General features: G+C 55.8%; 50 protein-coding genes and 1 pseudogene (1 of these 51 only partly in view). 21 read left to right on the top strand and 30 right to left on the bottom strand.

Going from position 1 to position 40,685, the window contains the following annotated elements; translation table 11 throughout:
* The coding region (locus ACTF5F_RS11340; protein ID WP_438956978.1) for a VOC family protein at window positions 1-608 on the top strand (608 nt) is incomplete at its 5' end.
* 390 nt (window positions 609-998) lie between these two features.
* Here ACTF5F_RS11340 and ACTF5F_RS11335 read toward each other — a convergent pair.
* The gene (locus ACTF5F_RS11335) at window positions 999-3,341 is read right to left on the bottom strand and encodes a DNA topoisomerase IV subunit A (protein ID WP_438956977.1); all 2,343 of its coding nucleotides are present in this window, start codon (window positions 3,339-3,341) and stop codon (window positions 999-1,001) included.
* 135 nt (window positions 3,342-3,476) lie between these two features.
* On the opposite strand from ACTF5F_RS11335, the gene ACTF5F_RS11330 reads away from it, so the two are divergent.
* The 6 genes from ACTF5F_RS11330 (at window position 3,477) to ACTF5F_RS11305 (ending at window position 7,576) form a co-directional block, all read left to right on the top strand.
* A complete protein-coding gene (locus tag ACTF5F_RS11330; RefSeq protein WP_438956976.1) occupies window positions 3,477-4,028 on the top strand; it encodes an SH3 domain-containing protein in 552 nt (183 codons plus the stop codon).
* Window positions 4,029-4,067: 39 nt separating this feature from the next.
* Window positions 4,068-4,895, top strand: coding sequence for an SDR family NAD(P)-dependent oxidoreductase (locus ACTF5F_RS11325; protein ID WP_438956975.1), 828 nt, complete (start codon window positions 4,068-4,070; stop codon window positions 4,893-4,895).
* 60 nt (window positions 4,896-4,955) lie between these two features.
* Window positions 4,956-5,159 carry a twin transmembrane helix small protein gene (locus tag ACTF5F_RS11320; protein ID WP_438956974.1) on the top strand — a complete coding sequence of 68 codons (204 nt, stop codon included), beginning with the start codon at window positions 4,956-4,958 and terminating at the stop codon, window positions 5,157-5,159.
* 1 nt (window position 5,160) lies between these two features.
* Window positions 5,161-5,733: a cob(I)yrinic acid a,c-diamide adenosyltransferase gene (locus tag ACTF5F_RS11315; protein ID WP_438956973.1), complete on the top strand. Its 573-nt coding sequence runs from the start codon at window positions 5,161-5,163 to the stop codon at window positions 5,731-5,733.
* A 155-nt stretch (window positions 5,734-5,888) separates the two neighbouring features.
* Window positions 5,889-6,647 (top strand): electron transfer flavoprotein subunit beta/FixA family protein, encoded by a 759-nt coding sequence (locus tag ACTF5F_RS11310; RefSeq protein WP_438956972.1) that lies wholly within the window; start codon window positions 5,889-5,891, stop codon window positions 6,645-6,647.
* Window positions 6,647-7,576, top strand: a complete 930-nt coding sequence (locus ACTF5F_RS11305) for an electron transfer flavoprotein subunit alpha/FixB family protein (protein ID WP_438956971.1) — start codon at window positions 6,647-6,649, stop codon at window positions 7,574-7,576. Before ACTF5F_RS11310 ends, ACTF5F_RS11305 begins: the two co-directional genes overlap by 1 nt.
* A 137-nt stretch (window positions 7,577-7,713) precedes the next feature.
* Here the strand turns inward: ACTF5F_RS11305 and ACTF5F_RS11300 are convergent, their stop codons facing one another.
* The gene (locus ACTF5F_RS11300; protein WP_438956970.1) at window positions 7,714-8,478 is read right to left on the bottom strand and encodes a DUF6473 family protein; all 765 of its coding nucleotides are present in this window, start codon (window positions 8,476-8,478) and stop codon (window positions 7,714-7,716) included.
* Window positions 8,479-8,642: 164 nt separating this feature from the next.
* Here ACTF5F_RS11300 and ACTF5F_RS11295 point away from each other — a divergent pair, with 164 nt between their 5' ends.
* Window positions 8,643-9,518 carry a 3-hydroxybutyryl-CoA dehydrogenase gene (locus tag ACTF5F_RS11295; RefSeq protein WP_438956985.1) on the top strand — a complete coding sequence of 292 codons (876 nt, stop codon included), beginning with the start codon at window positions 8,643-8,645 and terminating at the stop codon, window positions 9,516-9,518.
* On the opposite strand, the gene ACTF5F_RS11290 is transcribed toward ACTF5F_RS11295, so the two are convergent.
* The 6 genes and pseudogenes from ACTF5F_RS11290 to ACTF5F_RS11265 all read right to left on the bottom strand — a co-directional run.
* Window positions 9,515-10,375 (bottom strand): lysophospholipid acyltransferase family protein, encoded by an 861-nt coding sequence (locus ACTF5F_RS11290; RefSeq protein ID WP_438956969.1) that lies wholly within the window; start codon window positions 10,373-10,375, stop codon window positions 9,515-9,517. The two genes, ACTF5F_RS11295 and ACTF5F_RS11290, sit on opposite strands and share 4 nt — an antisense overlap.
* A gap of 57 nt (window positions 10,376-10,432) precedes the next feature.
* Window positions 10,433-10,702 (bottom strand): HPr family phosphocarrier protein, encoded by a 270-nt coding sequence (locus ACTF5F_RS11285; protein ID WP_438956968.1) that lies wholly within the window; start codon window positions 10,700-10,702, stop codon window positions 10,433-10,435.
* A 6-nt stretch (window positions 10,703-10,708) separates the two neighbouring features.
* Entirely contained in the window at window positions 10,709-11,098 is a 390-nt protein-coding gene (locus ACTF5F_RS11280) for a PTS sugar transporter subunit IIA (protein ID WP_438956967.1), read from the bottom strand.
* Between the two features lie 22 nt (window positions 11,099-11,120).
* Complete coding sequence (gene rapZ / locus ACTF5F_RS11275; RefSeq protein WP_438956966.1) at window positions 11,121-12,002, bottom strand: RNase adapter RapZ; 882 nt, start codon at window positions 12,000-12,002, stop codon at window positions 11,121-11,123.
* The gene (locus ACTF5F_RS11270; protein ID WP_438956965.1) at window positions 11,999-12,421 is read right to left on the bottom strand and encodes an HPr kinase/phosphorylase; all 423 of its coding nucleotides are present in this window, start codon (window positions 12,419-12,421) and stop codon (window positions 11,999-12,001) included. Before ACTF5F_RS11270 ends, rapZ begins: the two co-directional genes overlap by 4 nt.
* A gap of 10 nt (window positions 12,422-12,431) precedes the next feature.
* A pseudogene (locus tag ACTF5F_RS11265) lies at window positions 12,432-13,223 on the bottom strand (sensor histidine kinase); the annotation flags it as partial.
* A gap of 295 nt (window positions 13,224-13,518) precedes the next feature.
* On the opposite strand from ACTF5F_RS11265, the gene ACTF5F_RS11260 reads away from it, so the two are divergent.
* Complete coding sequence (locus tag ACTF5F_RS11260; protein WP_438956964.1) at window positions 13,519-15,117, top strand: phosphoenolpyruvate carboxykinase; 1,599 nt, start codon at window positions 13,519-13,521, stop codon at window positions 15,115-15,117.
* 48 nt (window positions 15,118-15,165) lie between these two features.
* On the opposite strand, the gene ACTF5F_RS11255 is transcribed toward ACTF5F_RS11260, so the two are convergent.
* Complete coding sequence (locus ACTF5F_RS11255) at window positions 15,166-15,921, bottom strand: sulfite exporter TauE/SafE family protein (protein WP_438956963.1); 756 nt, start codon at window positions 15,919-15,921, stop codon at window positions 15,166-15,168.
* Window positions 15,922-16,065: 144 nt separating this feature from the next.
* On the opposite strand from ACTF5F_RS11255, the gene ACTF5F_RS11250 reads away from it, so the two are divergent.
* From ACTF5F_RS11250 to ACTF5F_RS11235, 4 genes are all read left to right on the top strand, one after another.
* Window positions 16,066-17,748 carry an acyl-CoA dehydrogenase family protein gene (locus ACTF5F_RS11250; RefSeq protein ID WP_438956962.1) on the top strand — a complete coding sequence of 561 codons (1,683 nt, stop codon included), beginning with the start codon at window positions 16,066-16,068 and terminating at the stop codon, window positions 17,746-17,748.
* A gap of 177 nt (window positions 17,749-17,925) precedes the next feature.
* Window positions 17,926-18,633 (top strand): NAD-dependent epimerase/dehydratase family protein, encoded by a 708-nt coding sequence (locus ACTF5F_RS11245; protein WP_438956961.1) that lies wholly within the window; start codon window positions 17,926-17,928, stop codon window positions 18,631-18,633.
* A 61-nt stretch (window positions 18,634-18,694) separates the two neighbouring features.
* Window positions 18,695-18,871: a hypothetical protein gene (locus ACTF5F_RS11240; protein WP_438956960.1), complete on the top strand. Its 177-nt coding sequence runs from the start codon at window positions 18,695-18,697 to the stop codon at window positions 18,869-18,871.
* A gap of 23 nt (window positions 18,872-18,894) precedes the next feature.
* Window positions 18,895-19,263 carry an META domain-containing protein gene (locus ACTF5F_RS11235; RefSeq protein ID WP_438956959.1) on the top strand — a complete coding sequence of 123 codons (369 nt, stop codon included), beginning with the start codon at window positions 18,895-18,897 and terminating at the stop codon, window positions 19,261-19,263.
* On the opposite strand, the gene recO is transcribed toward ACTF5F_RS11235, so the two are convergent.
* The 12 genes from recO to folK all read right to left on the bottom strand — a co-directional run bounded on the left by recO (window position 19,248) and on the right by folK (window position 28,434).
* Complete coding sequence (gene recO, locus ACTF5F_RS11230) at window positions 19,248-19,979, bottom strand: DNA repair protein RecO (protein ID WP_438956984.1); 732 nt, start codon at window positions 19,977-19,979, stop codon at window positions 19,248-19,250. The genes ACTF5F_RS11235 and recO overlap by 16 nt on opposite strands.
* 12 nt (window positions 19,980-19,991) lie before the next feature.
* A complete protein-coding gene (locus ACTF5F_RS11225) occupies window positions 19,992-20,318 on the bottom strand; it encodes a DUF1491 family protein (RefSeq protein ID WP_438956958.1) in 327 nt (108 codons plus the stop codon).
* Window positions 20,315-21,223, bottom strand: coding sequence for a GTPase Era (gene era, locus ACTF5F_RS11220; protein WP_438956957.1), 909 nt, complete (start codon window positions 21,221-21,223; stop codon window positions 20,315-20,317). The genes ACTF5F_RS11225 and era overlap by 4 nt, the downstream gene beginning before the upstream one ends.
* Window positions 21,220-21,900, bottom strand: coding sequence for a ribonuclease III (gene rnc / locus ACTF5F_RS11215; protein ID WP_438956956.1), 681 nt, complete (start codon window positions 21,898-21,900; stop codon window positions 21,220-21,222). The genes era and rnc overlap by 4 nt, the downstream gene beginning before the upstream one ends.
* Window positions 21,897-22,733: a signal peptidase I gene (gene lepB / locus ACTF5F_RS11210; protein ID WP_438956955.1), complete on the bottom strand. Its 837-nt coding sequence runs from the start codon at window positions 22,731-22,733 to the stop codon at window positions 21,897-21,899. The genes rnc and lepB overlap by 4 nt, the downstream gene beginning before the upstream one ends.
* Window positions 22,734-22,785: 52 nt before the next feature.
* On the bottom strand, window positions 22,786-23,202 hold the full coding sequence (gene acpS, locus ACTF5F_RS11205) for a holo-ACP synthase (protein ID WP_438956954.1): 417 nt from the start codon (window positions 23,200-23,202) through the stop codon (window positions 22,786-22,788).
* Window positions 23,199-23,822, bottom strand: a complete 624-nt coding sequence (locus ACTF5F_RS11200) for a LysE family translocator (RefSeq protein WP_438956953.1) — start codon at window positions 23,820-23,822, stop codon at window positions 23,199-23,201. The genes acpS and ACTF5F_RS11200 overlap by 4 nt, the downstream gene beginning before the upstream one ends.
* Window positions 23,819-24,559, bottom strand: a complete 741-nt coding sequence (locus ACTF5F_RS11195) for a pyridoxine 5'-phosphate synthase (RefSeq protein WP_438956952.1) — start codon at window positions 24,557-24,559, stop codon at window positions 23,819-23,821. The genes ACTF5F_RS11200 and ACTF5F_RS11195 overlap by 4 nt, the downstream gene beginning before the upstream one ends.
* Window positions 24,560-24,610: 51 nt before the next feature.
* Window positions 24,611-25,264 carry a DUF2062 domain-containing protein gene (locus tag ACTF5F_RS11190; protein WP_438956951.1) on the bottom strand — a complete coding sequence of 218 codons (654 nt, stop codon included), beginning with the start codon at window positions 25,262-25,264 and terminating at the stop codon, window positions 24,611-24,613.
* 12 nt (window positions 25,265-25,276) lie between these two features.
* A complete protein-coding gene (locus ACTF5F_RS11185; RefSeq protein ID WP_438956950.1) occupies window positions 25,277-27,409 on the bottom strand; it encodes a RelA/SpoT family protein in 2,133 nt (710 codons plus the stop codon).
* 34 nt (window positions 27,410-27,443) lie between these two features.
* Window positions 27,444-27,797, bottom strand: coding sequence for a DNA-directed RNA polymerase subunit omega (rpoZ, locus tag ACTF5F_RS11180; RefSeq protein ID WP_438956949.1), 354 nt, complete (start codon window positions 27,795-27,797; stop codon window positions 27,444-27,446).
* Between the two features lie 82 nt (window positions 27,798-27,879).
* Complete coding sequence (gene folK, locus ACTF5F_RS11175) at window positions 27,880-28,434, bottom strand: 2-amino-4-hydroxy-6-hydroxymethyldihydropteridine diphosphokinase (protein WP_438956983.1); 555 nt, start codon at window positions 28,432-28,434, stop codon at window positions 27,880-27,882.
* 129 nt (window positions 28,435-28,563) lie between these two features.
* On the opposite strand from folK, the gene ACTF5F_RS11170 reads away from it, so the two are divergent.
* Window positions 28,564-29,136 (top strand): LabA-like NYN domain-containing protein, encoded by a 573-nt coding sequence (locus tag ACTF5F_RS11170; protein ID WP_438956948.1) that lies wholly within the window; start codon window positions 28,564-28,566, stop codon window positions 29,134-29,136.
* Between the two features lie 110 nt (window positions 29,137-29,246).
* On the opposite strand, the gene rplT is transcribed toward ACTF5F_RS11170, so the two are convergent.
* The 3 genes from rplT to pyk form a co-directional block, all read right to left on the bottom strand.
* A complete protein-coding gene (gene rplT, locus ACTF5F_RS11165) occupies window positions 29,247-29,606 on the bottom strand; it encodes a 50S ribosomal protein L20 (protein ID WP_438956947.1) in 360 nt (119 codons plus the stop codon).
* Window positions 29,607-29,624: 18 nt separating this feature from the next.
* The gene (gene rpmI, locus ACTF5F_RS11160; protein WP_438956946.1) at window positions 29,625-29,825 is read right to left on the bottom strand and encodes a 50S ribosomal protein L35; all 201 of its coding nucleotides are present in this window, start codon (window positions 29,823-29,825) and stop codon (window positions 29,625-29,627) included.
* Between the two features lie 373 nt (window positions 29,826-30,198).
* Window positions 30,199-31,644 (bottom strand): pyruvate kinase, encoded by a 1,446-nt coding sequence (gene pyk, locus ACTF5F_RS11155; RefSeq protein ID WP_438956945.1) that lies wholly within the window; start codon window positions 31,642-31,644, stop codon window positions 30,199-30,201.
* Between the two features lie 87 nt (window positions 31,645-31,731).
* Between pyk and ACTF5F_RS11150 the strand changes: the two genes are divergently transcribed.
* On the top strand, window positions 31,732-32,499 hold the full coding sequence (locus ACTF5F_RS11150; protein WP_438956944.1) for an N-formylglutamate amidohydrolase: 768 nt from the start codon (window positions 31,732-31,734) through the stop codon (window positions 32,497-32,499).
* A gap of 11 nt (window positions 32,500-32,510) precedes the next feature.
* The gene (locus ACTF5F_RS11145; protein ID WP_438956982.1) at window positions 32,511-32,801 is read left to right on the top strand and encodes a DUF1244 domain-containing protein; all 291 of its coding nucleotides are present in this window, start codon (window positions 32,511-32,513) and stop codon (window positions 32,799-32,801) included.
* On the opposite strand, the gene ACTF5F_RS11140 is transcribed toward ACTF5F_RS11145, so the two are convergent.
* The 6 genes from ACTF5F_RS11140 to leuC form a co-directional block, all read right to left on the bottom strand.
* Entirely contained in the window at window positions 32,795-33,757 is a 963-nt protein-coding gene (locus tag ACTF5F_RS11140) for a DMT family transporter (RefSeq protein ID WP_438956943.1), read from the bottom strand. The two genes, ACTF5F_RS11145 and ACTF5F_RS11140, sit on opposite strands and share 7 nt — an antisense overlap.
* Window positions 33,758-33,822: 65 nt before the next feature.
* Window positions 33,823-34,929, bottom strand: a complete 1,107-nt coding sequence (leuB, locus tag ACTF5F_RS11135; RefSeq protein ID WP_438956942.1) for a 3-isopropylmalate dehydrogenase — start codon at window positions 34,927-34,929, stop codon at window positions 33,823-33,825.
* A 57-nt stretch (window positions 34,930-34,986) separates the two neighbouring features.
* Entirely contained in the window at window positions 34,987-35,115 is a 129-nt protein-coding gene (locus ACTF5F_RS11130; RefSeq protein WP_438956941.1) for a hypothetical protein, read from the bottom strand.
* A gap of 490 nt (window positions 35,116-35,605) precedes the next feature.
* Window positions 35,606-36,211, bottom strand: coding sequence for a 3-isopropylmalate dehydratase small subunit (gene leuD / locus ACTF5F_RS11125; RefSeq protein ID WP_438956940.1), 606 nt, complete (start codon window positions 36,209-36,211; stop codon window positions 35,606-35,608).
* A gap of 31 nt (window positions 36,212-36,242) precedes the next feature.
* Window positions 36,243-36,617, bottom strand: coding sequence for a hypothetical protein (locus tag ACTF5F_RS11120; RefSeq protein ID WP_438956939.1), 375 nt, complete (start codon window positions 36,615-36,617; stop codon window positions 36,243-36,245).
* Complete coding sequence (gene leuC, locus ACTF5F_RS11115) at window positions 36,617-38,020, bottom strand: 3-isopropylmalate dehydratase large subunit (protein ID WP_438956938.1); 1,404 nt, start codon at window positions 38,018-38,020, stop codon at window positions 36,617-36,619. Before leuC ends, ACTF5F_RS11120 begins: the two co-directional genes overlap by 1 nt.
* 240 nt (window positions 38,021-38,260) lie before the next feature.
* On the opposite strand from leuC, the gene ACTF5F_RS11110 reads away from it, so the two are divergent.
* From ACTF5F_RS11110 to gpmI, 5 genes are all read left to right on the top strand, one after another.
* A complete protein-coding gene (locus ACTF5F_RS11110; RefSeq protein WP_438956937.1) occupies window positions 38,261-38,458 on the top strand; it encodes a hypothetical protein in 198 nt (65 codons plus the stop codon).
* A gap of 145 nt (window positions 38,459-38,603) precedes the next feature.
* Window positions 38,604-38,810 (top strand): hypothetical protein, encoded by a 207-nt coding sequence (locus tag ACTF5F_RS11105; RefSeq protein WP_438956936.1) that lies wholly within the window; start codon window positions 38,604-38,606, stop codon window positions 38,808-38,810.
* Between the two features lie 173 nt (window positions 38,811-38,983).
* The gene (gene rsfS / locus ACTF5F_RS11100; protein WP_438956935.1) at window positions 38,984-39,403 is read left to right on the top strand and encodes a ribosome silencing factor; all 420 of its coding nucleotides are present in this window, start codon (window positions 38,984-38,986) and stop codon (window positions 39,401-39,403) included.
* Between the two features lie 8 nt (window positions 39,404-39,411).
* Window positions 39,412-39,882: a 23S rRNA (pseudouridine(1915)-N(3))-methyltransferase RlmH gene (rlmH, locus tag ACTF5F_RS11095; protein WP_438956934.1), complete on the top strand. Its 471-nt coding sequence runs from the start codon at window positions 39,412-39,414 to the stop codon at window positions 39,880-39,882.
* A gap of 70 nt (window positions 39,883-39,952) precedes the next feature.
* Window positions 39,953-40,685, top strand: the beginning of a protein-coding gene (gene gpmI, locus ACTF5F_RS11090) for a 2,3-bisphosphoglycerate-independent phosphoglycerate mutase (RefSeq protein WP_438956933.1). 872 nt of this gene lie beyond the right edge of the window; only the first 733 of its 1,605 coding nucleotides appear in the window; it begins with the start codon at window positions 39,953-39,955; its stop codon lies off the right edge, out of view.

Here is a 40,685-nt window from a genome sequence, read left to right as displayed (position 1 = left end):
CAATCGTGCCGATGTTCACGTGCGGCTTCGTGCGTTCAAACTTTTCCTTAGCCATTTCTGGGCCCTTTAATTGTGTAAGGGGGCCGAATGCCCCGGTTATTACCGCGCGCATTTATTGGTGTTTGGGCGATAAATCAAGCGTTGGGTTGTATCGGATTGGTAGGGCCTCCGGCGAAGGTATTTTTGAGCGAAACGGTTTTGGTTTTAGGATGGAGATATTTGATGGGAGAATTGAAATGAAACTGGGTGCATTTTCGACTAGCTTGAATTTCAAAGACGTGGAAAAGAGCCGCAATTTTTACAAGAAACTGGGATTTGATGATTTTGGTGGGTACGCCAGCCAAGGCTGGTTAATCCCGAAGAACGGCGAAACGGTTTGGGGGTTGTTCAAAGGGATGATCGAGCAGAACGCGCTCACCTTCAATCCCGGTTGGGGTCAGGACGCCCAGAGCGTCGATGATTTTTATGACGTGCGCGATATTCAAAAGCGCCTGAAAGCGGCGGGCGTGGAGTTGACGACCGAATGCGATGAAAGCAGCTCAGGTCCTGCATATATCGCAATGCTCGATCCCGACGGGAACCCGATTTTGATTGATCAACATCGGTAACTTTCATTTACCAAAAATTTGAGTTTCACCATTGTAATGGAACAGATTCGACTGGTAATTTCTTTGGAATTTCACACGGCATTCTTTTAGTTAAATCTCTGCTTTTCAATTAAAATATTAATCAGGAATTGAGCTGTGAAAACAGTGCAGATTTCAGTGCATTGCAATATCGGAAATGCATCGTTGAAAGTGTTCCCAACTCAACGAGAGGAACGCAAAATGAACAGAAAACAGCAATCAAAAGGTGAAAAATCACTCTCGGGCAATTTGAGAATTGAAATATCTCTCTCAAGATTCAAAGCGAGTACAGACAACAGGTTCGGAATCTTGGCAATAGGCATCCTTACTGGCCTACTAGTCATAGTTTTTTGGTCAGTGTTCGGAGGAAGTTTAGAACCGATTGTTCTTCGGGAATCCATAGGGCGGTCTCTTACCGACTCCTGCCCGTGCACCTTTCCAGTCGGTCATGTCAGGCTCTGTGCGGGTTTTGCCGCCGCCCATTTCCCAGCTGAGGCCATCGGCCCAATTGAACGTTGTGATGTCGGAGAGGCCGCCATCGAGTTCTAGGGTGCCCTGACGCCCTGACGCCTTCTTATACTTCTGAATGCGCACGCCCTTGCCACGGCCCATTTCCGGGAGGTCTTCAAGGGGGAAAACGAGCAGTTTAGCGTTTTCTGACACCACGGCGACTTGATCGCCCGCGACGCGCGTGCAGACCTTGGCGACAGTGTCTTTGACGTTCAGAACCTGTTTACCGGTGCGGGTTTGGGCGACGACGTCTTCTTCCGGCACAACAAAACCGTTTCCTTCTGCCGAGGCGACTAGCAGCTTTCCACCGGGTTTGTGGGCGAAAATGTTGATAATCTCTGCCTCGTGCGGCAAATCAACCATCAAGCGCAGCGGTTCACCCATGCCGCGCCCGCCGGGCAGATTGCTGCCGGAGACGGTGTAAAACCGACCGTTGGAGGCAAAGACCAGCAGACGATTCGTGGTTTCGGCGTGGAAGATAAAGCGCGGGCCGTCGCCGTCTTTGAACTTCAGCTCCCGCGACAGATCAATGTGACCGGTCATCGCGCGGATCCACCCCATCTGGCTAAGGACCACAGTAATCGGCTCCCGCTCAATCATTGCTTCCATTGGAATGTCGGCAATTTCTTCCGCTTCGGCGAATTGGGTGCGGCGTACGCCGCCGTCGCTGTCGCGGCCAAACTCCTTGCGGGTTTCGCGCAACTGCTCAGCGATCTTGCCCCATTGCAGGCTTTCGTCTTCGAGCAGGTCTTCAAGATCGGCGCGTTCCTTCATCAGGTCGTCACGCTCTTTGGAAAGCTCGATTTCCTCGAGGCGACGTAAGCTGCGCAGACGCATGTTGAGGATGGCTTCGGCCTGCGCTTCGGTCAGCGATACCTCTGGGTCAGCGTCCTCCATGATCGGGGAGACATAATCCGCCTCTGATGTGGCGCGTGGGTGGTCCAGCGCCCAGTCTTCGATCATCAATGCCTGCTTGGGGTCGTCATCATAGCGGATGATGTCAATCACGCGGTCGAGGTTGAGGAAGGCGACGATGAAGCCTTCGAGCACTTCCAACCGCACATCAATCTTTTCCATGCGGTGCTGGCTGCGGCGGATAAGGACATCGCGGCGGTGGTCGAGAAAGGCGCGCAGCACTTCTTTCAGCGAACACACCTTGGGCGTCAGCCCGTCGATGAGCACGTTCATGTTGAGGCTGAAGCGCGTCTCAAGCTCCGAATGCTTGAACAACATCCCCATCATCACTTCGGGGTCGACCGTTTTAGCACGGGGTTCGAGCACGATACGGATGTCGTCGGCGGATTCGTCACGGACGTCGGTGAGGAGCGGCACCTTCTTGTTCTGGATAACCTCTGCCAGCTTTTCGATGAGTTTCGACTTTTGCACCTGATACGGGATTTCAGTGACGACGACCTGCCATTGGCCGCGGCCCAGATCCTCAATCTCCCACTTGGCGCGCAGGCGGATGGAGCCGCGTCCGGTACAGTATGCGTCCGCGATGTTGTCGCGGGCTTCGACGATCACGCCGCCGGTTGGGAAATCCGGCCCCGGCACGTATTCCATCAACGTCTCATCCCGCGCGTTTGGTGCTTTGATGAGATGGAGACAGGCGTCAATCAGCTCATGCAGGTTATGGGGCGGGATGTTGGTCGCCATTCCCACGGCAATGCCCGCCGCGCCATTGGCGAGCAAGTTAGGGTAGGTCGCGGGTAGGACAGAGGGTTCTTCAAGCCGGCCATCGTAGTTTGGGCGAAAGTCGACGGCGTTTTCATTGAGGCCGACAAGAAGCGCCTCTGCCACAGCGGTCATGCGCGCTTCGGTGTAGCGGGCAGCAGCGGGGTTATCGCCGTCGATGTTGCCAAAGTTCCCTTGGCCATCGACGAGCGGGTAGCGCACGTTAAAATCCTGCGCGAGACGGGCCATCGCGTCATAGATCGCGGCGTCGCCATGTGGGTGGAAATCGCCCATCGTGTCGCCACTGATTTTGGCGGACTTCAAGAAGCCGCCGGTAGAGGACAGCTTCAGCCGTGACATGGCATAAAGGATGCGGCGGTGAACAGGCTTCAGCCCGTCGCGCGCATCCGGCAGCGCACGGTTCATAATGGTAGAGAGCGCATAGGTCAGATACCGCTCACCAATGGCGCGACAGAGAGGCTCTGTCACATCAGCGTTCTCTTCTTGGAACTCGTCACTGCTATCGCTCATGCGATTGGTGTAGCGGAGCGTCGAAATGGCGTAAAGGCAACAACGTGGAGCGCAGGCTCTTTTCCCCCTGACTCGCCTTACGGTGGTTCTGATACATACGATTCGTTGCCAAAAACTGCTGTCCGGGGAGACATCATGTCAAAATTCATTCTTGCGACCTTTTTGATCTTGGGCTGGTCTTTCTATGAGCTGTCCGGCGGCGTCGATTTTGTGCCGGAAGAGCGGGTGGCGGAGGTTGAGCCGGTCGTTGACGCTCCAGTTGAGTTGGCCGAGGTAGAGCCAATTGATTTGGTCGAAGATGCGCCTGTGGCAGAGGTTGTTGTGAGCCGCGCAGACCAAGCCAACATTTTGAACCTGTCAACAGGTGCCCTTTTGCAGCCTGCGGTCAGCATTGCAGAAGAGGTTGCGCCGCAGCCAGAGGCCGCCGTTGTGTTGGCAGCGGTGACAGATGAGATTGAGGGCGAAGTTGTGGTTGAAGAGGCGCAAGAGTTGGACATCCGCTATGTCTCAGGCGCCCGTGTGAACATGCGCACAGGTCCAGGCACGAATTTTGCCGTGCTCGATACGCTGGACGGTGGGACTGAGGCGGAAGTGCTTGAAGTGGATGACACCGGTTGGGCGCGTATCCACATTGCCGAGACCGGCGCAATCGGCTGGATGGCGGAGCGTTTGCTGTCCAAAAGCTAACTGCTTGCTCTTTCTCGCGCTGACATGCAGGGAAGGGTCATGACACAGAAATCAGTTCTTATCACAGGAAGTTCCAGCGGCATTGGCTATGATGCGGCGCATGGATTGCGCGACGCTGGATGGCGCGTTTTTGCAAGTTGTCGCAAGCAGGAAGACTGCGAGAGGCTGAAAGCCGAAGGGTTTGAAAGCCCGCTGCTGGACTATGCAGACTCCACCTCCCTCGCCAATGGGTTGGCTGAGGTTTTGGAGGCGACAGGCGGCACCTTGGATGCACTTTACAATAACGGCGCATACGCCTGCCCCGGTGCGGTCGAAGACCTGCCGCGTGGGGCGCTACGAGAGAATTTTGAGACAAATTTCTTCGGTGTACATGAGCTGACCACGATGGTGATCCCCGTGATGCGCAAGCAAGGGCACGGTCGGATCGTCAATTGTTCGTCTGTTCTGGGCCTTGTTGGGATGAAGTGGCGGGGTTCCTACGTTTCAACGAAGTTCGCGATGGAAGGGCTCACTGACGTCTTGCGGATCGAGATGCAAGGCACGCCCATTCAGATCATTCTAATTGAGCCAGGCCCCATCACGTCGAAAATCCGCGAAAATTCCATCCAGCATTTCGAACGCTGGATTGATTGGGAAAACTCGGCGCGTGCACGTCTCTATAAGAAGCTGCGCGATCGTCTTTATACCGACACGGGGCCTGACCCGTTTGAACTCCCCGCCTCTGCTGTCACAAAGAAGCTGCGCCATGCGCTGGAAAGCCCGCGGCCCAAGCACCGCTATTTCGTGACGACCCCTACCTATTTGATGAACTTTTTCCGACGTGTTTTGCCCACAAGCATGCTCGATCGTATAACTTCGAAGGGGTGACCTTTTCTTTGGGTGGTGCGCCGCTACATCGTGGGCGGCGAAATATAAGGATCAAATCTGATGCGTGACGACCCGCTTTTCATCTTGGTGGTGGTGGCAGTACTGATTGTGGCTGGTATCCTGTTGCTTGGGATCGGCTCTTTCGGAAAGGGCGGTGATTTCAACAAGAAATACGCCAACAAGATCATGCGCTGGCGCATTGGCGCCCAGTTTGTCGCTGTGCTTTTGATCCTGTTGTTTGTCTATCTGCGTGGGGGGAGCTGACGTGGTTGTACTGAATAAGATCTACACGAAAACCGGTGACAAAGGTCAGACGGCTTTAGGCAATGGGGACCGTGTCGCCAAACATTCGCTGCGGGTGAATTCCTATGGCACGGTTGATGAGTTGAACGCGACAGTTGGCCTTGCCCGTCTGCATGCGCCTGGCGACATGGATACGCAACTGTCGATGATCCAAAACGATCTTTTCGATCTGGGGGCAGACCTCTGCCGGCCAGATATGGAAAAGGACGCCGAAGCAGAATACCCCGTTTTGCGCATGACGGAGGCACAGGTTGAGCGATTGGAAGCCGACTTGGACGCGATGACGCAGGCGGTCGAACCCCTACGGAGTTTTATCCTGCCAGGTGGGTCTGCCCTAGCGGCGCATTTGCACCTTTGCCGAACAGTGGCCCGTCGCGCCGAGCGGCTCGCCGTTGAATTAGCGAGTGCCGAGGCGGTGAACCCTTCGGCGGTGACATACCTGAACCGTCTGTCAGACTGGTTTTTCCAAGCCAGCCGCATCGCGAATGACGACGGTAAGAATGATGTCTTGTGGGTGCCAGGCGCCAACCGCTAGATTTACGCGCACGTAATGCAGCGTCTTTCGTGAAAAATCGGCTTTTTTTTTCATACTGGCGTCGGTTTTTGATTGTCGTCGCCTTTGCGACTCGACTAAACCAACGGCTGAAACCGTTCCAACCGTTGTTGGAACTTTGCGAGGAGTGATTCCACATGAAGGTACTTGTGCCTGTCAAACGGGTGATCGACTACAACGTGAAAGTGCGCGTGAAAGCGGACGGGAGCGGTGTCGATCTTGCCAACGTCAAGATGTCCATGAACCCATTCGACGAAATCGCCGTCGAAGAGGCGATCCGCCTGAAAGAAGCTGGCAAAGCAAACGAAGTTATCACTGTTTCTGTTGGCGTGAAGCAAGCGCAGGAAACACTTCGGACGGCGTTGGCAATGGGCGCAGACCGCGCGATCCTCGTGGTTGCTGCGGATGATGTGCACACCGATATCGAGCCTCTGGCCGTTGCTAAGGTGCTGAAAGGCATCGTAGATGAAGAGCAGCCGGGCATCGTTCTGTGCGGCAAGCAGGCGATCGACAACGATATGAACGCGACAGGTCAGATGCTAGCCGCGCTTATGGGTTGGTCGCAGGCAACCTTCGCGTCCGAAGTTGACGTCGATGGTGACAAAGCGGTTGTCACACGCGAAGTCGACGGCGGTTTGCAGACGATCAACGTGAAGACACCTGCTGTCATCACCGTTGACCTGCGCCTGAACGAGCCACGTTATGCGTCGCTGCCAAACATCATGAAGGCGAAGAAGAAGCCTTTAGATGAGAAGACACCAGCCGACTACGGCGTTGACGTGTCCCCGCGTTTGACAGTCGTGTCCACGAAAGAGCCTGAAGCACGTGCTGCAGGCATCATGGTTGGATCCGTTGACGAGCTGGTCGAGAGACTCAAAGAAGCAGGAGCTGTATAATGGCCGTACTTCTGATTGCTGATATTAACGCAGGCGAATTGTCTGTAGACGCAACTGCAAAAGCAGCGACAGCTGCAACCGCATTGGGTGATGTCACCGTGCTTTGCATGGGTGCCAATGCTTCTGGTCCTGCGGCGGAAGCTGCTAAGATCGACGGTGTTGCAAAGGTTCTGTGTGCGGAGGATGCATCCTTGGGTCACCAGATGGCAGAGATTTCTGCTGATCTGATCGTGTCCTTGGCTGGGGATTACTCTCACATCGCAGCGCCAAGCACATCTGACGCCAAGAACATCCTGCCCCGTGTTGCAGCGCTGTTGGACGCGCAGATCATCTCCGAAGTGACGGGCATCGTGGATGCGGACACATTTGAGCGTCCGATCTATGCCGGTAACGCAATCCAGACTGTGAAGTCTGGCGATGCGCACAAGGTGATGACGATCCGGACCGCTGGTTTTGATGCGGCGGGCATGGGCGGATCTGCCTCTGTCGAAGCAGCTGCTGCGCCTGCTGATGCGGGCCTCGCGTTTTGGGTCGAAGACAAGGTTGCCGAAAGCGACCGTCCAGAGCTGACATCTGCGGGTGTCGTCGTCTCCGGTGGTCGTGGTGTTGGGTCTGAAGAAGACTTCACCCTGATCGAAGGTCTTGCTGACAAGCTGAACGCAGCTGTTGGTGCGTCCCGCGCGGCGGTCGATTCTGGCTACGCGCCGAACGACTGGCAGGTTGGTCAAACCGGTAAGGTTGTTGCGCCTGATCTTTATGTCGCTGTTGGTATCTCCGGTGCGATCCAGCACTTGGCCGGTATGAAGGACTCCAAGATCATCGTTGCGATCAACAAGGACGAAGAAGCGCCAATCTTCCAGGTTGCGGATTACGGTCTTGTGGCTGACTTGTTTGATGCGGTGCCAGAGCTGACATCAAAACTGGGCTAATCGCCATATCAAAATTTTGAAAGGGCCCGCCAATGGCGGGCCTTTTTCCGTTAGACGTGGGAGGCCGTCGCGGTGGCCTGCAGGATCGGCAGCGCACGATCGCAGGCTTCCTTGTGTCATGCGACGCCCAAAAGCTCTTACGCGGTTTTGGCTTGCATAGCGGAAAAGAACATCCCGTTGGTGCCTTGGGCTTTTGCAATGTCAGACGGTGTTGCGTCGATCACATCCATCACCATCAGTCGAAGTTCATCAATCATGGACGCATTGATGAACAACGGGTCCGACATCATGGGTTGCGGGCGCTTGTTCCACGGCTCATCATCCAGCCGGTCCTTTGAAAACCAGAGCAGAACCGCCCGAGGGCCAATATGTCCCAACATCGTTTTCATCCGCGCGACCCACCCTTCCCGCAGTTGTTGTACCACGATATCAAACCGTTCTGGTGATTTTTCATAGAGGCCGTTCAGCATGTGCCGCGTGAAGGTAAAGTTGGAGAAATCGACATCGTTAAAGATCGCCTCCATCACCGTGCACGCCCTGAGAAACCTGTCGTTGCGGCGGGGATGGACCGAGTAGAACCGGTTCGACAGATAATTCGCCCCCATCATTTGAACGACGGTGACTTCGGCGTCATGGCACGCCGCCATGATGGTTGGATCGTTGACGAAAGTATCAACGCCTGCGTTGACGCATCCGAAGTTGACGTAGGTCTTTTTCAGCTTTTCTTCGACCAAGGCTGCAAACGGTTGATCGATGAATTTGCCATAGGTTTCCGTCCCACCAAGGAACACAACATAAGGTTGGTCGAGCCACCGCCACGGACCGCGAAAGAAGATGCGCGACATGCCATATCGGCACGGCGCATAGGACAAACCATCACTATCGACAAATTCGTGTTTCATACCTGAGAATTCCCGCCACGCGCTGTTGCCCCCAAGGTCGAGATCCGCCGAAACCCCTTGCCATTTCGCTAATGGCGCAGTTTGACAAAATTTTTAGCCGTCGCTGTGCCTTGCGCCCTGCTTTGACCACGGCCTATTGTGATTGAAAATCACGGGGTTCGATGATGGCAATTCAGCAAATCGGTATCGTTGGTGCGGGACAAATGGGCAATGGCATTGCCCATGTGTGCGCTGTGGCAGGATACGATGTGGTGTTGAATGATATTCACGAGGATGCGCTGCGCAGCGCGGTTGCGCTGATCGACAAGAATTTGGAACGGCAAGTCAGCAAAGACGCCATCACAACTGCCGATAAAGCGGAGGCGATGTCGCGGATCAAAACGACGACACAACTCCCTGAATTGGGCCCAAGCGATCTGATCATCGAAGCCGCGACAGAGCGGGAGACGATCAAGACAGCGATCTTTGAAGACCTGCTGCCGCATCTGAAGCCCGAAACCATCCTGACCTCAAACACGTCGTCAATTTCAATCACTCGGCTGGCGTCACGTACCGATCGCCCAGAGAAGTTCCTTGGGTTCCACTTCATGAATCCAGTGCCGATCATGCAGCTGGTCGAATTGATCCGAGGGATCGCAACCGATGAGGTAACGTTCAGCGCCTGCAAAGGCGTGGTGGCCAAGCTAGGGAAAACCTCCGCCACGGCCGAAGATTTCCCAGCCTTCATCGTAAACCGCATTCTGATGCCAATGATCAATGAGGCAATATATACGCTTTACGAAGGGGTCGGATCGGTGGAATCCATCGACACGTCGCTTAAGCTTGGGGCGAACCACCCGATGGGCCCTTTGGAGTTGGCAGACTTCATCGGCCTTGATACCTGCCTTGCGATCATGAACGTATTGCATGACGGTCTGGCCGATACGAAATACCGTCCCTGCCCGTTGTTGACCAAATATGTCGAAGCTGGATGGCTGGGCCGCAAGACCAAGCGCGGGTTTTACGACTATAGCAGCGATACGCCGATCCCGACGCGCTAGCGACGATTGCCAAGAGACAGGGTTTGATCGCGCAACCACGCCATAAAGTCACGTGGGTTTCCAATGCGTTTTGCGATTTCCGCATCATCAAGAACGGCACCGATCACCGGGGATTGTGGCTTGCCACAGGATTTGACGATCTCGTGCAGCAGCAAACCCTGCCGGAGCGTGGCAGAGATTTGGTTAGCGATCTGATAGACGCGTGAGTTGGCTCCTTTGAAATAGAAGGGAACCACCTTTGCGCCCGACATGCGGATCATTTTGGCGGTGAAAACGTTCCATTCTGCTTCAACGGAAGGTCCGAACATTGTGTCGCTCACCGCGACTGAGCCTGACGGGAACAGCGCCACCACGCCACCGGCGCTCAATTGCTTCATTGCGCTTTTGCGCATTGTCAGGAATTTCTTCTGTGCATCTTCCTCATGTAGGAAGGGCACTGGGATCAGATAATTCGCTGCTTCCAAATCGATACCTGTGAGCAACGAGCGCGTGAGGATTTTGTAGTCTTGCCGCCGCCGGCCGATCAATTCGGCAAGGACCATACCGTCGACCATGCCATGCGGATGGTTAGCCACGATTACGACCGGCCCTTCGGCGGGGATGTTTTCCAACAGCGTTTGCGGCGTATGAATATCGATCCGCATGACATCGAGACAAGCCGCCCAAAATTGCTCAATCGGGACGGCGGGACGGCGTTCAAACTCTCGGATCATACGCAAGATCGAGATTTTGCCAGTTACCCACTCGATCGCCTTGATGGTTTTGCGCTTGGCGACACTGTCAAACGTCTCTGAATAGGTGAGCGCGTAGCGGTTATAGATCTTACCACGAGGCGCACTGCCGGAAGACTGCTCCATCGAATCTATGCTTGCCTCGCTCAAGCCGGATCCCGCAAACAACTTGTTGCCGCGATTTTAGTCACCTTCACCAAACTTGTCATTCACAAGGTTGGTAATGGCGGCGGACAGCGCCTCTGCGTCAGTGCCAGTCGTGATTACATCGATGTGGCTGCCCTTGGTGGCGGCCAACATCAAAAGCCCCATGATACTGTCACCATCCGCAGACATACCATCTTTGCTAACTGTCGCCGAAGCGTCGAATTGCTCGACCAAGTCGACCAGTTTGGCCGACGCGCGTGCGTGCAAGCCTTTGATGTTTTGAATTTCGAGCTGGGTCTCTGGCATCGTCTGTCAGGCTTCGATCTTTTGCACGTCGATGTATTTATGCGCGGCCGCAATCGATGCCTCAACCGCGGTATCGATGGGTTTTTTTCTGCATTTTGCCAGTTTGATGAGCATGGGCAGATTTGCGCCGTACATGATCCGGCGCTTGGCCTGACTACAGGCCATCAGTGATAGATTGGAGGGCGAGCCGCCAAACATATCCGTCACCACCACGACACCATCTCCCTGATCGACCCAATCCGCTGCTTTGCAGATTTCAGCCTGTTTCAATGCGCGGTCATCTTCCGCACCAATCGTAATCGCTTGGATGCCGTTTTGGGGCCCCACGACATGTTCAATCGCGGCGAGATACTCCGTCGCCAATCGACCATGTGCAACAATGACTATCCCAATCAAGCTCCCGCTCCTTGCTGGCGCGCTACGACTCATGACTTCTGCGTTCTAGCTCTCGGTGTCTTTTTGATACCTGCCAGCCTTCTTTCGCAAGTGCAGAAACGACCTTTTCCGTTAAAACGACGGACCTGTGTTGCCCGCCGGTACACCCAAACCCGACGGAAAAGTGGGCGCGACCCTCTTTTGCATGGGCAGGGAGGACCAACTTAAGCAGTTCAGTGGTCTTTTTGAAGAAGTCTTCGAGTCCTTCGTCGGTCGCTACATAGGCCGCGACATTCGCGTCCTGCCCTGTTAGATGCCGTAGGTCTGCATCCCAATGGGGGTTTTTCAGAAACCGGCAGTCGAGCACCATGTCGAGCCCGCGGGGAAGGCCCCGCTTATATGAAAAGGATTGGACGGAGACGCTGAGCATCTGTCCGTCTGGGCGTCCAAAGAGACGCTCCATCTCAGCCTTCAGATCATGGGGCGACAGGCCCGTGGTATCGATCAGCACCTCGGCCTTGTCCCGAATGGGTTGGAGCAAATCCTTTTCCGCCGCGATCCCGTCCAGCGGCCGACCGGTCGGGGCCAATGGGTGACGACGGCGGGTTTCGGAATATCGGCGCAGCAAAACGTCATCGTTGGCATCCAGATAGACAAGTTGGACAGCGTCGCCGACGCTTGCCTCCATCCCTTCGATCGCTTCCAACAACGCACCGATGCTGAAGTCGCGGTTGCGCACGTCTAAGCCCAGAGCAAGCGGCTGACGGTGTGGGCCATCCAGAACACGCGGCAACAAGGACAGCGGCAGGTTGTCGATGACTTCGAACCCTTGATCTTCCAGCGCGTTGATCGCCGTGGACCGCCCAGCGCCCGATGGCCCCGTGATCAGGAGAACCGGCAAGGTCAGGAGCGCATCAGATGTCATGGGTCGTCGTGTCTTCCAAAGTGCATGTAGTGCCAGAGCACCGAGGCAAAAGGTATGCCATCCGAACGGTAAAGCAATGGTAGCTCACAGCCGAGTAAAGTGATCGTGCGCCGTGGTGGAATGCGATCCTGCTCCACTGAGTCGAGGTCAACGACAGTTGTGATCTTCGTTGGGCCGGCTTCTGGAGCGTTCAGAATGCCTATGCCGCGTGCCTCTATCTGTCCTGCGATTGTCGTTGGGACGGATGCGACAACTGCACCCTGTTCCAGACGCAAACAGGTCTGGTCATCCGAAATCAACGTTGCGCCAAGCGCCAGCAATTCAAAAGCCAATGACGTCTTGCCGGAGCCGGAGGCGCCTGTGATTAGCAGCCCTTTACCGTCGATGGAAACACTGTTTGCGTGGTAGATATCAGCCATCCCCGATGCCTTAGACTGGCAGGCCTACGACAAACCGCGCGCCAAGGGGTTCGGAGGTCATGTCAGCCTCTGTCGGGCGAATGTTTTCCGCCCAGATCACGCCTCCATGCGCCTCGATAATCTGTTTGGAAATCGCCCAACCAAGGCCGGAGTTATTGCCAAACTCACCTTCGGGCCGTTCGGAATAGAACCGCTGGAACACTTTGGCGAGCGCTTCGTTGGGAATGCCTGGTCTGGTGTCTTCGACGACAACCAGCACACAGTTTTTGTGACGGCGGGCCCAAACACAGATCGCATCATCCTCCTCACAGAAGGAGATCACGTTGGTGATCAGGTTGCCGAATACCTGTGCCAAGCGACCTTCGAGCCCCATAACCATGATCGGCTCGTCCGGCAAATCAGCGATAAAATCGATGCCTTTGTCGCGGGCTTCCTTGCCAAGGAACTGGTTGAGGTTGTCGAGCATCTTCAGCAAGTCGAACGTCTGTTCCTGTTCGCGCACCAATTCACTGTCTAGGCGAGTGGCGTTTGAAATGTCGCTGACCAAACGGTCCAAGCGGCGGACGTCATGTTCGAGCACTTCGAGCAATTTTGCACGCGGATCATCGCGGGTGGCGACGCGCATAGTGCCAACTGTGGAACGCATGGAGGCGAGCGGTTTCTTAATCTTATGCGCAACGTCGGCGACAAACTGTTCGTTGCCTTCGAAGCGATCATACAGCGCTTCAACCATCCCACACAGGGCACCCGACAACCGGCCAATTTCATCTGGTCGGGCGGTCAGGTCTGGGATACGCACTTGGGTTTGACCCTTACTGTATATTATTTTTTTGACCTGTATTGCCTGACCTTTCGTCATTTTCGCAGCGCGAATCAATCCCAAAACACGAATCAGCCCTGTTAGGGTAATGAATTTGCGCCACAATTCGCTAAGTAATGGCTAAAATGCCTCACCCCAGAAACAGTGCTCCGCTTGGTTGCGCTAACACGCAGATGGTTGCGCTAACGAATGAAATAAGGGGGTTTGCGTTAAGTTTTGCAGTGTTAATACGACCGTATACCGAAGTTTTTCGCACTGCAGCATAAGGAACGCGACAATGGACCATGGAACGGTCAGCCCGCAGATTAAACTTGAGGATCAAGGCATCAAGGGGCTTGGCTACGTCTATTATAACCTGTCCGAAGCGGAGCTGCAGAAAACCGCCGTTGAAAACGGTGAAGGCGTCGACGGAAACGGCGGCACATTCCTTGTGACAACCGGCAAAAACACCGGCCGCTCCCCCAAGGACAAGTTTGTTGTTCGGACGCCAAGTGTAGAAGACACGATTTGGTGGGAAAACAACCCGCCGATGGAGCCGTCGAAGTTCGATCAGCTTTATGATGACATGATCGCGCATATGGGTGGCGGCACATATTATGTGCATGACCTTTTTGGGGGTGCAGACCCTGCCCATCGTTTGGATGTGCGCGTCGTGACAGAGCTTGCATGGCACGGTCTTTTCATCCGTCACCTTCTGCGCCGCCCAGAACAAAGCGAGCTTGCAGATTTCGCGCCCGATTTCACGATCATCAACTGCCCAAGCTTCAAAGCGGACCCAGAGCTCCACGGCTGCCGGTCGGAAACAGTCATCACCTTGAACTTTGAGCGCAAGCTGGTCCTGATCGCTGGCACAGAATACGCAGGTGAGAACAAGAAGTCCGTTTTCACCCTGCTCAACTACTTGCTGCCGGAAAAAGATATTATGCCGATGCACTGTTCGGCCAACCACGCGCCGGGCAACCCTGTTGATACGGCCATCTTCTTTGGTCTGTCTGGCACGGGCAAGACAACCCTGTCCGCTGATCCGTCGCGCGTCTTAATCGGCGACGATGAACATGGCTGGTCAGATCGTGGCACCTTTAACTTCGAGGGCGGCTGCTACGCCAAGACGATCGGTCTGGATCCGAAGGCGGAGCCAGAGATTTACGCCACATGTTCCATGCCGCATACGGTGATCGAGAATATGGTGTACGATCCAGACACCAAAGAGCTTGATTTCAATGACGACAGCCTGACCGCTAACATGCGCTGCGCCTATCCGTTGCACTACATTTTCAACGCTTCTGAAACTGCGCTGGGTGGACATCCGAAGAACATCATCATGCTGACATGTGATGCGTTCGGTGTTCTGCCTCCAATCAGCCGTTTGACGCCTGCGCAGGCGATGTACCACTTCTTGTCTGGCTTCACATCCAAAGTTGCGGGGACAGAGCGGGGTGTGACGGAGCCCGAGCCGACATTCTCAACCTGTTTTGGTGCACCGTTTATGCCACGACGCCCAGAAGCCTATGGCGATCTGCTGCGCAAAAAGATTGCGTCGCACGGTGCGACATGCTGGCTGGTGAACACAGGCTGGACTGGCGGCGCCTATGGCACGGGCAGCCGGATGCCCATCAAAGCAACCCGCGCCTTGCTGGCCGCTGCATTGGATCAGACGCTGGTCGAAAACCAGTTCCGCAAGGATCCAAACTTCGGCTTTGAAGTGCCGGTGACTTGCGACAGCGTTGACGACAAGCTGCTGAACCCGCGGGAGACTTGGGCAGACAAAGATGCCTATGATGCTCAAGCGGCCAGGCTTGTTGAGATGTTTAGCGACAACTTTGAAAAGTACGTCCCTTACATCGATGATGATGTGCGCGCGGCTGCGATTGACTGATCGAACTGGATATTGAATGAAGGCCGTGCGATTGTGCGGCCTTTTTCGTTAGCCCATCAATCCACGGCGGATCAGGTTGAAACCACTGACCAGCAGCACGATCAGGGTCATCTTGCGAAAGCTGGCTTGGTCCACGCGGTCAGACACTTTGTAGCCCAACGTGATCCCCAACAGCGCGGGCAAAATTAGCGCGACGGACAAAGGGACCGTTTGCATCGTTACGAGGCCGGAGCCGATGTGCCCCACCAGCAAAGCCACTGACCCCAAACCGTAGATCACGCCTTGGACATGCATCTGCTTCACTTTAGGCGTGTTGATCGCCGTGAGATACGCCACCGTCGGCGGCCCCCAGATACCGGATAGACCCCCGACTGACCCAGCCACGAAGCCAAACAGCGATTGGCTCATCTTTGATGGGCCAGAGAGCTTGAATTGCCAGCCGGAGAGTTGGAAGGCCGCAAAGCAGACGACAAACACGCCGATCACAAGGATCATCGTGTCGGTGGGCAGTGCGGTGACGAGGTGCGCAGTCGCGATAAGGCAGAGCCCCCCAACAACCATGAACGGGGCAAATTCCTTCACGGCATCGCGAGCTGGCGCGTACCCTTGCCGCAGGGACTGGCTTAGGTTGCTCGCCATTGTGGGAAAGATCAGCAGGGCCAGCGCGATTTTGGGATCGAAGAGGATCGCAAGCGCCGACATCATCACCATTGGCATCGCGAATCCAACGGCACCTTTGATGGCACCGGCCAGAAATGCGGCTGCGGAAACAACAGCTATCGACATGAGCGTCAAATCATCCATTCTGGCACCGTCTACCGGAACAAACGCAGGGTCCAGTCTATTTTCGCTGCGACATTTTAGTACGAATTGGGGTAATTTGATGAATTATTGTTGCGCTGCAACTGCGAGAAGGGTATCTCTGCGCCTGCAAAATAGGAGTTGCTCATGCCGCATGATGGTCAAGATATGTCGATGCAATCAAACCCTGTCCTGATGGATGTGCTTGATCGCACGGCCGCCACGATCCCAGTGGTTGATGGAATCTTGGAAGCAGGCATTGAGACTGTTCGTGCCTTGGTGAGCGATGGCGACCACGTCAGCGGTGCGCTAGTCGAAGCCAATCAGACCGCCACTCACGGCTTGGCTTGGCTCGCAACCTATGTGGAATCGCTGCGCCAGATGCAAAAATGGGCGGAGCAGCTGAAGGAAGCGGGTCAGTTTGGAGAGATTGAGCAACTCATCCAGCAGATCGCATTCGGCGAATACCTTGCGCAGTTGCAAGGCGGCTTGCAGATGAACCAAAGCGAGATGGTGCGCCTGCACGACATCGGTATTCCGGAACAACTGTCAAAGCTCGACACACCGGAAATCCAAACGCTGATTGCTCAGGGCAACACCCAAGCCGCGCGGAGCCGTTTGTGTGAGTTGATGGATGAAACCTCCGCCAATCTGACAGTTGGTGCGTCCGGTCTGGACGAAGAGCTAGAAATGATCCGCGAGCAGTTCCGTCGGTTCAGCGTGGACCGCGTGGAGCCTTACGCCCACGAATGGCACCTCAAGGACGAATTGATCCCGATGGAAATCATCGAAGAGATGGCCGAACTTGGCGTCTTTGGTCTAACGATCCCAGAGGCATACGGCGGCTTCGGTCTTTCGAAAGCTTCCATGTGCGTCGTGTCCGAAGAACTGTCGCGTGGCTATATCGGTGTCGGCTCCCTCGGCACGCGGTCAGAGATTGCGGCAGAGCTGATTATTTGCGGTGGCACAGACGCGCAGAAAGAAAAATGGCTCCCTGGGCTCGCATCCGGTGAAATCCTGCCAACAGCAGTATTTACAGAGCCAAACACAGGCTCCGACCTTGGCAGCTTGCGCACCCGCGCCCGCAAGCACGGCGATGACTGGATCATCAGCGGCAACAAGACATGGATCACCCATGCAGCCCGCACCCATGTGATGACCGTTCTGGCGCGCACCATCCCAGACACCGACAACTACAAAGGCTTGTCGATGTTCTTGGCTGAGAAAACACCGGGTACGGATGAAGAGCCATGGCAGGATCCTGGCATCTCCGGCGGTGAGATTGAGGTCTTGGGCTATCGCGGAATGAAGGAATACACGCTGAACTTTGATGATTTTAAAGTGAGCGGTGAAAACCTGTTGGGTCAGGAAGAAGGGCAAGGCTTCAAGCAATTGATGCAAACCTTCGAGAGCGCCCGTATTCAGACAGCCGCCCGTTCGGTGGGTGTCGCGCAATCGGCGCTGGATGAAGGGATGCAATATGCCCGTGACCGCAAGCAGTTCGGTCAGGCGTTGATCAACTTCCCACGGGTGTCCGGCAAACTAGCGATGATGGCTGTTGAAATCATGATTGCCCGTCAACTGACGTACTTCTCTGCCCATGAGAAAGACAATGATCGCCGCTGCGATTTGGAAGCTGGCATGGCAAAGCTTTTGGGTGCCCGCGTGGCGTGGGCTTGTGCGGACAACGCGCTGCAAATCCACGGCGGCAACGGCTTTGCGCTTGAGTATAAGATCAGCCGGATCCTCTGTGACGCGCGTATCCTGAACATCTTCGAAGGTGCAGCAGAAATTCAGGCACAAGTCATCGCACGCCGCCTTTTGGGGTAAGTTACCTCAGATAAGCCGTATCATCCGCGTCAAATTGATGTTTATTTGATGGCCCCAACCTTATAGGTCGGGTCCATCACCTCATGTCTTATTGGGGCATTTGAGGCCAGCATTATGAAGACCGTTCTTTAAACAGGTATCACCGGCTACATCGCGAAACACAGCGCAGCGCAGCTTTTGGATGCGGGGTACGCCGTGCGCGGCTCCATGCGGTCGATGAACCGCGTACAGGAGGTGAACGCCGCCGTTGCTAATGGCGTGAAAGACCCCAGTGCGCTCCGCCGCCTAAGCTTTTGCCAGCTTGATTTGACGAAAGACACTGGATGGACCGACGCGGCGAAGGGCGTTGATGCGATCATCCACACCGCCTTCCCCTTTCCGATGACGCCGCCAAAGACGGAGGATGAACTAATTAGCCCCGCTGTGGATGGCATGCTGCGGGCGTTGCGCGCGGCAAAATCTGCGGGTGTGGGGCGGGTGATTATCACATCCTCCACCGTCGCGATCACCGGTAGTGTTTTGGCAGCGGGCAAGACAGCATATGATGAGGACAGTTGGACCGATGTAGACGCACTAAGCAAATCGGCCTATGGCAAATCGAAAACGATGATGGAAAATGCAGCGTGGGATTTCGTGAAGACCGAAGCGCCGGAGATCAAGCTGACGTCAATCAACCCCGGCTTCGTGGTGGGTACACCGCTTGATTGTGATTTTGGCACCTCTGTCGCTGTCATCGAGCGGGTGATACGTGCGAAATATCCTTTAGTGCCACAGATCAGCTTTGCAACCGTCGATGTGAAAGACGTCGCGCGGTTGCATGTGCAGGCGTTGGAAGATGATAACACGGCAGGTCAACGCTTTATGGCTGTCGGCCGCTTTTTATAGTTCGTCAACATCGCCAAAGCGATCGAAGCGGCGTGTCGTCACGCGCGTCACACCGAATTTTATGGTGAAGGCCCTTGGCCTTTTCGACCCCGCCATTCGTGGCATTATCCCCGATTTGGGATGCCACTCTCCAACCGATAACAGCCGCGCAAGGGCGCTTCTGGGGGAAGAGTTCTTGGACGTGCGCGAAAGCGTGGTGTCGACGGCCAACTATCTGATCGACAACGATCTGATTTGATGCGGTTGGCGGTTATATCTCTGATGCTATCATTCTTGGCCGCCTGTCAGCCGGATGAAACGGTGACGAAATACTTGCAAGGGAGCGAGACGTTCGTCATGCAATCAATCTACGGCAATTCTTTTGAAGCTGCTGCAAGGATCGATCTAGGTGAGGCGGGAAGAGTGTCAGGGCAAGCGCCCTGCAACAGCTATTTTGCCGAACAGTCAGCGCCCTACCCTTGGTTTGAGCTTGGCCCGATCGCCGCCACGAAACGCGCTTGTCCCGATCTGGATGCGGAGCAGACCGTCTTTGACGCACTTGCCACGGCGAGTTTGGTGGAAGTGTCCGACCCCATTCTAATCCTGACCAATGATCAAGACCTCGAAATGGTATTTCAGGCGGAGCCCTGACGCCACAGCGTTTGCAGCAACCGCAGGCGGGCGGCTGGCATTTCTGCGCCGCTGAGGGGGGCGATGACTTTGCTTTCGATGAAATAGCCGGTCACGTCTAAGGCTTCCAAAATGTCGGCTGTCTCCGCCTCGCCTTCGCCAGCCAGCACGTTTGGCAAGGGTAGCAGGCGATCCGCCCATTCACCCGCTGCGGACCCGCTGACCGCGCGGCCGGTTTTGGGGGAGATGAAGCATAAATCCTTCGTTGATCCGTTGACCGCGCAGGTGGTGAGGTCGAGGGCAAAGCCGAGTTCGGCCAGCAGCGCCTCCTCCCACTGCAAATAGGCTAGGGGCCAGACATCAGATGAGCCAAGCAGGTCCAAAAGCTGTTCCGTCCGCTTGTAGAGTTTCGGATGCGCCTCCCGCTCTGGCATCACGACAGCTAGCAAAGCGCAAACTGCATTGAGGCCGGACAGAGCCAATCGATCCGCCATCGCGTTGGCGGATCGGCTGCGCATCAGTTCGACGGTGTAGCTGCCCAAGTGTTCGGACAGCCGTGCTTTCCAATCGGCTTGCAACTGCGCGCCAGGTTGCAGGAACGGAGCCATTTTGCGGGATGCACCGCCGCGAATGACGCCGGCACAGCGCCCGTGATCTTCGGTAAAAATCTCAGCAATCACCGACCCCTCGCCAAAGCGACGGACCGAAAGAAGAATACCATGATCGCGCCAATCAATCATGATCGCAGCTTAGACCAAACTTGGGTCATCCAACAGATGCCGCCCTTCGGCATCCTCAACCTCGATCACCCAAAGGTCGCAGTCAAAGCTGCGCTGTTTTTCGATGGAGGCATCAACATCCGTCTCATCGCCTTCTGACAACACGACCCACTGTCGTTCGCCTGTAATCAGGTCAAAACTGCGTTGGTAACAGCAGGCTTTGCCATCGAGCGTGTTGAGCTTCACCAGCACTGCGCCTGCGGTCAGATCACCCTTTGCCACGACAAAGGCGGGGATCGTCAATAGGCTCAACCGCTTGAGATAGGCAGAGACCCAAACCTCAGCGGTGAGCCTCATTTATTGCCATCCTTGAAGTCGAGGCCCATCTCGGAATACCGATCCGCCTCTTCGAGCCAGTTGGGCCGGACTTTGACTTGCAAAAACAGATGCACGCGACGGCCGAGGAATTCTTCCAATTCTTCCCGGGCGGCTTTGCTGACGGCTTTGATCGTCTCACCTTTGTTGCCCAAGACAATGCCTTTGTGCCCGTCGCGCATAACATAGATGATTTGGTCGATCTTGGCGGAACCGTCTTTGCGCTCTTCCCAATTCTCCGTTTCGACAGTCATTTGGTAGGGTAGCTCTTGATGCAGGCGCAGGATCAGCTTTTCGCGCGTCATCTCTGCTGCGATCATCCGCATGGGGAGGTCGGCAATTTGGTCTTCGGGGTAGAGCCACGGGCCCTCCGGCAATTCCTTGGCCAGCCACTTCTTCAAGTCGTCGCAGCCGTGGCCCTTTTCCGCAGAGATCATGAAGGTCTCAACGAATGGGAAGGCGTCGTTCATTTCCTTGGTCAGCTTCAAAAGCGCCTCGGTCGGCACCTTGTCGATCTTGTTGATCGCGAGCGCATAGGTGGCGTTGGTTGAGCGTTCCTCCAAGGCGGCAAGGATTGCTTTGACGCCTTCGGTCATGCCGCGGTGCGCCTCCACCAACAGAACCACAACATCTGCATCAGCGGCCCCGCCCCATGCGGCGGCGACCATTGCACGGTCAAGACGGCGGCGCGGTTTAAACAGGCCGGGGGTATCAACAAAAACAAGCTGCGCGTCGCCTTCGATGGCCACACCTCGGATGCGCGCGCGGGTGGTTTGAACCTTGTGTGTCACGATCGACACTTTGGCCCCGACCATACGGTTCAAAAGGGTGGATTTGCCAGCGTTTGGCTCCCCTATAAGCGCCACAAAGCCTGAACGAGTTGTCATCCTGATACTTCCTTCAACAGCGCTTTTGCGGCGGCTTGTTCGGCCTGACGTTTGGAGCCTGCGGTTGCTTGTGCGCTAGGCCCAGAGGTGAGCCTCGCCTCAATCGTGAATACTGGTTGGTGATCGGGGCCCTCACGGGCCACTTCGACATAGGCGGGCGGCGGTTCGCCCCTGCCCTGCGCCCATTCTTGTAACGCGGTCTTGGCATCCCGCGCGTCATCTTCGACGTTGTTTATCCGGTCACCCCAAAGCTGGATGATCAAATCCCGTGCAGCTGCAAAACCAGCATCTTGATAAACGGCGGCGATCACCGCCTCCATCGCGTCAGCCAAAAGCGCGTCTTTGCGGCGACCACCTGATTTCATCTCTGACCGGCCAAGCTTCAGCACGGCGCCCAGATCAATCTGACGCGCGACATCCGCGCACGTTTCTTTCCGCACCAATGCGTTGAACCGTGGCGCAAGTTGCCCTTCGTTCGCGTTGGGATCAGCGGCAAGCAAAGCGTCGGCCATCACCAAGCCCAACACACGGTCGCCCAAGAATTCGAGCCGCTGGTTGTCGTCGCGGTGCGGCGACACCATGGAGGAGTGCGTCAAGGACCGGACCAGCAAGGCTGGCGACGTAAAGTGATAGCCCAATCGGGTCTCAAACTTGGACAGATCAGCCGAGAGCTTCACTCAATCGCCTTGAAGTAGCGGTCGCTGCGCCAGGTCCAGAACGCGAACATAGAGCGGCCCGCGCTGGAGAACATCACACGGTCAGCACGACCGACAAGTGCAGAGCGCGGTACAAAGCCCACGCCGCGCGCGGTTTGCGCAACGCGGCTGTCGGTGGAGTTATCGCGGTTGTCACCAACGAAGAAGAAGTGATCCTCTGGCACCGTGAACACGCCGGTGTTGTCGGAGCGTTGATCGCCAATATTCAGGATCGCGTGCTGTTTGCCGTTTAGCAGCGTCTCAATGAAACGCTCTTTCTGGCAAATCGCGCCTTCACCAACAACACCGTTTGAGCAGCGCGGTGTCAGACCCTGTGGGCCTTGGCGGGCCCAAACCTCTTCAAAAACACCGTCAGGGACAACTTCAACCGGCACATCATTGATGATCAGCAGACCATCTTTCATCTGAATGCGGTCGCCGGGCATCCCGACAACACGCTTGATGAAGTCCATGCCAGTGACTGGGTGGCGGAAGACGACAACATCGCCAAGTTCTGGGTCAGAGCCGAACAAACGTTCTTCCCCGCCTTCAAAGACGCCACAGAAGTCATCAGCACCAATGTCGATGCCCAAGGCTGGCACGCGGATCGACGGGCAGGAGGCGTAAGAATAGCCGTAGGCCATCTTATTCACAAAGAGGAAATCACCGATTAGAAGTGTGTCTTTCATCGACCCCGAGGGAATCCAGAAGGGCTGGAAGAACAGAGTGCGGAATACGCCAGCAATCAGCAGTGCGTAGACAATCGTCTTAATCGTCTCGACAATACCACTTGTCACACCATTGCTCTCGGCCATTCAATTCGTCCTCATCAGGTTTGGCGCTACATGCGGTCCACGCACGCGCCTGTCAAGCATTGCCGCCATCGCGAATGGGTCTGGCTTCGATCACGACGAAGGCTTGGGCCCAAGGGTGATCGTCAGTCAGCGTGACGTGGATGATCGCTTCGAGACCGTCCGGTGTCATCTCGTCCAACCGCTCTTTGGCCCAGCCCGTCAATTCCATCACGGGTTGGCCGCTGCGCAGATTGCTAACCGCCATATCGCGCCATGAAATGCCCATGCGCAAACCCGTGCCCAATGCCTTGGAACAGGCTTCCTTGGCGGCCCAACGCTTGGCATAGGTGCCAGCTACATCCTTGCGGCGTTCGGCCTTGTTTTGCTCAATCTCTGTGAAGACGCGGTTACGGAACCTGTCGCCGAACCGATCCAAGGTCCCTTGGATCCGTTCGATATTCGCTAAATCCGTTCCAACGCCCAAGATCATTGCAAGCGGGCCGTCAGAATACTGATGGATGCGAAGCCAAAGAAACCAGCGAAGGCAAGGTCGAACCAGCGCCGTGCGCAGGCGTAGGCGGTGAGGACGCGGGCTGATGAAAAGAGGAAGGCGTAGCCGATAAAGATCAGGATCCATCCGGCATAGAGCATTCCGAAATAGCCAAGCAGCATGAATACACTCGCGTCGGCAGGGGCCACGATCGCATAGATCGACCCCCAGCTGAGGATGGCCTTGGGATTGGTGATGTGAATGCCTGCCCCTTTGGTGAATAAGGACCGCAGGCTACCGCTAAATGGGGTTCCAAGTTTTGCCGCATCAGGCTTCACCCCACTTTTCAGCGCTTTCAGCGCCAGCCAGGCAAGGTAAGCCGCACCAATATAGCGGATAACCTCGAACACCCAAGCGTTTGCCAGCATAATTGCGGCCAAACCCAGCGCTGCGGCGATGCCCCAACTGGCCGACCCAGCAAGGATGCCCAAGACAAAGGCCAAAGCGGACGGACGCCCTGCTGTCCTTGCAGAGCCTGCAATCCCCATCGTAGCAGGACCGGGGGAGCCGCCGGCGAGGAGCCATGCGACCCAGATAAGGGCAAACTCTGGCGTAATCACGCGCGGGCCTCATCCATCAAGCGGCGCATTTCAAAGATGGCTGGCCCCAACCCACGGAAGATGCTTTCGCCAATCAAGAAATGCCCGATGTTGAGTTCCATCACCTCTGGAAATACGGCGACAGGTTTCACAGTGTCGTAGGTCAGGCCGTGACCGACGTGGACCTCAAGGCCCAGTGAATGGGCGTAAGAGGACATCTCCCGCATCGCGTCCAATTCGCGGTCACGCGTGTCATAATCGCCCTCATCATGGGCGTCGCAGTAGGCCCCAGAATGAAGCTCAATCACCTCCGCCCCAACACGGTGCGCGGCGTCGACTTGGCGTTTGTCAGCAGCGATGAAGAGCGACACGCGGCTGCCCATATCGCGCAAGGGCGCCACAAAGTGCGCCAGCCGGTTTTCATCGCGTGCGACGTCCAAACCGCCTTCTGTCGTCCGCTCTTCGCGTTTCTCTGGCACGATACAAACGGCGTGTGGTTTGTGCCGCAGGGCGATCTGCTGCATCTCCTCCGTTGCTGCCATTTCGAAGTTCAGCGGAACGGTGAGTGCCTCTACCAAAGCCTCGATATCAGCGTCAGAGATATGGCGGCGATCCTCCCGCAAGTGCGCTGTGATGCCATCGGCTCCAGCCTCCTCCGCCAGCTTTGCTGCTCGAACCGGATCAGGCACCACACCACCGCGCGCGTTCCGCACCGTGGCCACGTGATCAATGTTCACACCTAGTCTCAGCGATGACATCGCTTTTCTCCTTTGAGGTTTGGCAAAGAGTAAACCGAACTCCCACCAGTGTCAGTCTGAAAGGTCCGGTTTTCCGAGCTTTTTTAGCTTTTCACGTAGCACTTTGCGGCGACGGTTTTGGTAAGCCGCGACCAGTGGCAAGGTGACATAATAGGCGATCACGCCCGCAATAGCACCGGCGATCAAGGAGCCGACCATGAACGGGTAGAACGTCTCATCATAGAAAATGGAAAGGCCAGTCCAATCCATCTTATCCGCAGTGAACAAGGCTAGGAAGTTGTGCCATAGATCGTTTAAGGCGGTGGAAAACTGGCACCCAAGGTTGCAGGCCCCGCGCCCGCCTTCGCGCAACATCTCCCGATCAAGGTTTGTCCCAAGCAACCAATGTCCTGTTGTGAGGGAGGTCCAAGCAATCGGCAAATAGGTCAAAGGGTTGCCAAAGAAAGTCGCCATAAGCGCCGCAAGCATGTTGCCGCGCATCAGTTTGGCCAAAACAGCAGCGACGACGAAGTGAAGGCCAAAGAACGGGGTAAAGGTTGTCGCCACACCAGCCATAACGCCTCGTGCGATTTTCTCCGGCGTGTCCGGCAAGCGTCTCACGCGGTGCTTGACGTATTCAAACGCGCGGGCCCATCCGCCTTTGGGATAGATGAATTCCGAAACGATCTTCCAGATCGGCCGTCTATCCCTACGTTTGAAAACCAATACAGAGGTTCCTTAACTGTCTTTCACATTTGCCAGCGCGGGGTCACGCTTGCGGATCACGGATGACACGGCGCTGTCTGCTTCCAACGCGGTCATCACGCGGTGCAGATGTTCTGTGTCACTTAGATCCACGTCTATCAACAATCGATAATAGTCCGGTTTCCGATCTATAAAGCGCAAATCTGAAATATTTGCGGCTTGTTCGCCAATCAATGTGCATATTCTGCCGAGGACACCAGTGTCATTGCTGATCGAAATGTCGATCGATACGGCGTTTACAGACTTGTGGTGGCCATCCTGCCAATACAGATCAATCCAACGGTCGGGCTGCTCTTCATACTGAACAAGCGCTTCGCAATCGATGGTATGCAGCACAACGCCCTGCCCGCGGAAGGCGATGCCGACGATGCGCTCGCCCGGGATTGGCTGGCAACAGCGTGCACGTCTGTGGGTTTGGTTTGAGTCCAGACCAACGATCGCGCGGCCTTGGTCGATCTCATCGCCGCGCCGTTCGGCCAGTTTGGGATAGATCGCAGCCACCACTTCCCGTGCGCTCACTTCAGCGCTTCCAAGGCTCCACAGGAGATCATCGACGTCTTCGTAGGCCATCATCTTGGCGGCGGTGCTCAAGGCTTTGTCGGTTGCCTTTTTGCCGATGTTTTCAAATGCCACTCGTGTCAATTCGCGACCAAGGCGGACGAAGCGACCCCGATCCTCTTCGCGCAAGGACTTGCGAATGGCCGCTTTGGCGCGGCCTGTGACGGCAATGTCGATCCACGTGGCTTGCGGCGTTTGCCCTTCTGCCGTGATGACTTCAATGGATTGGCCGTTCTTGAGGCGCGTCCAAAGTGGAACGCGGATGCCGTCCACTTTCGCGCCGACGCAGGCCGAGCCAATCCGCGTGTGGATAGCATAGGCAAAATCAAGCGGTGTTGCGCCGCGGGGCAGCTTGATCACATCACCCTTTGGCGTGAAGCAGAACACTTGGTCTGAATACATCTCAAGCTTGACCGCTTCGAGGAATTCATCGTGATCTTCATCACCATCAAACCGTTCTGTCAGCGACGAAATCCACTGGACAGGATCGACGGCAAACTGGTTCTCCACCCGCTCACCATCGCGGTATGACCAATGGGCGGCCACACCTGTTTCGGCCACTTCGTGCATTTCGCGGGTGCGGATTTGAACCTCGACGCGCTTACCATCGCGGCCAGACACTGTGGTGTGGATGGAGCGATAACCGTTTGTCTTGGGTTGGCTGATGTAGTCTTTGAAGCGGCCGGGAACAGCGCGCCAACGTTGATGAATGGCGCCGAGCACACGGTAGCAATCCGCTTCGGTAGCCGTGATGATCCGGAAACCGTAGATATCCGATAAGCGGCCAAAGCTTTGTTGCTTTTCTTCCATCTTACGCCAGATAGAGTAAGGCTTTTTGGCGCGGCCCATCACTTCCGCTTGAATGCCTGCCTTTTCTAACTCAACGCGCATGTCCGCTGTGATCCTCTGAATCACGTCGCCAGACTCACGCTGTAGGGTGATAAAACGCCGGATGATTGAGTTGCGGCCTTCGGGGTTGAGCACGCGGAAGGCAAGGTCTTCCAGCTCTTCGCGCATCCATTGCATACCCATGCGGCCGGCGAGCGGCGCATAGATATCCATCGTCTCCCGCGACTTTTGCGCCTGCTTTTCGGGCTTCATCGCCTTGATGGTGCGCATGTTGTGCAGACGGTCGGCGAGTTTGACCAATGTGACGCGCAGATCGCGGCTGGTCGCCATGAAGAGCTTGCGGAAGTTTTCGGCCTGTTTGGTCTCAGTAGAATGCAGTTGGAGGTTCGTCAGCTTCGTGACGCCATCGACCAAATCGGCAATTTCACGACCAAACCGCTTTTGCACTTCGGCGTAGGAGGCTTTGGTATCCTCAATCGTGTCGTGCAACAGAGCAGTAACAATGGTCGCGTCATCCATCTGCTGTTCTGCCAACAGCATCGCAACAGCGACCGGGTGGGTGAAATAAGGCTCCCCCGACTGGCGCATTTGGCCGTCGTGCATTTGCTCACCGAAGGCATAAGCCTCGGCAAGCATTTTAGCGTTGGTGCGGGGGTTGTAGGTGCGGACCAGCCCAATCAGATCGTCAGCTGTGGTCATTCTGGTCCTGCACCTTCAAGCGGTGGGCCTGGTCTTAGCGCGGCCCTTGAGCTTCCATCAATGCGCGCAGAAGGTTTTCTTCTGACATGTCATCTTCGGCAGGCTTGTCAGCCTCAGCACCCATAAGAAGGGACATGCTGTCTTCTTCTGGCAGATCTTCTTCGATCTGTGTCTGGTTCGCTTCGATCATACGCTCGCGCAAATCATCCGCTTGCTGCGTTTCATCCGCGATTTCGCGCAAGGATACGACAGGGTTCTTGTCGTTGTCGCGGTCCACAGTGATCGGAGAACCGGCAGAAATTTCGCGGGCACGATGCGCAGCAAGCATTACCAACTCAAAACGGTTGGGAACTTTGTCGACGCAATCTTCTACGGTGACGCGGGCCATATTGATGCTCCAATACGCAAAAAGGTCTCAAGAAGCCCTGCACATAGGGGCACGGCCTGAAAAACACAAGGGGATTCGGCAGCTAGTCCGCAGGCGTGATCGCGTTGATTTCTCGCGGATCGAGCGCGTCTCGAAGCGCCACAAGTGATTTGCCGAGCACCGGATGAACCCAATCAGGCGCTACATCGCACAAAGGCACCAGCGCAAAGGCGCGATCTTGCACCCGCGGGTGCGGCAAAACGACGTCCGAGGGCGTTTCAACCATCTGGCGATTAGCAGGCAAGTCTGCCCAATAGCGCCAGATGTCCATGTCGGGTAGGACCACATCCGCCAACCCAATGAGATCGACGTCCAGCGTGCGCGGCCCCCAGCGGACCTCCCGCAGCCGATCTGCCTCTGCCTCCACCTCGTGCAACACTTTAAGAATATCATCCGCTGGCAGATCCGTCTCAAAAGCACCCGCGGCATTTACAAAGTCAGGACCGGAACCGGCTGGATAGGCCGCTGACGCATAAGACTGGCTTCTTTTGATTCGTGTGTTGAGCTTGGCTTCAAGCACCTCAAAACAATTTTGAGTTGTTTCAAGCGGCGACCCCCAGGCAGAATCTACGTTACTGCCGGTGCAAATTAAGCCCATTCTAACCTTTCGTATAGTACGCTTGGCTTGAGTCATGTCACAAAATCCTTACACTATATGGGCTTTGCAAATCTTATTTCTTTCATTCACTCACGGACAAAGCAAAGCGTAAAATCGAAGGGACAGATTATGTTTTATCGTGACGAGCGCTTGGCGCTCTTCATCGATGGGTCAAACCTGTACGCGGCTGCCAAGTCGCTCGGGTTCGACATCGACTACAAATTGCTTCGGCAGGAGTTTATGCGACGCGGAAAATTGCTGCGCGCATTCTACTACACCGCTTTGCTAGAGAATGACGAATACTCACCAATCAGACCGCTCGTGGATTGGCTGCACTACAACGGTTTCTCAATGGTGACGAAACCGGCCAAAGAATTCACTGACAGCATGGGCCGCCGCAAGGTCAAAGGAAACATGGACATCGAATTGACCGTCGATGCGATGGAGCTTGCGCCGCATATTGACCATGCAGTGATTTTCTCCGGCGACGGCGATTTCCGCCCGCTGGTTGAATCGCTGCAGCGTCAAGGCGTTCGGGTTTCGGTTGTCTCCACAATTCGTAGCCAACCGCCGATGATCGCGGATGAGCTGCGTCGCCAGTGCGACAACTTCATTGAACTGGATGAACTGCGCGATGTTGTTGGACGCCCACCCCGTGAGCCGCGCGAAGACGCCCCAGCGGACATGGAAACAGTCGAATAAAGAACAGAGGCCCAGTTTCGTCGGGCGTTTTCGGTGCATTTTTTCGACATGCCAGAAAAAGAAAGGGCCGCCCAACAGGACGGCCCTTATTCTCTAGAATGACACTTGGCTTAGGCCATCGCATCCTTGGCTTTGCCAACGATCGCAGCGAATGCCTCTGGTTCGTTCACGGCCAGATCGGCTAGAACCTTGCGGTCCACTTCGATGCCAGCCTTTGTCAGGCCGTTGATGAACTTTGAATAGTTCAGTTCAGCATCAACCGCACGAACACCAGCGTTGATCCGCTGAATCCACAAGGAACGAAAGTTCCGCTTGCGGTTATGACGGTCGCGGGTTGCATATTGGTTCGCTTTGTCGACGGCCTGCTTTGCAACTTTGAAAGTCTTGGAGCGACGGTCATAATAACCTTTCGCAGCATCAAGGACTTTTTTGTGACGTCGATGTGTGACTGTTCCGCCTTTTACGCGCATGACTCAAATTCCCCTAGCTTAACGTGAATACGGCATCATTGGCTTGATGATACCTTCATCAGCCTTTGACAACGTTGTTGTGCCACGCGCATTGCGCAGGAACTTGTTTGTGCGTTTGATCATGCCGTGACGCTTACCAGCTTGGCCAGCCACCACACGGCCAGAGGCCGTCACTTTGAACCGCTTTTTGCAGCTCGATTTTGTCTTCATCTTAGGCATTTCCGTCTCCTATCTAGGTCGGTCGAATCGCGCGCCTCGGCATGCCATATTGGCCGGACGTGCGGGTTTAGAAGCGCCATATAGAAGGGGAATCGCGCTATGGCAAGCACGGAATTAGTTGAGGTATTTCCCAATCACGCGTGCGGCTGTATCGAGGTATGTTCTGACGGAGTATGAGCCGGGTCTTCCACTGACCGCAAAAAAATCATGATCCCTGCAATCAAAGCGACCAAAGCCGGTGTTCGTGGCGTGCGGCCGTCAATAATCGCGCTTAGGATGATAGGGATCATCAAAAAGACCAACGCACCGCCCAGAACGAAAAACAGGTCTGGATCCATCCCACGGCCCCCACCAAATTAGGCTCGTAAAAACGCTACTCAAAGTCAGACGGATAAATCAACTTTTCGTCGCAAGGCGCCACACGAAGAATGTTGGTCGATCCAGGCGTGTTGAACGGCACACCTGCTGTGACGACGACCTTGTCCTCATTCGTGACCATGCCTTGCGCATGGCTAGCGTGGACAGCGGCAATGACGGCCTCCTTGAAGCGACCCACTTTTCCGACAACGGCGCAGTTACAGCCCCATGACAGGCAAAGGCGACGAGCAGTTTTGACATAGCTGGTCAGCGCAACAATCGGGACGCGCGGGCGTTCCCGCGCGACTAGCAGTGCTGTCGTGCCAGATTGGGAGAAACAGCAAATCGCCTTGATGTCGGTGGTTTCTGCGATTTCGCGGGCGGCAGCGACGATGCCGTCTGCAACCGTCGTGCGTTCGGCCACCCGAGAGGCTTCGATGATGTCGGTATAGGTTGGATCGCTTTCAACTTCCCGCGCCACATTGTCCATCGTTGTCACGGCTTCAATTGGGAAGCTGCCAGCAGCGGATTCAGCCGACAACATGATCGCATCTGTGCCTTCATAAATCGCAGTGGCAACGTCAGACACCTCTGCCCGCGTGGGCATTGGGCTGTCGATCATGGATTCGAGCATCTGTGTAGCAACGATCACCGGCTTTGCTGCCGTCCGACACTTGCGCACCAATTGCTTTTGGATGGGCGGGACGTTTTGAACAGGCAATTCGACGCCAAGATCACCGCGGGCAACCATGATACCATCGGACGCCGCCAAGATCTCATCAAACGCTTTTACAGCGGCCGGTTTCTCGATCTTTGACAGAATTGCAGCGCGTCCCTTGGCCAATTCGCGCGCCTCTGCCACGTCGGCAGGTCGCTGAACGAAGGATAGGGCCAGCCAGTCGACGCCTAGCTCACACACAAATTCCAGATCGCGGCGGTCTTTTTCCGAAAGCGCGGCCAATGGCAGAACCACGTCGGGCACGTTGACACCCTTGCGGTTGGAAATGGTGCCACCAACGATCACCTCACAGTCGGCAAAGTCCGCGCCGCAATCTTTGACACGCAGTTTGATCTTCCCGTCGTTAACCAGAAGGTGTGACCCCGGCTCCAACGCATCGAAAATCTCCCGATGTGGAAGGCAGACGCGGGTCACATCTCCTTCATCCTGTTTCAGGTCCAAGCGGAACGACGCGCCAGGGACCAATTCCTCTTCGCCGTTCTTAAACGCCCCGACCCGCAGTTTTGGGCCCTGAAGATCCGCCAAAATCGCAATCGGGCTGTCGAGGTCTTTTTCAACCTGACGGATAATTGCATGGCGCGCTCTGATCTCTTCATGTTCGCCGTGGCTCATGTTCAAACGGAACACATCCGCGCCCGCCTCATGCAAAGCACGGATCATCTCATAGTCGTTGGAAGCAGGTCCAAGAGTTGCGACGATTTTTACGTTGCGATGGCGTCTCATAGGGCTTCCTTCAATTCATTCGATCGGCGTTAGCGTTAACGCTTTTTGGCTCGTTATACGCATTTCCCTTTCGGCGGCAACTGCCCTATGGATACGGAAACCAAAATGGCGGTGCGAGTGTCCGACGAAGCATATGAAATAATTGGCCTAAATCGGGCGGGTCGGTGGCTTTTGACCTGTGATCATGCATCGAACCGCGTGCCCGATTGGGTGAATGGCGGCGATCTTGGGCTGCCCAGTGCGGATATGGACCGACATATCGCCTATGACATTGGGGCAGCGGGCGTGACACGGCATCTGTCCGACCTTCTGGATAGCGCGGCTGTCCTCTCCAATTTCTCCCGCATTGTGATCGACCCGAACCGTGGCGCGTCGGACCCGACGCTGATCCGTACGATCTATGACGGCTCCATTATTCCTGCGAACCGCGCTGCGACAGCGGATGAGCTACAGCGACGGAAAGACACGCTTTACGCGCCCTACCATGCCGCCATTGCGGAGGTCGCTGTTTCGATCACCTCCCCCGTGGTGTGTGCGATCCACAGCTTTACGCCGCAACTCAAAGACGAACCGAAGCGCCCTTGGGAAGTGGGCGTACTGTATGCCCATGATGATCGCTTTGCGCGCCCCTTTATCGAAGCCTGCGAAGCGCAGTGCTGGTGCGTCGGGGACAACAAACCCTACAACGGCGAGCTACCTGGAGACGCGATTGATCAACACGCTTTGCAACACGGTCGGGCCAATGTCCTGATAGAGGTGCGCAACGATTTGATCGAGGATGCCGCCGGTCAACGCTTGTGGGCCGAACGGCTTGCCCCCATTCTAGAAGAAACACTCGCCACGACAGGATTGTGACCGTGAAACAGATTGACCCACAAACGCAGATCGAACTCGAAGCCGCCGCCTTCCGCCGGTTGCAAAAGCACCTGATGGAAGACCGCACCGACGCGCAGAATATCGACATGATGAACCTTGCAGGCTTTTGCCGGAACTGCCTGAGCCGTTGGTATCAAGAAGCCGCGCACGAACGCGGTATCGAGATGTCAAAGGATGAAGGGCGCGAAGCGTTCTACGGGATACCGTTTTCCGAATGGAAAGCCAAATATCAGACGGAGGCGAGCGCCGAAGCCAAAGCCGCCTTTGACAAAAATCACTGACGCGGCGGCGTCTTTCCAACAGCGCGCATGATCAAGCTGACCCGTGGTATCGTGCCCGTCTCTGGACGGGACCGGCTGCGCAGCACGGGTGTATTCTCTGAACTGTGCCCACGGCTTTCGCGCAGAACGATGTAGAGGCCGGAGGCGATGATGATCGCGGCACCGATGCCTGTGTTGAGGTCAATCACCTCATCAAAGAACAGAAAGCCGTAGATCGAAGCCCAAATGATCTGTGAATACTGCATGGGCGCGATGATCGCGGCCTCCCCGCTTTGGTAGGCAACGATGATCATCCGGCTCGCAATCCACGCGAAAACCGCAACAACACCCAGCATGCCCAGATGCTCAATTGGCATGGGAACATAGACCAGAGGTAAAAGCGTGGCCATCACAACGAAGTTGACGACCATCGGGTAGAGCAGCATGACAACAGGTCGTTCATCGGCCCCGATCTTACGCACGATGATGGCGGCCACAGAACCGCCGATGGCTGCCGTCAAAGCTGCGATATGTCCGAGGGTGAAAGGCTCCGCCCCCGGTCTGAGGACAACCAACACGCCGATCAATCCAACCATTACCGCAATCCAACGCCGCAAGCGCACCGTTTCGCCCAAAACAGGGATCGCAAGGACCGTGATGATCAAGGGGGAGGCAAAGATGATCGCATAAGTCTGCGCCAACGGCAGGACGGAAAAGGCATAGAAAGCGCTGACACCCGTCAGCACCGCCGCCACTGTCCGCAGCGCCAGCCACCACGGGTGGCGCGGGATCAGCGTTTCTGGCTTCGTGTCCCGCATCAGCATCAGCGTCGCCAATGGGAAGCTGAGAAGGACGGAAAAGAACACCACTTGGATAGGCGAATATGACCCGCCCAAGACCTTGATGATCACGTCATGCGTGGAGAAGACCGCGAAGGCGGCCAGCCCGGAAAGAGCACCTTTCAAATTGGGCGACATGACAATGACCTTAGGACTATTCTATGCCCTAAAAGACCCAATCTGCCGTCACATGCAAGCGCGGTTTAGAGCGATGCGTCCAATGCACCCAATATTGCATCACCCATCTCGGATGTGCTACTCGGAGTGCCACCCTCTGGCCCCATCAAGTCGGCTGTACGGGCACCGTCTGCCAGAACCTTTTCAATCGCGGTTTCAAGGCGCGTTGCCTCTGCCCCTTGATCGAAGGAATAGCGCAGAGCCATCGCAAAGCTAAGGATACAAGCGATTGGGTTGGCTTTGCCTTGACCGGCGATGTCTGGGGCAGAGCCGTGGACCGGTTCATACATCGCTTTCGGGCGGCCATTGGCCATTGGCAGGCCGAGCGAGGCGGATGGCAACATGCCAAGCGAACCAGTAAGCATCGCCGCACAGTCGGACAGGATATCACCAAAGAGGTTGTCGGTCAGGATGACATCGAACTGCTTGGGCGCGCGCACCAACTGCATTGCGCCATTGTCTGCGTACATATGGGACAGTTCGACATCGGCGTAATCGGCCTGATGCACTTCTGTCACGACGTCGCGCCACAAGATGCCAGATTCCATAACGTTGGCCTTCTCCATCGAGCAGACCTTGTTGTTGCGACGTCGGGCGAGTTCGAAGGCGGAACGCGCGGCACGCTCAATCTCTGCCTCAGTGTAACGCTGCGTGTTGATGCCAACGCGCATGTTGTCTTCCATGTGGATGCCGCGCGGCTCCCCGAAGTAGACGCCTGATGTCAGCTCCCGCACGATCATGATGTCGAGGCCCGCCACAATGTCCTTTTTGAGCGACGAGAAATCCGCCAAAGCATCAAAACACTGCGCAGGGCGCAGGTTCGCGAACAGATCCATTTCTTTGCGGAGGCGCAGCAGGCCCCGCTCCGGCTTCACGCTAAAATCCAGATCGTCATACTGCGGGCCACCAACAGCGCCCAGCAAAACGGCATCAACTTCTTGCGCTCTTGCCATTGTGTCATCGTGCAGTGGCACACCATGCGCGTCGTAGGCCACGCCTCCAACAAGGTCTTCGTGCACATCAAATGCCAAATCCCGTTTATCACCGTACCAAGCGATGATCCGCTTCACCTGCTCCATAACTTCAGGACCAATGCCGTCACCGGCTAGGATCAAAAGGGATGGGTTTGACATGGGGTAATCCTCGATTGGTCTGCGTCGCATGCGGCCTATCGGTTTCGCCCAAAAGGATCAAGCCACCAACGGTTTCAGCCCGTCGATCAGGTGATCCCATACGCGGCGCACCCGCGGGGTTTGATGCATCGATGGATGCGCTGTGAGCCAGATCGGGAGCGGCGGGATAGGGAGTTTTTTCAGCACGCGCTGCATCTCTGGAGCGGCATCGCCTATCGTGCATTGGCTGAAGCCAGTCCTGCATCCCGCCCGCACCAATCGTCAACAGGTTTTTTGATCGTCAGAGCGCACGGGAAAAAACTCTGGCCCCACGTCCATACCGTTCTCTCGAAAATTATCGAAGATGGCAGGCCTGATACTTTACCAAGCCGGTTTCCTGATATGATCCGGTACTTTATGTCCGTTTGCCTCAATATTGTCATATTTCTGCCCAGTTTCAGAAATCCTCGCAAGAACAGGTTAAATAACACCAAACAATGTTGGCCCTTTTGCGACATTGGTGGTGCATCAATGCAATAATTTCAGAACTAGGTCGTGGCATGACTGTGGGCCTCCACAACATGCTGTGGTGAGGGGCGTTGACGGTTTTGCCGCTAATATCCGTTCAAATTGAACATTGTTTTTCGCGTCACGTCGAAATGAACGGCGAAATGATCACTCCGCCGTTCTCAATATGTCAAACCCAAGGGCGTGCTGTGCTTGCTTTCGCCTCAAACGCAGCGATCGAGTCCGCTTTTTCCATCGTCAGACCAATGTCGTCGAGGCCATTGAGCAGGCAATGCTTTTTGAATGCATCCACTTCGAAGTTGAAGCTTTCGCCTTCGGAGGTGGTGATCGTCTGGTCTTCGAGTTTCACCTCAACCCGCGCGTTGGATCCCTTCTCTGCATCGGCCATCAGGACGTCGACCTGCTCTTGCGGCAGGACAACCGGCAGAATGCCGTTTTTGAAGCAGTTATTATAGAAGATATCCGCAAAGCTGGTAGAGACTACGCAGCGAATGCCGAAATCCTTGATTGCCCAAGGTGCGTGCTCGCGGGAGGAGCCGCAACCGAAGTTGTCGCCAGCGACCAAAATCTCAGCCTCGCGATACTGCGGCTGGTTCAGCACAAAGTCTGCAATCTCATTGCCTTCGCGGTCATAGCGCATTTCATCGAAGAGGTTCACGCCCAGACCAGAGCGTTTGATCGTTTTCAAAAACTGCTTCGGGATGATCATATCGGTGTCGATGTTGACCAATGGCATCGGTGCTGCGACGCCGCTGAATGCTGTGAATTTATCCATGTGAGGAGTTCCTTTACCGTGTCTGTCCGGCCTAGTTTGAATTTTGTCTGATGGGTCCGAAGACTGCTTTGCTGTGCGCAGGCCGCGAGAAAACGACTTTGTCCGTGACCAAAATCTTGCTTTTGGCCCAGCGCCCAACAACGGTGGAGCCATTTAGCGGGCCGAGGATGCCCCGCTTGGCCATGTCGCCCATCAAGGCTTCCGCTTGTTCAAAGGAGATGTTTGCAACTCTCGACAGTCCACACACGCTGAACACCGAGCGAGATTTCGCGTGGTAGATCGCGGCATGGAGCGCTGCCGGACTGTAAGGCGCCGCACGCGCCACTGATCCGCCCGCAGCAGCAGGTGGCATCAGTGGTGCGCTGAACGCGGCACCCAGCAATCCAAGAAAGCTGCGACGCTTCATTACATCATGTCCCGTACGTCGGTGAGTTTGCCCGTGATCGCCGCGGCCGCCGCCATACCGGGTGAGACAAGATGCGTGCGGCCTTTGAAGCCTTGGCGCCCTTCGAAGTTGCGGTTTGATGTGGACGCGCAGCGCTCGCCTTCGCTCAACTGGTCGGGGTTCATCGCAAGGCACATTGAACAGCCCGCAAGCCGCCATTCAAAACCGGCGTCCTTGAAGATGTCGGCTAGACCTTCTTCTTCTGCCTGTGCGCGGACAAGGCCAGACCCGGGCACGACCATTGCGCGTTTGACGCTGATCTTTTTGCCTTTCACGATCTCTGCCGCCGCACGCAGGTCTTCAATCCGACCGTTTGTGCAGGAGCCAATGAACACCGTGTCGATCTCAATGTCAGAGAGCGGCGTGCCGGGTGTCAGACCCATGTAGTCGAGGGAGCGTTGCGCCGCGCCGACCTTGCCGCCTTCAAACTCATCCGCAGATGGGACGTTGGCATTGATTGGTAGCACGTCTTCCGGCGATGTGCCCCATGTTACAACGGGTGCGATGTCTTCGCCTTTAATAGTGATGACCTCGTCCCAATGGGCGTCTTCGTCAGAGAAAAGCGTCTTCCACCACGTCACAGCGGCTTCCCACTCAGCACCCTTCGGCGCGTGGGGGCGGCCTTTGCAGTATTCAAAGGTTTTTTCATCCGGTGCGATTAGACCTGCGCGCGCACCGCCTTCGATCGCCATGTTGCAGACAGTCATCCGGCCTTCCATCGACAGATCTCGGATCGCTTCACCGCAATATTCGATGACATAGCCTGTACCGCCCGCCGTGCCGGTCTTGCCGATAACAGACAGCGTGATGTCTTTCGCGGTCACACCGGGGCGGAGTTTGCCGGTGATCTCAACCTTCATGTTCTTGGATTTCTTCTGGATCAATGTCTGAGTGGCCAGAACGTGTTCCACCTCAGACGTACCGATGCCGTGGGCCAACGCACCGAAGGCCCCGTGCGTCGCCGTGTGGCTGTCGCCGCAAACAACCGTCATGCCCGGAAGGGTCCACCCCTGCTCAGGCCCGACGATGTGGACGATCCCCTGACGGACGTCCGTCACGGGATAATAATGAATACCAAATTCCATGGCGTTCTTGTCGAGGGCGGCGACCTGAATGGCGCTGTCCTCTGTCATGTTCTTAGGATTGTCGCGACCAGGCGTTGTCGGCACGTTGTGATCTGGAACTGCGATAGTCTTATCGGGTGCATGGACTGGCCGGCCAGCCATCCGCAGACCTTCAAACGCCTGTGGGCTGGTCACTTCGTGGACCAAGTGACGGTCAATATAGAGCAAGCAGGTGCCATCTTCCGCTTCATGCGCAACATGGGCATCCCAAATCTTATCATAGAGTGTTTTAGGGGACATCGTCCTCTCCGAAAGCTAGTGAGTTTTTGACAAGTTGATAGACGGGGAACCAACCCCGGGCACTCATAGTTGAGCGAGAAGCGTCTGGCTTGCGCCGTAAAACCGCCACGGCAGAAACGCGCGGTCGTCGATGTCAAAGATACGTTTCATGTGGTTCCAAATATACAGGAGTCGAAAGACTCGCAAGTCTCGCTTGCAACGCCAAACGCCTGCACTGCAAAGTGATCCGTAGGAGGGCCGATGCAGCAAGACGTCCCAAATCTGGAAGAACAAGCGTCCGAGTTTCTGAACTGGGGCCAAATGTTGCTTGGCGAAGGTCAAGAACTGGGTGCGCTGCTGTTCCGCCCGCGGGACGCCTTTGCCGAAAACGATATCAGCATTCCATTCCCACAGCGGGAGGTCCGAATGCCGAGCGGCAAGAAAGGTGACGCTGGGTAAACCCAAGTTTCATCGAAGTTTTCAGAACTTTTGTAAAAATTATGCCCTTATTTGATCATTCACGCGACATATTCGATTTGCATATCTGCATCGTGAACAGGGGCTATCTGTAGCTCTCTGGGTGATTAAAGAGCGGAGAATCTAAATGGAAATGTTGACTTTCGTGTCTGGATATTTCGTGGGTTTGGTTGCTGGTGCCGGTGTTTTCGTGTGGTGGATTTGCAAATTCGGCCGGTTCCTGCCGGAAGAGTGGCCTTTGTCACGCGCCAAGCTGGCCGCGTGGATTGCTGGTGAAAAAGAAGTGTCCTTCTACTCCCGCCGTGTGCAGTCGCACATGCCGCCTGCGGAATAAGTACAGAATACAAAGCGAGACACACAACGTGTCATGTGAGCGGCCTTGGCCGCTCTTTTGCTTTTTGGGGCCAAGGATTTTTCGTGAGCCACATTCGTCGAGTCATTGAATTGTTTTGGGGAGGTTGTTAACTTTGACCTACGAGTGAAGCCCAAAAGGGCAAATGACATGCAATGGAGGACATCAAACTGTCTTTAGCCACTCAGGCAGAAGGTACTGCCAAAAGCGGGTCGCGCGTGAAAGCGAAACCGCAAGACGGGATGAGCGAAGAAATCCTAGCCGCCGTCCTGAAATCCCTCGATGACGACAAAGCCGAAGACATCTTGCAGATTGAACTGCGCGGTAAGTCCGAGATGGGTGATTACATGGTGATCGCTTCTGGTCGGTCGAGCCGTCAGGTAACATCGATCGCGGAAAAGCTGGTCGATAAGCTCAAGCAGGAGTTTCGCGTGATCTCCAAAATGGAAGGTCGCGAAACAGGTGATTGGGTGCTGATCGACACGGGCGACGTGATCGTGCATATCTTCCGGCCGGAAGTGCGCGAGTTTTACCAGCTTGAAAAGATGTGGCTGCCCAACAGCCCTAAGGTGTAAGCCAACCGATGAAGGTCACGGTCTGCGCGGTCGGCAAGCTCGCCAACCGAAGCGAAGAACGCGCACTGACCGATGATTATTACTCTCGTTTCACCCAAACCGCTCGCCCGCTTGGATGGCGGTTTGAAGGGGAGACCGAGGTCGATGACCGCAAATCGAAAGGGATGACTGCAGAGGCGGAGCTTTTGCGCAAAGCGGTGCCAAAAGCAGCGCGCCTTGTGACCTTGGATGAGCGCGGAAAGCTTATGACCTCGCCCGAATTTGCGACCAAGCTGACAACGTGGGCCGATCGAGGCGACAACCTGTGCTTCATCATTGGGGGCGCAGATGGGATTGACCCTGTGCTGCGGGCTGAGGCGGATGCCTCCCTTTCGTTTGGCAAGATGGTTTGGCCGCATAAATTGGTGCGCGTGATGCTCGCCGAACAGCTTTACCGCGCCGCGTCCATTCAAACCGGCGGCCCCTACCACCGCGCCTGACGAAATTGTCGGTTTTGCTTCAGTGGGCCGTGCGGTAGGAAAGCGCAACTTCATTTGACGGAGCCCTCCCATGCCGATCCCCAAGCCTGTTGTTCTTTGTATCCTTGACGGCTGGGGCTTGAACGCCGCGGTCGATGGCAATGCGCCTAAGCTCGCATACACACCGAACTTTGATCGCCTGATGGCAACCTGCCCCCACGCGCAGCTGTTAACGCACGGACGGGACGCGGGGCTGCCCGCGGGTCAAATGGGCAATTCTGAAGTGGGCCACACCAATATCGGCGCGGGCCGTGTGGTGGCGATGGACCTTGGGCAGATTGACCTTGCAATTGAGGATGGCAGCTACGCGAAGGCAGAAGCATTCGCCGCGTTCGTCACACGACTGAAAGAAACTGGTGGCACCGCGCAGATCATGGGCGTACTGTCCGATGGTGGGGTGCATGGGCACATCGATCACATGATCGAAACACTAAAGATCTTGGAGGCCGCTGGCATTTCCTCTGCCGTCCACGTCATCACCGATGGCCGCGATGTCGCGCCCTCCTCCGCGCTCACGTACCTCGATCAGTTGGAGGGGGCCTTGCCCGCCTCCGCGACCATCGCCACAGTCACGGGTCGCTACTTCGCACTCGACCGTGACAACCGATGGGAGCGGGTGGAGCAGGCGTATCAAGCCATTGTGCAGGGCGATGCGCCAGAGTTTGCATCTGCGCGAAACGCGATTGAGGCGGCCTATGCCAACGACCAGACGGATGAGTTTATTGCAGCTTCCGTCATCGGGGATTACAGCGGTTTTGATGCGA

It is taken from the genome of Cognatiyoonia sp., assembly GCF_965661665.1.
Lineage (GTDB): Bacteria > Pseudomonadota > Alphaproteobacteria > Rhodobacterales > Rhodobacteraceae > Cognatiyoonia.
Note: the sequence above shows the minus strand (reverse complement) of the source record. Positions and strands in the feature narration are given on the sequence as shown.

Bases quoted from the DNA above. Each gene is read 5' to 3' on its own strand.
- ACTF5F_RS11335 (WP_438956977.1), bottom strand. From the start codon at position 3,341: ATGAGCGATAGCAGTGACGAGTTCCAAGAAGAGAACGCTGATGTGACA.
- ACTF5F_RS11330 (WP_438956976.1), top strand. From the start codon at position 3,477: ATGTCAAAATTCATTCTTGCGACCTTTTTGATCTTGGGCTGGTCTTTC.
- ACTF5F_RS11325 (WP_438956975.1), top strand. From the start codon at position 4,068: ATGACACAGAAATCAGTTCTTATCACAGGAAGTTCCAGCGGCATTGGC.
- ACTF5F_RS11320 (WP_438956974.1), top strand. From the start codon at position 4,956: ATGCGTGACGACCCGCTTTTCATCTTGGTGGTGGTGGCAGTACTGATT.
- ACTF5F_RS11310 (WP_438956972.1), top strand. From the start codon at position 5,889: ATGAAGGTACTTGTGCCTGTCAAACGGGTGATCGACTACAACGTGAAA.
- ACTF5F_RS11305 (WP_438956971.1), top strand. From the start codon at position 6,647: ATGGCCGTACTTCTGATTGCTGATATTAACGCAGGCGAATTGTCTGTA.
- ACTF5F_RS11300 (WP_438956970.1), bottom strand. From the start codon at position 8,478: ATGAAACACGAATTTGTCGATAGTGATGGTTTGTCCTATGCGCCGTGC.
- ACTF5F_RS11295 (WP_438956985.1), top strand. From the start codon at position 8,643: ATGGCAATTCAGCAAATCGGTATCGTTGGTGCGGGACAAATGGGCAAT.
- ACTF5F_RS11290 (WP_438956969.1), bottom strand. From the start codon at position 10,375: ATGGAGCAGTCTTCCGGCAGTGCGCCTCGTGGTAAGATCTATAACCGC.
- ACTF5F_RS11285 (WP_438956968.1), bottom strand. From the start codon at position 10,702: ATGCCAGAGACCCAGCTCGAAATTCAAAACATCAAAGGCTTGCACGCA.
- rapZ (WP_438956966.1), bottom strand. From the start codon at position 12,002: ATGACATCTGATGCGCTCCTGACCTTGCCGGTTCTCCTGATCACGGGG.
- ACTF5F_RS11270 (WP_438956965.1), bottom strand. From the start codon at position 12,421: ATGGCTGATATCTACCACGCAAACAGTGTTTCCATCGACGGTAAAGGG.
- ACTF5F_RS11260 (WP_438956964.1), top strand. From the start codon at position 13,519: ATGGACCATGGAACGGTCAGCCCGCAGATTAAACTTGAGGATCAAGGC.
- ACTF5F_RS11255 (WP_438956963.1), bottom strand. From the start codon at position 15,921: ATGGATGATTTGACGCTCATGTCGATAGCTGTTGTTTCCGCAGCCGCA.
- ACTF5F_RS11250 (WP_438956962.1), top strand. From the start codon at position 16,066: ATGCCGCATGATGGTCAAGATATGTCGATGCAATCAAACCCTGTCCTG.
- ACTF5F_RS11240 (WP_438956960.1), top strand. From the start codon at position 18,695: ATGGTGAAGGCCCTTGGCCTTTTCGACCCCGCCATTCGTGGCATTATC.
- ACTF5F_RS11235 (WP_438956959.1), top strand. From the start codon at position 18,895: ATGCTATCATTCTTGGCCGCCTGTCAGCCGGATGAAACGGTGACGAAA.
- ACTF5F_RS11225 (WP_438956958.1), bottom strand. From the start codon at position 20,318: ATGAGGCTCACCGCTGAGGTTTGGGTCTCTGCCTATCTCAAGCGGTTG.
- era (WP_438956957.1), bottom strand. From the start codon at position 21,223: ATGACAACTCGTTCAGGCTTTGTGGCGCTTATAGGGGAGCCAAACGCT.
- lepB (WP_438956955.1), bottom strand. From the start codon at position 22,733: ATGGCCGAGAGCAATGGTGTGACAAGTGGTATTGTCGAGACGATTAAG.
- acpS (WP_438956954.1), bottom strand. From the start codon at position 23,202: ATGATCTTGGGCGTTGGAACGGATTTAGCGAATATCGAACGGATCCAA.
- ACTF5F_RS11195 (WP_438956952.1), bottom strand. From the start codon at position 24,559: ATGTCATCGCTGAGACTAGGTGTGAACATTGATCACGTGGCCACGGTG.
- ACTF5F_RS11185 (WP_438956950.1), bottom strand. From the start codon at position 27,409: ATGACCACAGCTGACGATCTGATTGGGCTGGTCCGCACCTACAACCCC.
- rpoZ (WP_438956949.1), bottom strand. From the start codon at position 27,797: ATGGCCCGCGTCACCGTAGAAGATTGCGTCGACAAAGTTCCCAACCGT.
- folK (WP_438956983.1), bottom strand. From the start codon at position 28,434: ATGGGCTTAATTTGCACCGGCAGTAACGTAGATTCTGCCTGGGGGTCG.
- ACTF5F_RS11170 (WP_438956948.1), top strand. From the start codon at position 28,564: ATGTTTTATCGTGACGAGCGCTTGGCGCTCTTCATCGATGGGTCAAAC.
- rplT (WP_438956947.1), bottom strand. From the start codon at position 29,606: ATGCGCGTAAAAGGCGGAACAGTCACACATCGACGTCACAAAAAAGTC.
- rpmI (WP_438956946.1), bottom strand. From the start codon at position 29,825: ATGCCTAAGATGAAGACAAAATCGAGCTGCAAAAAGCGGTTCAAAGTG.
- pyk (WP_438956945.1), bottom strand. From the start codon at position 31,644: ATGAGACGCCATCGCAACGTAAAAATCGTCGCAACTCTTGGACCTGCT.
- ACTF5F_RS11150 (WP_438956944.1), top strand. From the start codon at position 31,732: ATGGATACGGAAACCAAAATGGCGGTGCGAGTGTCCGACGAAGCATAT.
- ACTF5F_RS11140 (WP_438956943.1), bottom strand. From the start codon at position 33,757: ATGTCGCCCAATTTGAAAGGTGCTCTTTCCGGGCTGGCCGCCTTCGCG.
- leuB (WP_438956942.1), bottom strand. From the start codon at position 34,929: ATGTCAAACCCATCCCTTTTGATCCTAGCCGGTGACGGCATTGGTCCT.
- leuD (WP_438956940.1), bottom strand. From the start codon at position 36,211: ATGGATAAATTCACAGCATTCAGCGGCGTCGCAGCACCGATGCCATTG.
- ACTF5F_RS11120 (WP_438956939.1), bottom strand. From the start codon at position 36,617: ATGAAGCGTCGCAGCTTTCTTGGATTGCTGGGTGCCGCGTTCAGCGCA.
- leuC (WP_438956938.1), bottom strand. From the start codon at position 38,020: ATGTCCCCTAAAACACTCTATGATAAGATTTGGGATGCCCATGTTGCG.
- ACTF5F_RS11110 (WP_438956937.1), top strand. From the start codon at position 38,261: ATGCAGCAAGACGTCCCAAATCTGGAAGAACAAGCGTCCGAGTTTCTG.
- ACTF5F_RS11105 (WP_438956936.1), top strand. From the start codon at position 38,604: ATGGAAATGTTGACTTTCGTGTCTGGATATTTCGTGGGTTTGGTTGCT.
- rsfS (WP_438956935.1), top strand. From the start codon at position 38,984: ATGGAGGACATCAAACTGTCTTTAGCCACTCAGGCAGAAGGTACTGCC.
- rlmH (WP_438956934.1), top strand. From the start codon at position 39,412: ATGAAGGTCACGGTCTGCGCGGTCGGCAAGCTCGCCAACCGAAGCGAA.